At 66.8% G+C, this 57671-nt stretch carries 52 protein-coding genes (2 of these 52 running past the window's edge); 28 read left to right on the top strand and 24 right to left on the bottom strand.

The genetic code is table 11. The annotated features are described in order from the left end of the window. From FB478_RS11265 to FB478_RS11255, 3 genes are all read left to right on the top strand, one after another. Positions 1–195, top strand: the final stretch of a protein-coding gene (locus tag FB478_RS11265) for an ATP-binding cassette domain-containing protein (protein ID WP_018770190.1). Its footprint begins 753 nt before the window's first position; 195 of the gene's 948 nt are visible here — the last part of the coding sequence; the start codon falls outside the window, past its left edge; the stop codon is at positions 193–195. Beyond that, entirely contained in the window at positions 188–895 is a 708-nt protein-coding gene (locus FB478_RS11260; protein WP_377204914.1) for an ABC transporter ATP-binding protein, read from the top strand. The genes FB478_RS11265 and FB478_RS11260 overlap by 8 nt, the downstream gene beginning before the upstream one ends. Before the next feature lie 151 nt (positions 896–1046). After that, positions 1047–1964 carry a Bax inhibitor-1/YccA family protein gene (locus tag FB478_RS11255; protein WP_144600468.1) on the top strand — a complete coding sequence of 306 codons (918 nt, stop codon included), beginning with the start codon at positions 1047–1049 and terminating at the stop codon, positions 1962–1964. Between the two features lie 106 nt (positions 1965–2070). Here FB478_RS11255 and galK read toward each other — a convergent pair whose 3' ends face one another. Together galK and galT are read right to left on the bottom strand one after the other, a co-directional pair. Next, a complete protein-coding gene (gene galK / locus FB478_RS11250) occupies positions 2071–3261 on the bottom strand; it encodes a galactokinase (RefSeq protein WP_018770187.1) in 1191 nt (396 codons plus the stop codon). Further along, the gene (gene galT / locus FB478_RS11245; protein WP_018770186.1) at positions 3258–4415 is read right to left on the bottom strand and encodes a galactose-1-phosphate uridylyltransferase; all 1158 of its coding nucleotides are present in this window, start codon (positions 4413–4415) and stop codon (positions 3258–3260) included. Before galT ends, galK begins: the two co-directional genes overlap by 4 nt. A 98-nt stretch (positions 4416–4513) precedes the next feature. On the opposite strand from galT, the gene FB478_RS11240 reads away from it, so the two are divergent. The 4 genes from FB478_RS11240 to FB478_RS11225 are packed head-to-tail and all read left to right on the top strand — an operon-like array spanning position 4514 to position 8713. Next, positions 4514–5476: an aldose 1-epimerase family protein gene (locus FB478_RS11240; protein ID WP_018770185.1), complete on the top strand. Its 963-nt coding sequence runs from the start codon at positions 4514–4516 to the stop codon at positions 5474–5476. 36 nt (positions 5477–5512) lie between these two features. After that, a complete protein-coding gene (locus FB478_RS11235; protein ID WP_018770184.1) occupies positions 5513–6844 on the top strand; it encodes an AI-2E family transporter in 1332 nt (443 codons plus the stop codon). A 3-nt stretch (positions 6845–6847) separates the two neighbouring features. After that, positions 6848–8086: a threonine ammonia-lyase gene (ilvA, locus tag FB478_RS11230; RefSeq protein ID WP_018770183.1), complete on the top strand. Its 1239-nt coding sequence runs from the start codon at positions 6848–6850 to the stop codon at positions 8084–8086. A gap of 9 nt (positions 8087–8095) precedes the next feature. Further along, positions 8096–8713, top strand: coding sequence for a rhomboid family intramembrane serine protease (locus FB478_RS11225; protein ID WP_134164549.1), 618 nt, complete (start codon positions 8096–8098; stop codon positions 8711–8713). A 133-nt stretch (positions 8714–8846) separates the two neighbouring features. On the opposite strand, the gene greA is transcribed toward FB478_RS11225, so the two are convergent. Both greA and FB478_RS11215 read right to left on the bottom strand, forming a co-directional pair. Then, positions 8847–9341 carry a transcription elongation factor GreA gene (greA, locus tag FB478_RS11220; RefSeq protein ID WP_018770181.1) on the bottom strand — a complete coding sequence of 165 codons (495 nt, stop codon included), beginning with the start codon at positions 9339–9341 and terminating at the stop codon, positions 8847–8849. Between the two features lie 152 nt (positions 9342–9493). After that, a complete protein-coding gene (locus FB478_RS11215; RefSeq protein ID WP_134164548.1) occupies positions 9494–9952 on the bottom strand; it encodes a DUF4307 domain-containing protein in 459 nt (152 codons plus the stop codon). 128 nt (positions 9953–10080) lie between these two features. Between FB478_RS11215 and mca the strand changes: the two genes are divergently transcribed. Continuing rightward, positions 10081–10986 carry a mycothiol conjugate amidase Mca gene (gene mca, locus FB478_RS11210; protein ID WP_018770179.1) on the top strand — a complete coding sequence of 302 codons (906 nt, stop codon included), beginning with the start codon at positions 10081–10083 and terminating at the stop codon, positions 10984–10986. A 98-nt stretch (positions 10987–11084) separates the two neighbouring features. Further along, positions 11085–11426 carry a hypothetical protein gene (locus tag FB478_RS11205; protein WP_056393479.1) on the top strand — a complete coding sequence of 114 codons (342 nt, stop codon included), beginning with the start codon at positions 11085–11087 and terminating at the stop codon, positions 11424–11426. A gap of 41 nt (positions 11427–11467) precedes the next feature. Here FB478_RS11205 and FB478_RS11200 read toward each other — a convergent pair whose 3' ends face one another. Then, positions 11468–12211, bottom strand: coding sequence for a hemolysin III family protein (locus FB478_RS11200; RefSeq protein ID WP_377204895.1), 744 nt, complete (start codon positions 12209–12211; stop codon positions 11468–11470). 148 nt (positions 12212–12359) lie between these two features. Between FB478_RS11200 and FB478_RS11195 the strand changes: the two genes are divergently transcribed. Next, positions 12360–13121, top strand: coding sequence for an isoprenyl transferase (locus FB478_RS11195; protein ID WP_018770176.1), 762 nt, complete (start codon positions 12360–12362; stop codon positions 13119–13121). 239 nt (positions 13122–13360) lie between these two features. Beyond that, the gene (locus FB478_RS11190) at positions 13361–14779 is read left to right on the top strand and encodes a PhoH family protein (protein WP_018770175.1); all 1419 of its coding nucleotides are present in this window, start codon (positions 13361–13363) and stop codon (positions 14777–14779) included. A gap of 384 nt (positions 14780–15163) precedes the next feature. Here FB478_RS11190 and FB478_RS11185 read toward each other — a convergent pair whose 3' ends face one another. After that, entirely contained in the window at positions 15164–15811 is a 648-nt protein-coding gene (locus FB478_RS11185) for a GNAT family N-acetyltransferase (protein ID WP_056393480.1), read from the bottom strand. Between the two features lie 36 nt (positions 15812–15847). After that, positions 15848–16648 carry a hypothetical protein gene (locus FB478_RS11180; RefSeq protein WP_056393483.1) on the bottom strand — a complete coding sequence of 267 codons (801 nt, stop codon included), beginning with the start codon at positions 16646–16648 and terminating at the stop codon, positions 15848–15850. A 59-nt stretch (positions 16649–16707) separates the two neighbouring features. Between FB478_RS11180 and FB478_RS11175 the strand changes: the two genes are divergently transcribed. Then, positions 16708–17253 carry an A24 family peptidase gene (locus FB478_RS11175; protein WP_018770171.1) on the top strand — a complete coding sequence of 182 codons (546 nt, stop codon included), beginning with the start codon at positions 16708–16710 and terminating at the stop codon, positions 17251–17253. Positions 17254–17295: 42 nt separating this feature from the next. Further along, positions 17296–17766: an NUDIX domain-containing protein gene (locus FB478_RS11170; RefSeq protein ID WP_056393485.1), complete on the top strand. Its 471-nt coding sequence runs from the start codon at positions 17296–17298 to the stop codon at positions 17764–17766. Between the two features lie 22 nt (positions 17767–17788). Here FB478_RS11170 and FB478_RS11165 read toward each other — a convergent pair whose 3' ends face one another. The 5 genes from FB478_RS11165 to FB478_RS11145 form a co-directional block, all read right to left on the bottom strand. Beyond that, entirely contained in the window at positions 17789–19510 is a 1722-nt protein-coding gene (locus FB478_RS11165; protein WP_144600463.1) for an MDR family MFS transporter, read from the bottom strand. Further along, positions 19507–20175, bottom strand: a complete 669-nt coding sequence (locus FB478_RS11160) for a TetR/AcrR family transcriptional regulator (RefSeq protein WP_056393489.1) — start codon at positions 20173–20175, stop codon at positions 19507–19509. The genes FB478_RS11165 and FB478_RS11160 overlap by 4 nt, the downstream gene beginning before the upstream one ends. A gap of 129 nt (positions 20176–20304) precedes the next feature. Beyond that, positions 20305–21732 carry a class II fumarate hydratase gene (locus FB478_RS11155; protein ID WP_018770167.1) on the bottom strand — a complete coding sequence of 476 codons (1428 nt, stop codon included), beginning with the start codon at positions 21730–21732 and terminating at the stop codon, positions 20305–20307. A gap of 87 nt (positions 21733–21819) precedes the next feature. Beyond that, positions 21820–22434 (bottom strand): carbonic anhydrase, encoded by a 615-nt coding sequence (locus FB478_RS11150; RefSeq protein ID WP_018770166.1) that lies wholly within the window; start codon positions 22432–22434, stop codon positions 21820–21822. Positions 22435–22443: 9 nt separating this feature from the next. Next, positions 22444–23124 carry a DUF4245 domain-containing protein gene (locus tag FB478_RS11145; protein WP_395858350.1) on the bottom strand — a complete coding sequence of 227 codons (681 nt, stop codon included), beginning with the start codon at positions 23122–23124 and terminating at the stop codon, positions 22444–22446. A gap of 224 nt (positions 23125–23348) precedes the next feature. On the opposite strand from FB478_RS11145, the gene glpX reads away from it, so the two are divergent. Together glpX and FB478_RS11135 are read left to right on the top strand one after the other, a co-directional pair. Beyond that, positions 23349–24371, top strand: coding sequence for a class II fructose-bisphosphatase (glpX, locus tag FB478_RS11140; RefSeq protein ID WP_018770164.1), 1023 nt, complete (start codon positions 23349–23351; stop codon positions 24369–24371). A gap of 88 nt (positions 24372–24459) precedes the next feature. Next, complete coding sequence (locus FB478_RS11135; RefSeq protein ID WP_056393491.1) at positions 24460–25515, top strand: peptidoglycan bridge formation glycyltransferase FemA/FemB family protein; 1056 nt, start codon at positions 24460–24462, stop codon at positions 25513–25515. 78 nt (positions 25516–25593) lie between these two features. Here the strand turns inward: FB478_RS11135 and manA are convergent, their stop codons facing one another. From manA to FB478_RS11115, 4 genes are all read right to left on the bottom strand, one after another. Further along, a complete protein-coding gene (gene manA / locus FB478_RS11130; protein WP_144600461.1) occupies positions 25594–26838 on the bottom strand; it encodes a mannose-6-phosphate isomerase, class I in 1245 nt (414 codons plus the stop codon). Positions 26839–26919: 81 nt separating this feature from the next. Continuing rightward, positions 26920–28569 (bottom strand): LCP family protein, encoded by a 1650-nt coding sequence (locus FB478_RS11125; RefSeq protein ID WP_018770161.1) that lies wholly within the window; start codon positions 28567–28569, stop codon positions 26920–26922. Positions 28570–28579: 10 nt separating this feature from the next. Next, a complete protein-coding gene (purE, locus tag FB478_RS11120) occupies positions 28580–29164 on the bottom strand; it encodes a 5-(carboxyamino)imidazole ribonucleotide mutase (RefSeq protein ID WP_018770160.1) in 585 nt (194 codons plus the stop codon). Beyond that, positions 29161–30357, bottom strand: a complete 1197-nt coding sequence (locus FB478_RS11115) for a 5-(carboxyamino)imidazole ribonucleotide synthase (protein WP_082581842.1) — start codon at positions 30355–30357, stop codon at positions 29161–29163. The genes purE and FB478_RS11115 overlap by 4 nt, the downstream gene beginning before the upstream one ends. 174 nt (positions 30358–30531) lie before the next feature. Between FB478_RS11115 and FB478_RS11110 the strand changes: the two genes are divergently transcribed. Continuing rightward, on the top strand, positions 30532–31092 hold the full coding sequence (locus FB478_RS11110) for a GtrA family protein (protein ID WP_018770158.1): 561 nt from the start codon (positions 30532–30534) through the stop codon (positions 31090–31092). Positions 31093–31106: 14 nt separating this feature from the next. Here the strand turns inward: FB478_RS11110 and FB478_RS11105 are convergent, their stop codons facing one another. Further along, on the bottom strand, positions 31107–31808 hold the full coding sequence (locus FB478_RS11105; protein ID WP_018770157.1) for a TIGR03089 family protein: 702 nt from the start codon (positions 31806–31808) through the stop codon (positions 31107–31109). A gap of 392 nt (positions 31809–32200) precedes the next feature. Between FB478_RS11105 and FB478_RS11100 the strand changes: the two genes are divergently transcribed. The 3 genes from FB478_RS11100 to FB478_RS11090 are packed head-to-tail and all read left to right on the top strand — an operon-like array spanning position 32201 to position 37831. After that, positions 32201–32734 carry a WhiB family transcriptional regulator gene (locus FB478_RS11100; protein WP_018770156.1) on the top strand — a complete coding sequence of 178 codons (534 nt, stop codon included), beginning with the start codon at positions 32201–32203 and terminating at the stop codon, positions 32732–32734. 29 nt (positions 32735–32763) lie between these two features. Beyond that, on the top strand, positions 32764–36132 hold the full coding sequence (locus tag FB478_RS11095; RefSeq protein ID WP_018770155.1) for a glycosyltransferase family 2 protein: 3369 nt from the start codon (positions 32764–32766) through the stop codon (positions 36130–36132). After that, positions 36125–37831, top strand: a complete 1707-nt coding sequence (locus tag FB478_RS11090; protein ID WP_056393495.1) for a DUF5719 family protein — start codon at positions 36125–36127, stop codon at positions 37829–37831. The genes FB478_RS11095 and FB478_RS11090 overlap by 8 nt, the downstream gene beginning before the upstream one ends. 19 nt (positions 37832–37850) lie before the next feature. Here FB478_RS11090 and FB478_RS11085 read toward each other — a convergent pair whose 3' ends face one another. Continuing rightward, positions 37851–38363, bottom strand: coding sequence for a metallopeptidase family protein (locus tag FB478_RS11085; RefSeq protein WP_018770153.1), 513 nt, complete (start codon positions 38361–38363; stop codon positions 37851–37853). Positions 38364–38480: 117 nt separating this feature from the next. Between FB478_RS11085 and FB478_RS11080 the strand changes: the two genes are divergently transcribed. From FB478_RS11080 to FB478_RS11065, 4 genes are all read left to right on the top strand, one after another. Continuing rightward, entirely contained in the window at positions 38481–38867 is a 387-nt protein-coding gene (locus FB478_RS11080) for a DUF3499 domain-containing protein (RefSeq protein WP_026265913.1), read from the top strand. Positions 38868–38945: 78 nt separating this feature from the next. Next, a complete protein-coding gene (locus FB478_RS11075) occupies positions 38946–39173 on the top strand; it encodes a Trm112 family protein (protein WP_018770151.1) in 228 nt (75 codons plus the stop codon). 75 nt (positions 39174–39248) lie between these two features. Beyond that, positions 39249–40715 (top strand): adenosylhomocysteinase, encoded by a 1467-nt coding sequence (gene ahcY, locus FB478_RS11070; RefSeq protein WP_056393496.1) that lies wholly within the window; start codon positions 39249–39251, stop codon positions 40713–40715. Between the two features lie 63 nt (positions 40716–40778). Next, the gene (locus FB478_RS11065; RefSeq protein WP_056393498.1) at positions 40779–42017 is read left to right on the top strand and encodes an Ig-like domain-containing protein; all 1239 of its coding nucleotides are present in this window, start codon (positions 40779–40781) and stop codon (positions 42015–42017) included. 1 nt (position 42018) lies between these two features. On the opposite strand, the gene FB478_RS11060 is transcribed toward FB478_RS11065, so the two are convergent. Then, on the bottom strand, positions 42019–42819 hold the full coding sequence (locus tag FB478_RS11060; RefSeq protein ID WP_056393501.1) for an RDD family protein: 801 nt from the start codon (positions 42817–42819) through the stop codon (positions 42019–42021). Between the two features lie 88 nt (positions 42820–42907). Between FB478_RS11060 and FB478_RS11055 the strand changes: the two genes are divergently transcribed. Both FB478_RS11055 and FB478_RS11050 read left to right on the top strand, forming a co-directional pair. Beyond that, entirely contained in the window at positions 42908–43900 is a 993-nt protein-coding gene (locus FB478_RS11055; protein WP_186447784.1) for a stage II sporulation protein M, read from the top strand. Positions 43901–44024: 124 nt separating this feature from the next. Then, complete coding sequence (locus FB478_RS11050; protein WP_056393503.1) at positions 44025–45323, top strand: TIGR01906 family membrane protein; 1299 nt, start codon at positions 44025–44027, stop codon at positions 45321–45323. On the opposite strand, the gene FB478_RS11045 is transcribed toward FB478_RS11050, so the two are convergent. Together FB478_RS11045 and FB478_RS11040 are read right to left on the bottom strand one after the other, a co-directional pair. Beyond that, a complete protein-coding gene (locus FB478_RS11045) occupies positions 45314–47143 on the bottom strand; it encodes a long-chain fatty acid--CoA ligase (RefSeq protein WP_056393505.1) in 1830 nt (609 codons plus the stop codon). The two genes, FB478_RS11050 and FB478_RS11045, sit on opposite strands and share 10 nt — an antisense overlap. 67 nt (positions 47144–47210) lie before the next feature. Then, positions 47211–48938, bottom strand: a complete 1728-nt coding sequence (locus tag FB478_RS11040) for a dolichyl-phosphate-mannose--protein mannosyltransferase (RefSeq protein WP_144600459.1) — start codon at positions 48936–48938, stop codon at positions 47211–47213. Between the two features lie 46 nt (positions 48939–48984). Here FB478_RS11040 and rsmI point away from each other — a divergent pair, with 46 nt between their 5' ends. Both rsmI and FB478_RS11030 read left to right on the top strand, forming a co-directional pair. Further along, entirely contained in the window at positions 48985–49860 is an 876-nt protein-coding gene (rsmI, locus tag FB478_RS11035; protein ID WP_056393510.1) for a 16S rRNA (cytidine(1402)-2'-O)-methyltransferase, read from the top strand. A gap of 181 nt (positions 49861–50041) precedes the next feature. After that, complete coding sequence (locus FB478_RS11030; protein WP_056393611.1) at positions 50042–51541, top strand: NAD-dependent succinate-semialdehyde dehydrogenase; 1500 nt, start codon at positions 50042–50044, stop codon at positions 51539–51541. 60 nt (positions 51542–51601) lie between these two features. On the opposite strand, the gene FB478_RS11025 is transcribed toward FB478_RS11030, so the two are convergent. Genes FB478_RS11025 through FB478_RS11015 form a run of 3 tightly spaced genes read right to left on the bottom strand, consistent with a single transcriptional unit; the run spans position 51602 to position 56748 of the window. Further along, positions 51602–54130 (bottom strand): DUF3488 and transglutaminase-like domain-containing protein, encoded by a 2529-nt coding sequence (locus tag FB478_RS11025; protein ID WP_056393513.1) that lies wholly within the window; start codon positions 54128–54130, stop codon positions 51602–51604. Next, positions 54127–55638 carry a DUF58 domain-containing protein gene (locus tag FB478_RS11020; RefSeq protein WP_056393514.1) on the bottom strand — a complete coding sequence of 504 codons (1512 nt, stop codon included), beginning with the start codon at positions 55636–55638 and terminating at the stop codon, positions 54127–54129. The genes FB478_RS11025 and FB478_RS11020 overlap by 4 nt, the downstream gene beginning before the upstream one ends. Before the next feature lie 9 nt (positions 55639–55647). Then, positions 55648–56748 carry a MoxR family ATPase gene (locus FB478_RS11015; RefSeq protein WP_018770139.1) on the bottom strand — a complete coding sequence of 367 codons (1101 nt, stop codon included), beginning with the start codon at positions 56746–56748 and terminating at the stop codon, positions 55648–55650. Between the two features lie 164 nt (positions 56749–56912). Here FB478_RS11015 and FB478_RS11010 point away from each other — a divergent pair, with 164 nt between their 5' ends. Beyond that, a protein-coding gene (locus FB478_RS11010; protein ID WP_144600457.1) for a TatD family hydrolase crosses the window boundary here: on the top strand, positions 56913–57671 show its 5' portion. Its footprint extends 147 nt past the window's final position; only the first 759 of its 906 coding nucleotides appear in the window; its start codon is at positions 56913–56915; its stop codon lies beyond the right edge, outside the window.

The raw sequence follows: 57671 nt of genomic DNA, 5'->3' as shown, positions 1-57671 counted from the left end.
ATCCGCACCATCAGGGATGAGGGCTACACCGTGCTGCTGATTGAGCACGACATGAAGCTCGTGATGGGCGTGACGGACCGGATCGTCGTGCTGGAATTCGGGAAGAAGATTGCGGATGGACTGCCGCGCGAGATCCGCGAGGACCCGCGCGTTATTGCCGCCTACCTAGGAGAGCCCGAAGATGACGTTGCTTGAACTTAAGGACGTTTCCGTGCACTACGGCCGCATCCAGGCCCTGCGGAACATCTCCTTCACCGTGGATGAAGGTGAAGTCGTGGCGCTGATCGGCGCCAACGGTGCCGGCAAAACCACCACGATGCGGACAATCTCCGGGTTGCTGAACTGCTCGGAAGGCCGGATCATGTTCGCCGGCCAGGACATCACCAAGATGAAGGCCCATATCCGGGTGGTCCACGGAATCTCCCAGGCCCCCGAAGGCCGCGGTATCTTCCCGGGCATGACCGTCATGGAAAACCTCGATATGGGCACTTTCGGACGCAAGGACAGAAGCGGGGTGGGGAAGGACCTGGACCGCGTGTTCGACCTGTTTCCCCGCCTGAAGGAGCGGGAAAAGCAGTACGGGGGCACCATGTCCGGCGGCGAGCAGCAGATGCTGGCCATTGGGCGGGCCCTGATGTCCAACCCGAAGCTGCTGCTCCTGGACGAGCCCTCCATGGGCCTGGCACCACAGTTCATCCGCCAGATTTTCAAGATCATCAAGGAAATCAACAACCAGGGCACCACCGTCCTGATGGTGGAACAGAACGCCAACCAGGCCCTGGCCGGGGCACACCGCGCCTTCGTGCTGGAGACCGGGGAGATCACCCACAGCGGAACAGGAAAGCAGTTGCTGGACGACCCGTCCATCAAGGAGGCCTACCTGGGGGTGGGGTAGTTCGCCGCACGGGGCCCGGTGCCTGGAAAGGTGCAACGGTCACGGTTCGGTTGCAACCGGGCCCCAAGGGAACTTTCCCTGCTGCCTCCGCGTGGGAATTGGTAGCGTAACAAAAAGCTCATCACCCACATCCACATGGAGGAATCCCGCAATGGCACTTGGCGGCAACCCGATCTTCAACGGAAAGAATTTCCGTGGAGCCACCCAGGCACCGCCTGTCCCGCAGGCTCCCTACGGCGCTCCCTACGGCCAGCAGCCCTATGGCGGCCAGGCACCGTACGGCCGCCTTCCCTACGGCCAGCAGGGCTGGGGCACGCAACCCCAGAGCATGACCGACGAGCAGCTGCGGCAGATGTACAGCCAGCCCTCGGCCGGCCCCGCAGACACCGGCAGGATGACGTTCGACGACGTCATCATGAAGACCGCGGCCTGCCTCGGCGCCGTGCTGGTGGGCGCAGCCATCACCCTCACGGTGGGCCTGCCGCTGGCGTCAATGCTGATGATTGTCGGCGCCCTGGGCGGGTTCGTGCTGGCCCTGGTCAACACCTTCAAGAAGCAGCCTTCGCCGGCACTGATCCTTGCGTACGCGGCGCTGGAGGGCCTCTTCCTCGGCGGACTCACCAGGATCCTTGACACCCAATTCCCCGGTGTGGGGCTGCAGGCGGTCATCGGTAGCCTGTCCGTATTCGCCGTGACCCTGGTGCTCTTCAAGAGCGGCAAGGTCCGGGCCACCCCCAAGGCCATGCGGTTCTTCATGATCGCCATCATCGGCTACGCCGTGTTTGCCCTGGTCAACATGGTGCTGATGTGGACCGGCGCCCTGCAGCAGCCCTTCGGCCTGCGCAGCGTCGAGATCTTCGGGATCCCGCTGGGCGTCTTCATCGGCCTGCTCGCCATCGGCCTCGCCGCCTTCTCGCTGATCATGGACTTCACCAGCATCGAGGAAGGGGTCCGCAGCGGAGCCCCGCAGCGCTTCTCCTGGACGGCTGCCTTCGGGCTGACCGTCACCCTCGTCTGGCTCTATGTGGAGATCATCCGCCTGCTGGCCATCCTGCGCGGCGACGACTAGGCACCCGGCCAGCTTCCGCCGTCGTAAACCAAAAACCGTGGGCTCCACCAGACTGGTGGGGCCCACGGCCGTTAAGGGCTGACGGCATCAGGCTGCCGCGGCGTCCCTAGGCAATGCGCATGGCGCCGGCGGCAGGGGAAACGGTAAAGATGTCCGGCGCCTTGAAGCCGGCGTCGGCAAAAGCCTGGGTGACGGCGGCGCGCACCTTCTGCTCGGCGTCCACCGGGGTCAGCGCAATCGCAGCTCCGCCAAAGCCGCCCCCGGTCATGCGGGCACCAATGGCCCCATGGGCCCGCGAGGTGTCCACGGCCAAGTCCAATTCCGGGCAGGAAATTTCAAAATCATCGCGCATGGAGGCATGGCTGGCGTCCAGCAGGGGACCGATGGCGCTGGGGCCGGGGCCGCCCAGAAGCTCCACGGCCTGGAGCACGCGGTCATTTTCGGTGACAACGTGCCGCACCCGGCGGAACGTCACCTCATCCAGCAGGCCGCTTGCCTCCTCAAGGTCAGCCACCTCGACGTCCCGCAGTGCCTTAACCCCCAGCACTTCCGCCCCAAGCTCGCAGGATTCCCGGCGTGACGCATAGCCCCCGTCGGCGTGGGAGTGCGACACCTTGGTGTCAATCACCAGGAGCACCAGGCCTGCGGGTTCGGTCTCGAAAGGAACCAGGCTTGCCTTCTGGTCCCGGCAGTCCAGGAAGACGGCGTGGCCCTTCGAGCCGCGAAGGGAAGCTGACTGGTCCATGATCCCGGTGGGCGCACCCACGAAGTCGTTCTCCGCACGCTGGGTTGCCAGCACCATGTCCTGGGCCGACAGCCCGGCACCCGTGAGGTCGTTGAGCGCCGTGACGACGGCGCATTCGATGGCGTGCGACGACGACAGGCCGGCACCGAGCGGGACGTTCGAGTCCAGGAGCAGGTCCAGCCCGGGAACGGTGATGCCCCGCTCCCGGAGGGCCCACATGACGCCGAGGGGGTACTTGGTCCAGCCCTTCGCTGTTCCCGGCCGCAGGGTGCCGAGGGTGGTGGTGACCACGCCCTGGTCGCCGTACGTGGACAGGAGCCGCACGGTTGAATCCGGGCGGGCCGCGATGGCCACCCGGGCGGTGCGGTCGATGGCGAAGGGGAGGACGAAGCCCTCGTTGTAGTCGGTATGTTCGCCGATGAGGTTAACCCGGCCCGGTGCCTGCCAGATGCCGTCGGGAGCGCCTCCGAACTCGAGTTCAAAGCGGGCGCCGAGACTTTGGGCGGCGGGTGCGGATGCGGGCGCGGCCTTGGCCGGATCCTGGGTGCTCACGCGGAAGCTCCTTCCGGGGTGGCCGCCATGGCGGCGGCAGGCACGGACGACGGCGGGACCGCAACACTGCGCAGCCGTTCCGCCACAATTTCGGGGGTGGTGTCGTTGATGAAAGCGCCCATGGCCGCTTCGGAGCCGGCCAGGTACTTCAGCTTATCGGCCGCCCTGCGCGGGGAGGTGAGCTGAAGATGGAGGTAGCCCGCCGGCCGGAGGAAGTCATCCAGCGGCGCCTGGTGCCAGGCGGAGATGTAGGGAGTGGGCGTGGGGTACAGGGCATCCACCCGCTTGAGCAGGTCGAGGTAGACGTGTGCCAGCTCGTCCTTTTCCTCTCCGCCCAGTGCAGCCAGGTCCGGCACCCGGCGGTGGGGGACGAGGTGGATCTCCAGCGGCCAACGGGCCGCGAAGGGCACATAGGCGCTGAAATGCGTGCCTTCGAGGACCATTCTGCTGCCGTCTTCCCGTTCGGCCCGCAGCAGGGAACCGGTCAGGGTGTCCCTGCCGTCCTGCGCGTCGTAGTACTTCCGGGCGGCCGCCCCCAGGGTGCCGGCCCGCGGGGTGATGTAGGGGTAGGCATAGATCTGCCCGTGTGGGTGATGCAGTGTCACGCCGATGTCCGCGCCGCGGTTTTCGAACGGGAACACCTGCTTGACGCCGGCCATGGCGCTCAAGGCAGCGGTACGCTGCGCCCAGGCCTCGATCACCGTGCGGGACCGCTCCCCGCTGAGGCCGCTGAAGGACCCGGTGTGGTCGGGGGTGAACGACACTACTTCGCAGCGGCCGTACGCCGGGCCTTTCGTTCCCCATGCGGCGTTGTCAGGCACGGGCCCCAGGGCCGGTCCCAGCGAGGGGAACCGGTTTTCGAAGACCACAACGTCGTAATCCGGGGCAGGGATCTCGGAAGCGTTGGCGGCCGTGGTGGGGCAGATGGGGCACTGGTCTGCCGGCGGCAGGTGGGTGCGGGCCTGACGGTGCGCGGCGACGGCCACCCATTCGTCCGTCAGGGCATCGAAGCGCACCTCGCCCGGCTCCCCGCGAGGGGGCAGGCCGCGGTGGTCGGTGGTGAGGTGTCCGGCGCGTGACGTGCTGGTGCTGTCATCGTCGAAGTAGATCAGCTCCCGCCCATCGGAGAGTCTGGTACTGGTAATCCCTGTCATACAAAAAGTCTTGCATAAACGATCAAGAATGAATAGTTAACAACAAAAAGTAACAAAGGGGGATGGAAGGGCCTTTCGTGCCATGTACGGTAATGCCCATGACAGCCTCTTCCGAACACGGAACCTCCACCCGCTCATCCGCCCTGTCCTGCGCCACCGGCCGGCAATACGAGCTTCGCCGGGGCGACGCCGTCGCCGTGGTCACGGAGCTCGCTGCCGGGCTCCGCTCCTTCAGCCGGGGCGGGGTCCTGCTGACCGAAACCTACGGCGATGATCAGATCGCCCCCGGTGGGGCAGGCATCACCCTGGCACCCTGGGCCAACAGGGTGGAGGACGGGGTCTGGTTCCTCGACGGCCGGAAGCAGCAGCTGGACATCACCGAAGTGTCCCGCAACAACGCCAGCCATGGCCTGCTTCGGAATACCGGCTACGCGGCGGTTGCGGAGTCGCAGGACGCCGTGGCACTGGAGGCCACAGTTTTCCCGCAGCACGGCTATCCGTTCCTGGTGCGCCACAGGGTGGAGTACCGGCTTTCGGAAGACCTGGGGCTGCAGGTCAGGCAGACCCTCACGAACGACTCGGCGGCGGCCGCCCCATTCGTTCTGGGCGCCCACCCCTACCTGCGGCTTGGTGACACCCCGGTTGAGGAACTGCAGCTGACCGTTGCCGCCGGCACCCAACTGGTGACCGATGAGCGATTGATTCCCCGCAGTTCGGCCCCTGTCGCCGGGGATGTGGATTTTCGGTCCGGGCGGCACATCGCGGACCTGGCGGTGGACGTGGCCCTGACGGACCTCAGCTTCGAAGGGGGCAAGGCGCGGCACACCCTCGCGGCGTCCGACGGCGGGGAGGTGTCGCTGTGGCAGGACGAGGCCTGCCGCTACGTCCACATCTTCGTGAGCACGGTGTACCCGGGCCGTAGCCGTGCAGTGGCGGTGGAGCCCATGACCGGACCGGCCAACGCGTTCAACTCCGGCGACGGTCTCCGGTGGCTGGCTCCGGGGGAGTCCTTCAGCATGCAATGGGGCATCGACTACAAGCCCGGCGCGGCGGGGGAGTAGTTTCCCATCGGGCCGCAGCTGGGGAAGTATTGGCATATGACGCCTAACGAGGACGACGTTACCCTGGCCCGCCCGGTTTCAGCGCCGGCGCCCGCCTCCGCTGCGCCGCTGCGGGTCCTGACGGACCGTGAGCTGGACAAGGACATACCCTACGGCATCCGCATAGCGGCGTCCTGGTCGTGGCGGCTGGGCCTGATTCTCCTGATGGTGGGGACGCTGGTCTGGCTGCTCAGCCACATCACCCTCCTGATCATCCCGATTATGGTGGCCGCCCTCCTCGCCGGTCTCCTGAGCCCGGTCACGGTGTGGCTGAAGCGGCACGGGCTGCCTGCTGGGCTAGCCGTAGCCGTGACGGTCCTCGGGTTCATCGGTGTCATTGTCGGTGCCCTGGCCCTGGTGGGCAGGCAATTGGCGGTGGGATTCGGCGAGCTCTATTCCCAGGCCCTTGAAGGCGTCCGGCAGGTCCAGGACTGGCTCTCTGCCGGCCCCCTGCACCTCACGGCCGCCCAGATCGACCAGTACATCAAGGAAGCCACCGACGCGCTGCAGAACAACAGCAGCAGCATCCTCAGCGGCGCCCTGTCCTTCGGCAGCACCGCGGGGCACTTCGCTGCCGGCATGCTGCTGTCGCTGTTCATCCTGATCTTCTTCCTCCTGGAAGGTGACCGGATCTGGGCGTTCCTGGTTAAGATGCTTCCGCGCAAAGCCCGGGCCGCCACCTTCGGCGCCGGCCGCAGGGGCTGGGCGTCCATGGTCAGCTACGCGCGCATCCAGATGTTCGTCGCAGCAGTGGACGCGCTCGGCATTGGCGTGGGCGCCGCCATTATCGGAGTCCCGCTTGCGCTTCCACTGGGCGTGCTTGTCTTCCTCGGCTCCTTCATTCCGGTGGTGGGCGCCCTGTTGACCGGTATCGTGGCCATCCTGCTGGCGCTGGTGGCCAACGGCCCCATCAACGCCCTGATCATGCTGGCCATCGTCCTGCTGGTCCAGCAGCTTGAGGGCCACATCCTGCAGCCCCTGGTCATGGGCAAGGCAGTCTCGCTGCACCCGGTGGCTGTGATCCTCAGCGTTGCGGCCGGTTCCTACCTTGCCGGCATCCCCGGAGCGCTGTTCTCGGTACCCATCCTGGCCGTAGCAAATTCGGCTGTTCGCTACATCGCCGCAAGAACGTGGGAACATGAACAGGTGCCGGTAATTGCCGGGAAGCCCATCACGGCCGGAGCAGGCGGGGACAACACCATCAAGGACGTTGAACCGCCGTCTGTACCTGGCGCGGGGAAGGACACGGCGTCCGGCACTCCAGCCGAACACCGCGATGCCCGTGATTCCTCCCCGGAAGGCACCGGGGCAGAACCCAGAGGAGAGTAGTCCGTGAAGATCCTTGAAACCCTTCCCGTCACACTGGACGATGTCCTTGAGGCGCAGAAGCTGCTTGACGGGATTATCGCGCGCACTCCCGTGGAATCGTCGCGGGCGCTGGGGACCATGGTAGGCGGCGACGTCTATTTCAAATGCGAAAACCTGCAGCGCGCCGGCTCGTTCAAGGTCCGCGGGGCCTACGTCCGGATGGCGCGGCTCTCCCCGGACGAGAAAAAGCGGGGAGTGGTGGCAGCCTCCGCCGGCAACCACGCCCAGGGCGTTGCCGTCGCCGCCAAGAGCCTGGGCATCAAGGCCCGGATCTACATGCCGCTGGGCGTGGCACTGCCCAAGCTCGCCGCCACCCGCAGCCATGGCGCCGAAGTGGTCCTGCACGGGCACAACGTGGACGAGGCGCTCGCCGAAGCCCAGCGCTACAGCAACGAAACGGGCATGGTCTTCGTCCACCCGTTTGACAATGTGGACGTGGTGGCCGGCCAGGGCACCGTGGGCCTGGAAATCCTCGAGCAGGTCCCCAACGTTGACACAATACTCATGGGTGTGGGCGGCGGTGGGCTCCTGGCAGGGGTCGCCGTCGCCATCAAGGCCCGCGCCAGGGAACTGGGCCGGGAGATCCGCATCATTGGCGTCCAGGCGGAAAACGCCGCCGCCTACCCGCCCTCGCTGGCCGCCGACGCGCTGGTGCCGCTGAAGAAGGTTTCCACCATGGCGGACGGCATCGCCGTGGGGCGTCCGGGGCAGCTGCCCTTCAGCATCATCCGCGAGCTGGTGGATGATGTGGTCACCGTCAGTGAAGACTCCCTGGCCCGCGCCCTGATCTTCCTGCTGGAACGGGCCAAGATGGTGGTTGAACCTGCAGGGGCGGTGGGCGTTGCAGCCCTCATGGACGGCAAGATCGAGAACCCGGGAACCACCGTGGCCGTGCTCTCCGGCGGAAACATCGACCCCATGCTGATGCTCAAGGTGATCCAGCGCGGCCTCTCCGCCGCAGGCCGCTACATGACGGTGCGGATGATGCTTGATGACCGCCCCGGCTCACTGGCAACCATTGCCCGCATCATTGCCGAAAACGATGCCAACGTCACCGGCCTGGACCACACGCGGGTGGGAGGCTCCATCAGCATGGGCGACGTCTCCATCACCGTGAACCTGGAAACCAAGGGCCACCAGCACGGTGAGCAGGTCCTCAGCGCACTCCGTGCCGAGGGTTTCCAGCCGATCGTCGTGCACTAGGAACGGGCCTTGGCAGGACTGACGGGCAACGGACGCCTCCCCGGGCGGCAGGCCATCGCGTCCCGCGCGAAGGGCGGGTTGGTGGTGCTGGGCGGCTTTGTGGCTGTGCTGTTCGCCATCGAAGTGGTCAACACACTGATGATGGGGGCCCTCACCCGGACCTTCGGCCTGCGGCCCAGGAGTGCCGACGGGCTGCTGGACATCTTCACCTTCCCGCTCCTGCATGCCAACCTGAACCACCTGCTTTCCAACAGCCTGCCCCTGGTCGTCTTCGGCTTCCTGGTGTTCCTCTCCGGGTTGCGCGTGTTCCTCACCGCCCTTGCCTTCAGCTGGCTCGGCAGCGGGCTGACGGTGTGGCTGATCGGGAACGGCATCACCGTGGGCGCTTCAGGCCTGGTGTTCGGGCTCTTTGCGTTCCTGCTGGTCAGGGGCTTCTTCAACCGCAGTTGGCGCCAGGTCCTGCTCGCAGTGGTCCTTTTCATGGGCTACGGCAGCATTCTCCTGGGCGCCCTGCCGTTCGTGTCCGGATACGTGAGCTGGCAGGCGCACCTTGGCGGGGCCGCCGGCGGCGTGGTGGCGGCGCTGCTGCTTCGTCCGCGCGCGTCTGGGATGCCGGCGAAGTTATAGCAGCCGGCCTGAAGTAGGCCCGGCACAAGGCCTTAACGGGAAGCGGTGGCCGTCCCCTGGGGGGAGGGCCACCGCTTCCCGGTTTCGCGCTGTCCTGTTACGGAGCACTGCGCGTACAAAGCTATGCGCGGAGCTAGCCGGCGTAGGGCTTGGCGGAGAGGATCTCCACCTTGATGTCCTTGCCGTTGGGCGCCACGTAGCTGAGGGTCTCGCCCTCCTTGTGGCCCAGGATGGCAGCGCCAAGCGGCGACTTTTCACTGAAGACATCCAGGTCTGAGTCGCCCGCGATCTCACGTGAACCCAGCAGGAAGGTCTCCTCGTCGCCCGCGATCCTGGCCACCACGATCATGCCGGGCTCCACGATGCCGTCATCGGCAGGCGATTCACCCACATGGGCATCCCGGAGCAGTGCCGTCAGCTGGCGGATGCGGGCCTCAATCTTGCCCTGCTCCTCCTTGGCCGCGTGGTAGCCCCCGTTTTCCTTGAGGTCCCCCTCTTGCCGCGCTGCTTCAATCTTCTGGACGATCTCCGCCCGGCCAGCGCCGGAAAGGTGGTCCAGCTCTGCCTTCAGGCGGTCAAAAGCTTCCTGGGTGAGCCAGGCTGCAGATGCGCTGTTGGTGGTAGACACGGACTTCTCCTCTAGTGGTCCTACAATGCAAAAGACCCCGCCACGGTGGCCACTTGTGGAACAGCAACCAGCTCAGCGGGGTAAAGGTATCTCCCCATTGTAGTCAATCCTCTGGAGATAACCCAACAGGGAAGCGTTCCACGTCACACTGCTCAGGACGCCCCGGCTGGAATCCAGCAGCTGTCCACCACGCCCGATACCGACTCCGACTCCGTGCGCAACGTGACGCGCTGGGCCACCGTCCTGCCGCCGTCGGCCGTTCCATCCGCCACCGAAGGCGGGATGTCCACCACTTTCCAGCCCACCACAGCGAACTTGGAATCCAGCGCCTTCACGGCACATTTCACGGGCTTGCCCGGTTCCCGCGTCACCTGGAAGTCCACCTCGGCGAGCGTGGCATCGGTGGTGCTGTAACCCACGTCCTTGAACGTCACGCCGGAGAGCGAATTCGATGTGGTCACCCACGCCAGGAACCCGATTCCCGCGGCAAGCGCCAGGCCGATCGCGGCCCGGGTGGCCTTAGGGGAGAGCCGGCGCTTTTTAGCACCATACCGATTGGCTAGGCTAGTGTCTGCGGGCGCGGGGCGGGCCGGCTGGTCCGGGGAAGTCACCAGACCAGTTTAGTTCCCTTTCCGCCGGCGCTTTGCGGTGGCTGCAGCTGCCGGCGAGGCAGCGCACCCGCGACACCATCCGAAAGCTGCCACGAGCCGCAAAAGAAGAATTAGGAGCCGTCCCCTCCATGACAGCGTCCAGCAACTCCCAGGTGCCGCTGCGGCTGCTCGCGGTCCACGCCCACCCGGATGACGAATCAAGCAAGGGTGCTGCGACCATGGCCATGTATGCGGCTGCCGGTGTGGACGTGCTGGTGGCAACCTGCACCGACGGTTCCCGCGGCGACATCCAAAACCCTGCGGTGGAAGACGAACCCCACCCCAAGCGGGATATGGCCGGTGCCCGGAGGCTGGAGATGCAGCAGGCTGCCGCCATCCTCGGGATCCGCCAGCGGTGGCTTGGATTTGTGGACTCCGGCCTTCCCGAAGGCGACCCGCTGCCGCCGCTCCCCACCGGATCGTTCGCCACCCTGCCCCTGCACCAGGCCGCGGCGCCCCTGGTGCGGCTGGTGCGTTCCTTCAAGCCGCACGTCATCCTCAGCTATGACGAGAACGGCGGCTACCCGCACCCGGACCACATCATGGCGCACAGGGTGGCCGTGGAAGCCTTCGAGGCCGCAGGCGATCCCGAACGCTATCCGGAGGCGGGGGAGCCATGGGAGCCAGGCAAGCTCTATTACGACCGCGCCTTCAGCCCTGAGCGGTTCCGGGCGCTGCACTTTGCGCTGGAGGAGGCAGGGCTGCAGTCACCGTACGCCGAGCGCCTGGCCGCCTGGCTGGAGTCCGACGCCGAGGGGCACACCCCGCCGCCGGCCGCGCACCCCACCACCACCCAGATTGACTGCGGGGACTTTTTCGAAGTCCGCGACGATGCGCTGCGCGCGCACCGGACGCAGGTGGACCCGCTGGGGTTCTTCTTCGCCGTTTCGCCCGACATGCAGCGCCGGGTTTGGCCGTGGGAGGACTATTCGCTGATCCATTCCAGGGTGCCCTCCGAGCTCCCCGAGAAGGACCTGTTCGCCGGGCTAAGATAGACACGGCAGGCTATTTCTATCTTGCGTAGAAGACAGGCGCGGCGACGGCCGGTCCCGTCCGCTTCCTGCTGCATCCGCTCCACCAGAAGGTATTAACCGTGCAATCTCTGCTCCTCAGCCTCGCCACTACGCCGACCCCGCTGCCTACTCCGACACTGCGGGAGGGGATTTCCGAGGACCAGGTGACGCCGGGCCTGCTGGGGTTCATCATGACGGCGTTCTTCGTCGTGGCGACTGCCCTGCTCATTGTGGATATGGTGCGTCGGATCCGCAGGGTGCGCTACCGGGCCCAGGTGGAGGAAGAGCGCCTGGCCGCTGCAGCTGCCGCAGATGTTGACGCCGCGGACGTCCAGGACGGGCGCGACGGCGGGACGCCTCCGGAAGCTACCGATGCCAACGGAAACGGCAGTGCCGGGGGACATCCGCAGCCGCGCGAATAGGGCTGTCCCTTCGGCCGGGCCGGCTCCGGAGTGAAGGGGTTCTAGTCGAGGACTGCCATGGCGATCGCCGCGAAGTGTGCCGCGAAGGCGAGCACGGTGAACGCATGGAATAGTTCGTGGAAGCCGAAGTGGTGGTAGCTGAAATTTGGCTTCTTCAGCGCGTAGAAAATTGCGCCCGCAATGTAGAGGACGCCGCCCACGCAGATCAGCACGGCCGCCGGGGTGCTTGCCTGGAAGAACTGCGGCAGGTAGAACAGCGCGCCGCAGCCCAGTGCGATGTAGATGGGCACGTATAGCCAGCGGGGGGCTTCAGTCCACAGCAACCGGAACAGCACGCCGAGGATGGCTCCGGACCAGATGACCCACAGGAGGATCACCGCCTGCTGGCGTTCCAGGAGAGTCCATGCCAGCGGCGTATAGGTGCCGGCGATCACCAGCATGATGTTGGTGTGGTCCAGCCGCTTCAAAACGAGCTTGACGCGCGGGGACCAGTTGCCGCGGTGGTAGACGGCGCTGACGCCGAAGAGCAAAACACCTGTGGCGGCGTAGATGGCGGACGTGATTCGGCGGTCCGTGGTGGGGGCAATGACAACCAGGATAATCCCGGCGGCAAGGGCGAGCGGGGCCGTGACCGTGTGGATCCACCCCCGCCACTTGGGCTTGATCATCAGTAGTTCCGCGAGGCGGACGGCGGCGTCATCCATGGCGCTGGGCCCTGGTTCCGCGGCGGTGTTCCGCTCCTCCGGCTGGGGGTCCCGGGAGGCGTGCGGAGAGTCGCTGTTCATGCCACCAGAATAACTTACGGGCCGGTAAGTTACCCGCGGGTAACATCCCTGCTTTGATGTTCCCGGGGTACTGGCCGTGCCAGCCGGCCACGGGCGGTAGCCTAGGATGTGGATGTACGTACGGCAGGAAAGTCAGGTGAGTGGACGCGTGGAGTTGCCCGGGTTCCTCTATGGCTATTACGAACGCCGGCTGCTTAGGGACCTTCCCCGCGACCGGATCCCCCGCCATATCGGCGTCATGGTGGACGGCAACCGCCGCTGGGCCAAGCAGTTCAACGCACCCACCAGCCAGGGCCACCAGGCCGGGGCGGACAAAATCCACGAATTCCTCGGCTGGTGCCAGGAACTCGGCGTAAAAGTGGTGACGCTCTACATGCTGTCCACGGACAACATGAACCGCTCCAGCGAGGAACTGGACCTCCTGATGGGCATTATCGCCAACACCCTGGACCGGCTGGACGAGGACGCCAACATCTCGGTACACGCCATGGGCGCACCTGAACTGCTCCCGGACTACCTGGCCGAGCGCCTTAACAAGCTCACCGCCAGGACACCCGTCCGGGAAAAAATCCATGTCAACGTGGCGGTGGGCTACGGGGGCCGGCGTGAAATCGTCGACGCCGTCAGGGAACTCCTGCACGACGCCGTCGCCAAGGGCATGGACATCTCCAAGCTTGCCGATGACCTGTGCGTTGATGACATCTCACGCTTCCTGTACACGCGCGGACAGCCGGATCCGGACCTGGTGATCAGGACGTCGGGGGAGCAGCGGCTATCCGGCTTCCTCATGTGGCAGAGCGCCTACAGCGAGTTCTACTTTTGCGAGGCCCTCTGGCCTGCTTTCCGCAAGGTGGATTTCCTGCGCGCCCTGCGCGACTACGCCGGCCGCCAGCGGCGCTTTGGCACCTGAAACCCCCGGTTCATAACAAGTTCACACACCTGCAAGAGAAATCGCCGCGTAATGGTTGCGGAAATTACCCCGGGTGGATTTACGTTATATCCATCAGCAGGCAAAACCGCCGGCTGATCGGGGAGGCCAGTACATGGAGCGAAACATCGCACCGGTTGTATGGGAGGCCGGACCCGGCCTCTTGGCCGAGCCGCCTCACCAATAACAATTCCGGGCTGGCGCCCGGGGCTGGAGTCGATGTGGCTACTTCTGAACAACTGCCCGAGGTCCTGTTTGGACTGGGTGGAAAAGCTACCTCTCGCGCCGAGCGAGCTACCTCTGAAACCGGCGCAGCAACTGATGCTGCGGCCGGTTTTGCTGTCTCCGGAAGGGAAGCCGACATCCACACCTTCGTCATCGACACCTCCGTCCTCCTCTCGGATCCGCGCGCACTCCTGCGGTTTGCCGAGCATGAGGTAGTGGTTCCCGTCGTGGTCATCACCGAACTCGAGGCCAAACGGCATGACCCCGAACTCGGCTACTTCGCACGGAAAGCCCTGCGGCTCCTGGACGACCTCCGGGTCAAGCACGGCGGCCTGAACCAGCCCCTTCCCATCGGCGACGAGGGCGGGACCCTGATGGTGGAACTCAACCACATCTCGTCCGAGGTGCTGCCGTTGGGCTTCCGCAGCGGGGACAACGACAGCCGCATCCTCGCCGTCGCCAAAAACCTTGCCAACGAAGGACGCAACGTTACCGTCGTGTCCAAAGACCTGCCCATGCGGGTCAAGGCGTCCGCCATGGGACTCACCGCCGACGAGTACCGCAACGAACTGGTCAAGGACTCCGGTTGGACGGGTGTTGCCGAAATCGAAGCGGACGAACAGGAGATTTCCACCCTGTACGGCCACGAGCCCGTCTTCATCCCCGCGGCCGCCGAGCTGCCCGTCAACACCGGGCTGGTCCTGCTGTCCAACCGCGGCTCCGCGCTCGGCCGGGTGGGCGCCGACAAGCAGGTGCGCCTGGTCAAGGGCGACCGCGACGTGTTCGGCCTCCACGGCCGGTCCGCCGAGCAGAGGCTGGCCATCGACATGCTGATGGATCCCGCCGTCGGCATCGTTTCCATTGGTGGCCGCGCCGGCACCGGCAAGTCTGCCCTTGCCCTATGCGCCGGCCTCGAGGCGGTGCTGGAACGCCGCGAACACCGCAAAGTGATCGTCTTCCGGCCCCTTTACGCGGTTGGCGGACAGGAACTGGGCTACCTGCCAGGTTCGGAGTCCGAGAAAATGAACCCCTGGGCGCAGGCCGTGTTCGACACCCTCGGGGCCTTGGTCAGCCAGGAAGTAGTGGAGGAGGTCATGGACCGCGGCATGCTCGAGGTCATGCCCCTCACCCACATCCGCGGACGTTCCCTGCATGACGCCTTCGTGATCGTCGACGAAGCACAGTCCCTCGAAAAGAACGTGCTCCTGACGGTCATGAGCCGCATCGGCCAGAACTCCAAGATCGTCCTCACCCACGACGTCGCCCAGCGGGACAACCTGCGGGTCGGCCGCCACGACGGAATCGCCGCCGTCGTCGAAACCCTGAAAGGACACCCCCTCTTCGGCCACGTCACCCTGACCCGCTCCGAACGCTCGCCCATCGCCGCCCTGGTCACCGAACTTCTGGAAGGTTAGCGACACCTCGCTGAGGGCCGTGGCCGGGTTCGTCCCGCCACGGCCCTTTTCGTGCGTGGCCGTGGCCGGTTCGCCGGGCCACGGCCCTTCTCCGTCGCTTAGACACAACGCATAGGGCCGTCTCCGGTCGCTGGGCGACCTCCGGCGGCCGATGCGTCGCGATGCGCTCCTACGAGAAGGACCGCAGCCCCGCTCGAGCGGGATCCCTACCGGAAGTGTTCAGAAGGCGCGCCCTGGCACACGTCCGGTTCGAGTCCTTCGTGGAGGAGCGCATCGCCGACCAAAGCGTTGCGCAGGTCGCTCAGCGACCGGAGCAATGCGTCGGGAGGTGTCTAAGCGACGGCGAAGGACTCGGGGCGGACGAATCCTGCCACGGTAAGGCAATCAGGTGACCTTGAGGAACTTGGCCACAGCCTCGTGGCCTTCTACTTTCAGCTCCCAGTCGGGGCGCTTGAAGGTCTCCGGGGTGACGCGGACGTGCTGGAGTGTTTCGATTTTGGGGCCCCAGGCTTTGCGGGTGGTGCCGTTGAGTTCGTAGCCGAGGGAGCGGGACACGCCAAGGGAGGCGCTGTTCCAGATGGCTGCCTCGGATTCGGCGACTTCTGCCCCCAGCCAGTCAAAGGCCCAAAGGACGACGGCGGCACGCATCTCCTTGCCCAGGCCGCGGCCTTGAACGGACTGCTTGAGCCAGGATCCGGTGGTGACTGTCCTGAGGGCCGCGAAGTCCTTGGCTCCAACGTCCTGGCAGCCGGCGAACTGGCCTTCGTGCCAGATGCCGAGGAGCAGCGTCCAGCTTTCGGGCGTGCATTCGGCCCGGCAGCGCCAGTACCAGCGGGCCATGTTGGGGCCCAGCTCCTCGTCGGGCAGCTCGGTCCAGGGAGTGCTGAAGGGGTTCCTGCCGGCGTCATGGATTCCGCCCCGGGCCGCCGCCACGGCCGCGGGGATGTCCTGGTCGGTGATGGGGCGCAGCTCCAGCCGCGGCGTGGACAGCGTGAGGTCGAACAGCGGCCAGATGGAGCCCAGGGTAGTCATCCGCGAAGCCTAGCCGATCGGTGGCATGCGGGGTTGTCATGCCTTGGCGGCGATGTCCCAGCTGATGTGCCGGCGGACGTCGGTGAGATTCATGGACTGTGCCAGGAAGAGGTCATCGAGCATGTACTCATCCACGGCGAGGATCCGGATCCAGTGGCCATACTCCCCGGTTTCCTGCTCCAGTGACTGGCTGGATACGCAGACGCCGGTACCCATGTCCACCCGCAGGAGTGAACTTCCGGGAAGGCAGAGGGGGGCGGCAGGATCGCCCGGGCGGTAGGCGGCGCTGGGGGCCACCACCGCCTCCAAAACCGGCCGGCCTTCGTGCTCGGCGAAGCGGGTGTCCCGGATGTCCAGGGCGTTGCTGCCCGGGAACTCGATGGGCACGGGGGCGTTCCCGGCCAATTCCACGGGGTCCAGGGCGGCTGAAAAGCGTCCATTTCCGAACCCGGGCTCGCCGTAGGCGGCTTCCGGCCGGCGGCGGACCAGTCCGGCGTCGTCGTACACGGGTGTGACCAGGTGCGGAGGGAGCAGCCAGGACTTACGGGTGGCGCTGACGTAGATGCCGTCGCGGGAGTCATTGATGCCTGTGGTGCTGTGAAGGACCAGGCCCTCAGGGCTTTCAAGGCGGAGCGCCCCCGGCCGGCGGAGCCACGCACGGACGAAGGGTGCACCGGGCGTGGGAGCTGACGCAAAGGCCTGGTCCCAGTACTCAAAACGCAGCGCCTGCCACTTCCAGGGGGAAGACCGGCAAAGGTTCCGGAACATCGCGGCCAGATCCGCGGGGATGGAAGGAGGGCCCGGAACCGCCCGGCGCCGGGAGTCCCAGGTCGACATATCCACATTTTACGCGGGGGTGCTACGGGCGGAATGGTGGATCCAGTAGCATCCGAGGGGTGATCGGACGACTCGGCGAACTCTGGCAGCACACCCCGCTGGCCTTCTGGCTGGTACTGGCGGCCTGCCTTTACTTCGCGGTGATGGCGGTCCGGCTCACCATTATCGACGTCCGGCACCACCTCCTGCCCAACAGGATCGTCTTCCCGTCCTATGCGGTGGCCGGTGCGCTCCTCCTGGCGGCGGCCGCGGTTGCCTGGGCCGGTCCCATGCCGACTGCAGGGAACACCGGCGGGATCCTGGCCATCCCTGCCCTCCGCGTTGTGGCCGGCGCCGCGATCCTGTGGCTGTTCTATTTTGTCCTCCGGTTCATCTATCCGCCGGGGATGGGGTTTGGCGACGTCAAGCTGGCGGGAGTGCTGGGAATGTACCTTGGCTACCTCAGCTGGGGCCATCTGTTCGCGGGCACGTTCCTGGCGTTCCTGCTGGGCGGGTTGTGGTCACTGGCCCTGCTGGCGGCCCGGCGGGGCACCCTGAAGTCCGCCATCCCGTTCGGCCCGTTCATGCTCGCCGGCGCCGCCGCCGCGATGCTGCTGCCCGCGTGAGCTGCCTGCGATGTTGCCCGGGCTGTTCGATAGGCTGGCGGTATGCCTGCACCTGAATACGTCCTGAAGCTGCGCGAGAAGATCGGCAACGATCCCATCTGGGTCCCCGGGGTGCGGGGTGTCGTGGTGGATGATGCGGGCCGTATCCTGCTGGCCCAGCGGGCAGACAACGGGCAGTGGGCGCTGGTGAGCGGCATGCTGGACCCGGGGGAGCAGCCTGCACGGGGGCTCATCCGGGAGATCTTCGAGGAAACAGCTGTGGTGGCCGAAGCGGAACGTGTGGTGTCCGTGGGCGCGGTGGGGCCGGTTACCTATCCCAACGGTGACATCTGCGAGTTCCTGGACGTGGTGTTCCTGTGCCGTTACGTCTCCGGCGAAGCCAGGGTCAATGACGACGAATCCCTGGCTGTTGGCTGGTTCAGCATGGACGACCTTCCCGAACTCATGCCCGGCCACCTCACCAGCATCCGCCAGGCACTGGCGCCCTCCGGAGCCGTCCACTTCGAGCCCTGAAAAACCGGGTATCCGACGGCGGTCAGCGGCCCGGCGAAACCAGCTCGCCGTCGTCGTCCTTCACGTGGTCCCCGCGCCCACCTGCGTCATAATCAGTGTCCCGTCCAGTGTCCGCCTTAGTGCCGGCGGCGCCTGCGGGAGCTCCGGCGAGGCCGGCGGCGAGCCGCTCGGCTTCTTCGCCGCCCACTGCCTCGCCGCGGGCCACCATCCCGGCCGTGTCCGAGAGCGGAATTTGCTTCAGCGTGAGGGCCAGGAGCAGTGCCGCGGCGATGAAGGGGAGCAGGTACCAGAACACCGGTGCCAGCGAGTCGGCGTAGGCATTTACGATAGCGTCACGCAGTTGCTCCGGGAGCTGGTTCAGTGCCTGCGGGTCCAGGGTCCGGGTGGACTGCCCGGCCTGCTCAGCGGTAGCACCTGCCCCCGTGAAAGCGTTGGTCAAGGCCTCCGAAAGGCGGGTGGTGAAGATCGAGCCGAACACCGCCACGCCCATGGCTGCGCCCACCTCGCGGAAGTAGTTGTTGGTGCTGGTGGCGGTGCCGATCTGGTCGGCCGGAACGGAGTTCTGGACCACCAGGACCACCACCTGCATGATCAGGCCGAGGCCGGCCCCGAACAGGAACAGCTGGACGCAGATCACCCAGATGGGGGTGCTGGCGGCAAGCGTGGTCATCCACAGCATGGCGGCCATGGTGAGCACGGCACCGAGGATGGGGAACATCCTGTACCTTCCGGTCCTGGAGATCCGGATACCGGAGTAGATGGACGTGCCCATCAAGCCTGCCATCATCGGCAGCATCAGCAAACCGGATTCGGCTGCCGACGTGCCGGACGACATCTGCAGGAAGGTGGGGACGAACGCGATGGCGGAGAACATGCCCAGGCCAAGGGTGAAGCCAATGGCCGTGGCATTGATGAAGATCCGGTTCCGGAACAGGCTCAGCGGAATGATGGGGTCCTCAGCCCGCCGCTCCACCATCACGAAAGCGGCGGCGGAAACCAGCAGTCCGGCACCAAAGGCCCAGGTGAGGGGTGAATCCCAGCCCTCGTCCTTCTTGCCGCCAAAGTCGGTGAAGAAGATCAGGCAGGTGGTGGCCGCGGACAGCAGCACAACGCCCAGCACGTCAATCCGCTTTTCTGCCTTCTTGTTGGGAAGGGTCAGGGCGAACCAGGCAATGGCGAAGGCCGCAAGGCCCACCGGGATGTTGATATAGAAGGCCCATTCCCAGGTGAGGTGGTCCACGAAGAAGCCGCCCAGCAGCGGTCCGGCTACGGCGGAGAGCCCGAAGATGGCGCCGAGCGGGCCCATGTATTTGCCGCGCTCCTTGGCGGGAACGATGTCGGCGATGATCGCCTGGGACAGGATCATGAGGCCGCCGCCGCCCAGGCCCTGGATGGCGCGGAAGATGACGAAGCCCCAGAAGTCGGTGGCCAGTGCGCATCCAACAGATGCCAGGGTGAAGAGCGCGATGGCCACCAGGAAGAGGTTGCGCCGGCCCAGGATGTCGCCGAACTTGCCGTAGATGGGCATCACGATGGTGGTGGCCAGCAGGTAGGCGGTGGTGATCCACGCCTGGTGCTCCACCCCGCCCAGCTTGCCCACGATGGTGGGCATGGCGGTGGAAACGATGGTCTGGTCCAGGCTGGAGAGGAGCATGCCCGCGATCAGTGCGGAGAAGATAATCCAGATGCGTTTTTGCGTCAGCAGCAGGGGTCCTGCCGGTGCCTTGGTGGTGGCGGTGCTCATGGTTGTCCTTTTGCGGCAGTGTCCGGGATATCGAAGGGTTGGGAAAACAGGACGCTGGCTGCGGAGATGTTCTCCAGCAGCAGGTCCGGGTAACTGCGGGTGTTGCCGTCGGAGAAGTAGGCCATGCTGCTCTTGCGGGCGATGGTACTGAGCAGCACTACGGCCATCTGCACCACGGGGTGGTCGGGGGCCACTCCTTCGCGGCGGGCCACGTCCCTGGCGAACTGGGCTTCGCGCTGCTCCGTGACGCCAATGATGCGGAGGATGAGCTGGGGCTCCTTGTGGACGACGCCAATCAGCTGCCGGGTTTCCTCTTCGGAGGCTGACATGCCCTCGGCCAGGCGGAGCGAGAGCCGGATGAGGTCGCGAAAGAGTGTGGGGGAGATTTCGCCGGCGGGAGAGTCTGCTCCGCCGGCAACGAACTCGTCGATTGCTTCGGCCGGGATGTCGTCTTCGGCGTGCCCGATGATGGCGTCTTCCTTTGTGGGGAAGTAGTTGAAGAAGGTGCGGCGCGATATTCCGGCGGCGTCGCATACTTCCTCCACGGTGTAGCCGTTGAGGCCCCGCTCGGCGGTCATGGCGCGGGCGGTTGACGTGATGGCGCTGCGGGTGGCTGCGCGCTTCCGCTCCCTGAGGCCCGTCTCCGAACTTGCACTCAAACTCATGGAGTAAAGTTTTGCACTATTCAGTTATTCGTGCAACTTATGAAAGAGGCCTTAAAAGCAGTACGACGACGGCCGGCACCTTTCGCAGGAAAGGTACCGGCCGTCGTCGTACTTTTGGGCGGTGGTTCGTCAGGCCTTGTGGGCGGGGGACGTCATGGTGGTGACGTCCAGTGCCTTCTCGAGGTCGGCCTCGGAAACCTTGCCGTCGCCGTCGCCGACGAAGCCGAGCTTCTCGGTGGCCTGGCGGATGGTCAGGCCCTCCTTGACGGCGGTCTTGGCGATCTTGGCGGCGTTCTCGTACCCGATGTACTTGTTCAGCGGGGTGACGATGGACGGGGAGGCCTCGGCCAGGAAGCGGGCGCGCTCCACATTGGCCGTGATGCCGTCGATCATCTTGTCGGCCATGACCCGGCTGGTGTTGGCCAGCAGGCGGATGGACTCCAGCAGGTTCGCGGCCATGACCGGGATGCCCACGTTGAGCTCGAAGGCGCCGTTGGTGCCGGACCAGGCGATGGCGGTGTCGTTGCCGATGACCTGGGCAGCGACCATGATGGACGCTTCGCAGATGACCGGGTTGACCTTGCCGGGCATGATGGACGAGCCCGGCTGGAGGTCGGGGATGGCAATTTCGCCAAGGCCGGTGTTGGGGCCGGAACCCATCCAGCGGAGATCGTTGTTGATCTTCATGAACGAGATGGCGATGTTGCGCAGCTGGCTGGACGCCTCGATCAGGCCGTCGCGGTTGGCCTGCGCCTCAAAGTGGTCGCGGGCTTCGGTCAGCGGCAGGCCGGTGTCCGTTGCCAGCAGCTCGATGACGCGCTCAGGGAAACCGGCAGGGGTGTTGATGCCGGTGCCCACGGCGGTCCCGCCCAGCGGAACCTCGGCAACACGGGGGAGCGAAGCGTTGATGCGCTCGATGCCGTAGCGGACCTGCGCGGCGTAGCCGCCGAACTCCTGGCCCAGGGTCACCGGGGTGGCGTCCATGAGGTGGGTGCGGCCGGACTTGACGACGTCCTTGAACTCAACAGCCTTGCGCTCCAGCGACTCGGCAAGGTAGCCCAGGGCGGGAATGAGGTCGTTGATCAGGGCCGAGGTGGCAGCTACGTGGACCGAGGTGGGGAACACGTCGTTTGAGGACTGCGAGGCGTTGACGTGGTCGTTCGGGTGGACCACCTTGTCGCTGCCGGCGGCCTTCAGGGCGCGGGTAGCCAGTTCGGCCAGTACCTCGTTGGTGTTCATGTTCGAGGAGGTGCCGGAGCCGGTCTGGAAAACGTCGATGGGGAAGTCGCCGTCGTACTTGCCGGCGGCCACCTCATCGGCAGCGTCTGCAATCGCCTTGGCCAGCTCGCCGTCGAGCACGCCCAGTTCTGCGTTGGCCTGGGCGGCAGCCTTCTTGACCCGCGCCAGCGCCTCGATGTGGGTGCGCTCAAGGGTCTTGCCGGAAATGGGGAAGTTCTCCACTGCCCGCTGCGTCTGCGCGCGGTACAGTGCGTTCACGGGGACGCGGACTTCGCCCATCGTGTCATGTTCAATGCGGAACTCTTCAGTGGAAGTCATGGGGCTAGCTTATGGCGATCCGGCGCCCCATCGAAAACCGTTAAGGGAGCTTTGCCGGCGGTCCAGTGGACCGCCGGCACGTGGGTCCTAGAGCTCGCCGATTCCGGAAACAAGGTCGGCGCGGCCCTCTGCCAACCGGTAGGAGAGCCCGATGACCGCGGTGCGGCCGCCCTCGATTGCGTCGGAAATCACACGCGAGCTGTCCGCCAGCCGCTGCGATGTCTGCTTGACGTGCTCCACCACCATGTCGTTGACCTCAGGCTGGTCATTCCGCAGGGACGTCAGGACCGAGGGTGTGATGCGCTCCACGAGGTCGCGGATGAACCCCGCAGGCATGTCGCCGGTCTCAACGGCATCCTTGGTGGCCGTCACGGCACCGCAGCTGTCGTGCCCAAGCACCACGATCAGCGGTACACCCAGCACGCCGACGCTGTACTCCAGGGAGCCCAGGACGGCGTCGTCGATCACTTGGCCGGCGGTGCGGACCACGAAAACGTCGCCGAGGCCGACGTCGAAAATGATCTCTGCGGCGAGCCGTGAATCGGAGCAGCCGAAGATCACCGCGAAGGGGTTTTGTGTCTCCACCAACGATGAGCGGTGGGAGGCATTCTGGTTCGGATGGGAGGACTGGCCTTGTACGAAACGTTCGTTGCCTTCGCGCAGGCGGCGCCAGGCCAGTGCAGGAGTCAGGTTAGTCGTCACGGCCCCACCTTACGGCGTAGGCGCACCCGACGGTGAAACTGTGACGGCGGGGCTGCCTTCAAGGGAGTTGACGACGGCGGCGGCGAGCGTTGCGAATTCGTCCAGTTGCGCGGCGCCGGAGAGGACGACGGTACTGCCCCTGTAGTTGAGCACCATCGACTTTTCACCCTTGCCGGTGTCGCGCAGTTCCCACTCCTTGCCGCCGGCGTTCCGTGAGCCGGTGACGGGGGCGTTTTTGGTCTGCTGGAGGAGCCAGGTGGGGTTGGCGCTCCTGGTCTGCACCAAACTGATGAAGGACGTCTTGGGGGTCACATAGCCAACCTCCCAGGTGGGCACGCCGCTGCCCGTGCCGGCTTCCCACCGGGCGTAGTTGGGGCGGAAGGCATTGCCGGTATCAGGGGCAATGGGTGTGAATCCCGCCACATCCGCCGCGTTGCGTGCCACCGAGGCAACATCGATGTCCGGCCGGTAGCCATCGCCCTTGGGCTGGGGATTCATGAGGACAACGGGCAGGAACGCCGCGATGCTGAGCACCAGGGCAATGATCATGCCGATCACGGAGGCGTTGGCGCGCTTGGCGGCCGCCGCCGGAATGACGGGCTTGACCGGGGTGTCCGCACTGCTGCCGGCGGGGCCGGAACGGCCCTCGGGCTGTGCCTGGCCGGAGCTGGGACTGGTGGCTTCCTGCATGTCATTCACCCCTCTATAGTCGCCCATCCCGGAGCCGGACTTCCATTCGGCCATGTCCCGGGGCGCGAGGGGGCTGCGGTGCACATTGCGCGGTTGCGTCATGGGCCGCCCTCGGCGCGGTGCCGCGACTATGATCGATAGCAGAGGAATCACCGTCCTGCTGCACCGGCGGGCGGGTTCAATGATCGCCACTCGAAGAAGAGGTTCACGTGTCACCAGCGTCCATGACCCAGAAGTACTCCACGATTTCATCGTCCCTTGCGGTGGGCCACGACGAGCCGGACCGCAACCTCGCCCTTGAGCTTGTCCGCGTCACCGAGGCCGCGGCCATTGCCGGCGGCCACTGGGTGGGTTTCGGCGACAAGAACACCGCCGACGGCGCAGCCGTCGACGCCATGCGTTCCTTCCTGCAGACCGTCCACTTCAACGGTGTTGTGGTGATCGGCGAGGGCGAAAAAGACGAAGCCCCCATGCTGTTCAACGGTGAACGCGTCGGCGACGGCACCGGCCCCGAATGCGACGTGGCCGTTGATCCCATCGACGGAACGCGGCTGACTGCACTGGGCATCAACAACGCCCTGGCCGTCCTTGCCGTTGCCGAGCGTGGCTCCATGTTCGATCCCTCTGCCGTGTTCTACATGGAAAAGCTCGTCACCGGTCCCGAGGCCGCGGACATGGTGGACCTGCGCCTGCCGGTCAAGCAGAACCTGCACCTGATCGCCAAGGCCAAGGGCGTGAAGGTTAACCAGCTCAACGTGATGATCCTTGACCGCGACCGCCACAAGCCGTTGGTGGAGGAAATCCGCGAGGCCGGTGCACGCACCAAGTTCATCATGGACGGCGACGTCGCCGGCGCCATTGCCGCGGCCCGCTCCGGCACCGGCGTGGATGCGCTGATGGGCATCGGCGGCACCCCGGAAGGCATCGTGGCTGCCTGCGCCATCAAGTCCCTGGGCGGCGTAATCCAGGGCCGGCTGTGGCCCACCAGCGACGAGGAAAAGCAGAAGGCAATCGACGCCGGCCACGACCTCGACCGCGTGCTTTCCACCAACGACCTGGTCTCCAGCGACAACTGCTACTTCGCCGCCACCGGCATTACCGACGGTGACCTTCTGAAGGGCGTCCGCTACTCCAAGGACAAGGTCCTCACCCAGTCCATCGTCATGCGGTCCAAGTCCGGCACCATCCGTTTCGTCGATGGCGAGCACCGCGCCGACAAGTGGGAAGGCTACGCCCGCAAGAGCTGATCCGCAGCCACTGCAGGATGTCAGGGCCCCGGGGCGCCGCGTGCGCACCGGGGCTTTGCCGTTAATGCCTTGGTATAGGGTTTAAGCCATGATTCCTGCTGTTGTGCCCTGTACTGACCGCGCCCTTTGGGACGAATACGTCGACCGGTTCCAGGGGCATCCGCAACAGCTGTGGGGCTGGGGCGAGACCAAGGCAACGCACGGCTGGTCCGTGGACAGGGTCCTGGTCAAGGCCGGCGAGGAAATCATTGGCTGCGCCCAGTTGCTGGTCCGCAGGCTTCCCGTCCCCTTCCGGGCGCTGGTCTACATTCCGCGCGGCCCCATGTGCTCCGTGGAGAACGCCCAGGTGGTCCTGAACCGGCTGGCCGAGCACGCTGCCCTCCGCCACCGCGGCGTGGCCCTCAGCATCGAACCCGACTGGGACCGCGACTCAGGTTTTGCCGGCGCCGTCGCGGCCGCCGGCTTCCGCGAGTCCGCCAACACCGTGCTCATCCCGCGCACGCTCATCCTGGACCTCACCCGTTCCGACGACGAACTGATGGCGGAGATGTCCAAGTCCACACGTGCGAACATCCGCAAGGCCATGCGAAGCGACGTGGAATTCCGCAAGGTCAAGAACGACTCCGAGCTGGAACAGGTGCTGGCCATTTACCACGACACTGCGGCACGGGCGGGCTTCGGGATCCACGAAGACCAGTACTACCGCGACATCTTCCGCAACCTCGGCGACGCCTCACCGATCATCGCCGCGTTCGCCGGCGAGCAGATGCTTGCCTTCACGTGGTTGTCCCGCAGCGGTGCCACCGCGTTCGAGCTCTACGGCGGGGTCTCTGCCGAGGGGCAGAAGCAGCGCGTGAACTACGGCGTGAAGTGGGCGGCCCTGCAGTCCATGCGCGAGGACGGCTGCAGCCGGTACGACTTCAACGGCCTGCTCAACGACGGCATTTCCGACTTCAAGAAGCAGTTCGCCAAACACGAAAACATGCTGCTGGGCACCTGGGACAGGCCGCTGTCGCCGTTCTACCCCGCATACGCCACAGCCATGCCGCTGGCCCGCAAGGGCCTCCAGCAGGGGCGCCGGCTGGTGAAGACCGCAGCTGGCCGTGTCGTGCCCCTGGTCCGGAAGCTGCGGCCGGCTAGCTGACCGCACTATGACAGGAGGGCGACGGCGGCACCCGGGTGGGTGCCGCCGTCGCCCTTTGTTGTTGCCGGCGCGGCCCTGCTAAAGACCGGTGGTCACCGCGAATGCCAGCGCCGTGCCGTCGCTGCCTGCCGCCCGGTGGACGTTGACCGGAGCTTCCGCAGCGGCGATGAATGCGCTGCCGCCGCGCGACAGCTGCAGGTCCCCCTTGGGGGAGTCGAGGTACACGTCACCTGCCACCACGATGATCACGGCCGGTCCGGCCTGGGCCAGTGGAACGGGACCGGCGTCAGGGCCCAGTTCGATGCGCTGCAGCTGGAATTCCCGGAACGGCGGGCGGAAGATGTCCTGGTCCAGCACCGTCTTTTCGGCGTCCAGCATCGGCACGGCCACGGGATGGAAGTCGATGGTGCGCAGGAGTTCGGGCACATCCACGTGCTTGGGCGTCAGGCCGCCGCGCAGGACGTTGTCCGAGGAAGCCATGACCTCCACGCCCAGCCCGTGCAGGTACGCGTGCACGTTCCCGGCAGGAAGGTAGACCGCCTGGCCCGGCTTCAGTGAGATCCTGTTCAGCAGCAGCGAAATCAGGACGCCGGGATCGCCGGGGTACTTTTCGTTGAGGCTGATGGCGGTACCCAGCTCTGCCTGGTATGGCTCAAGCGGAGCCCCGGACACCAGGGCTGCCACCACCAGGGCCGTTTCCTCTGCCACGTCCGTGCCGCCCGTGATCAGCCGTTCGAAGGCTCGGCGGAGCGCCGCACCCTCATCCGGACCGTCGAGGTCGCCAAGAAGGGCCCGGAGCAGCTCCGGCGCCTGTCCGCCGCCATGGACGGCAGCCGCAACGTGCTGCAAAATCTTCCGGGTCTCCGCAGCCGGCCGGAACCCGCACAGCGCCTCGAAAGGTGTGAGTGCCAGGATCATCTCCGGCTTGTGGTTGTCATCCTTGTAGTTCCGGTGGGCGGCATGGGGATCGATCCCGGCCTCATTTTCGCGCGCAAACCCCTCCCGCGCCTGTTCCAGGCTCGGGTGGACCTGGAGCGAGAGGGGCTGGGCTGCCGCGAGGATCTTGGCCAGGAACGGCAGCCGGGGGCCGAACGCGGAGACGGATTCAGCGCCCAGGAAATGCTCAGGGTCAGAGGAGATGAGGGCATCGAGCGGGCTCCGGGACCCGTCCTCGGGCAGGTGGGCCACCGAGGGAGAGTCAGGGTGTGCCCCGATCCACAGCTCGGCCTCCGGGCGCCCTGACTCGGGACGGCCCAGCAGCGAGGCGATGGCCGTCGTCGAACCCCAGGCGTAGTCCCGGAGGACGTTCTCAATCTCGTACAAAACCGTTCCGTTCCTTATGGGTGGGCAGATGTGTGGCCCTGATGGCTGGGCACTGGGTGTTTGGCCCGATGGGGCTGAAGGTTACAGCGGGGCGCACTGTCCGTTGGTCGCCACGAGTTGGCGGATGGCCTCTTCGTCGCCCGCGAGCTTGAGCTGGGTCAGCATCTCCTCGGTGATCGGCTCCCCGTCGGGCGTCGTGGTCACGGGGGTGAAGTCCGACGGCGAGGGCTGCTGGGCGGCATTGCCCGCGGCGGGCAGACTGGCGGGGACGGCCCCGCCAGCCTGGACGTGGCCGGCGCCGGCCTGGGGAACCGTGATCCCGTCGTCGGGAATTCCGGCCGACTGGGCACCCTTGGCGGATGCTGATGCCAGCAGCTGGTCCACGCGCTCATGGATCTGGTCGAAGTCAGGGTTGGTGGAGAACGAGGGGTCGAAGTCGGGCGGTCCGATGGTGAGCCGCTTGACGTCCTTGCCCTTCGCCTTGATGGCGAGGTCCAGGAAACTGCCCAGCTGGGCGGAGGAGATGTTGGACTCCACCACCTTTGTTCCGGCCCGGGCGATGTCCTCGAACTTGGACAGCAGGGTGGCCGGATCCAGCTGCTTCAACATGGCCTGCTGTACGCACTGCTGGCGCTGGATGCGGGAATAGTCGTCCACGTACTCGCGGGAGCGCCCGTACCAGAGTGCCTGGGCGCCGTTGAGCGTCTGGTCTCCGGCGGGGATCCATCCCAGCGGCATGCCGTGGGTCTTGGTGGCCTCGTCGAAATAGCCGCTCATGGGAACCCAGCCCCCGGCTTTGATCCGGATACCCCCCATGGCGTCGATGAGCGTCGAGAAGCCCTCCATGTCAACCAGGACGTAGGCCTGGATCTGCATGCCCAGGGTGCCGGAAACGGCCTCCATGGTCGCCTGGGCGCCGGGGTCTGCCACGCCGGGGTAGAGGTCGGCGTGTTCGTTGGTGACCTCGGTATTGATGGCGTTGATCAGGCATTCGTCACCGCAGTTGTACCCGTCAGGGTAGAGGGCGCGCATGGGGGAGCCGGCGCTGAACTGTGCATTCTGGAAATTCCGGGGGACCGAAATGATGGCGGTCTGCCCCGTCTGGGCGTCCACGCTCAGGATGGAGAGGCTGTCCGGCCGGCGTCCGGTGCGGTCGTCGCCGGCGTCGCCGCCCATCATGAGGAAGTTGTAGCGTCCGTCCACGGGCTCCATGGCCGGGCCGGAGGAAAAGATGTTGCCGATGGCGTTGCGGCCCACGTTCAGCAGGTAGGCGGCGTAGCCCAGGGAGCCGCTTCCCACCACCAGCGCGAGCACCAGGGCGATGCCGACGGCGGGACGCGCCCGCGGAGCCAGCAGGACAGGCCGGATGAGCCGGAGGGTGTTCAGGAAGAGGAAAGCCCAGCCGAGCGCCAGCGCCGCCAGCAGGACCACCAGCACCATCGACGTGATCGGGTTGGTGAGGATATTGATGACCAGGCTCCGGTTGAGCAGCAGCATGGCCACTGTCAGTACCAGGAGCGCCCACACGCAGAGCGTTACGCGCAGGGCAGTCCGCCCCAGCTTCCGGTCCCCGGCGACGAGTTGCGCGCTGCCCGGTACCAGGAGCGTCAACAGGACCAGCACGAACGCACGCTTGGTACGGACCGCGGGGGAAGCACTGACCGGATAGCGTACCGGGTCCGTCATGGAGGCGCCGGAGCCGGTGTTGAGCACGCTGCTGCTGCTGGCCATGCCCGCCGCCCTAACGGCTGCCCCGGAGAGCGCTTGAGCCGCCGGGGAAGACTTCGCTGACTTTTTGCCGCAGGCTGGCCCCCTTGCGGGAGGCGACGGCGTTGAGGTCGGCGGCGAAATCCAGGAGGTCCGCCCGCAATGAAGAGGCAAGCTCATCTGTGCCGGAGGCCAGCATCCGTACGGCCAGGAGCCCGGCGTTCCGCGCCCCTGCGATGGATACCGTGGCAACCGGCACGCCGGCCGGCATCTGGACGATGGACAGCAGGGAGTCCATTCCGTCAAGGGTCTTCAGGGGAACGGGAACGCCGATCACGGGCAGCGGCGTGACGCTGGCGAGCATGCCCGGCAGGTGGGCGGCGCCGCCTGCGCCGGCAATGATGACCCGCAGGCCGCGTTCGTGGGCGGTCTGGCCGTACCGGATCATCTCGGTGGGCATCCGGTGGGCCGATACGACGTCCGCTTCAAAGGGGATGCCGAACTCGGCCAGGGCGTCGGCCGCAGCCTCCATGACGGGCCAGTCCGAGTCGGAGCCCATGACCAGCCCCACCAGGGGACCGGCGCCGGAACCGGCGGCTGTGGTTGCTTCGGCGCTCATGCATTCTCCTCGAATATTGCGGAAGGTTCTTCGGTGCCAACCCGTCCATCACGGATGATGCCTGCCACGGCCGTGGCCCGCCGGCGCACCGCGTCGACTTCCGCGGTTGACGATCCCAGCAGGTTGACGTGGCCGATCTTACGTCCGGGCCGCACTGATTTGCCGTAGCAGTGGATTTTGGCGGCCGGCTCGGCGGCGAGAGCCATGGGGTAGGCGGAGTACAGGTCCTGGTTGTCCCCGCCCAGGAAGTTCTTCATGACCGCGACGGGCGCCAGCGCATCGGTGGCGCCCAGGGGCAGGTTCAGGACGGCGCGAAGATGTTGTTCGAACTGGCTGGTAATTGAACCGTCCTGGGTCCAGTGGCCGGTGTTGTGCGGACGCATTGCCAGTTCGTTGATAAGGAATCCGGCACCGCTGCCCGGTGTTTCGAAGAGTTCCACGGCAAGGACGCCGGTCACATCCAACTCGGCGGCGATGCGCAGGGCGGCGTCCTCCGCGGCGGCAGCAACCTCCAGCGGAATGTCCAGCGCGGGAGCAATCACCTCGTCGCAGACACCGTCCACCTGGATGGTGTGGACCACCGGCCAGGCCCGTGCCTCGCCGTCGGGCGTGCGTGCCACGAGGGCGGAGAGCTCGCGGGTGAACTCGACTTTCGCCTCTGCCAGCAGGGGACTCATGGCGGCAAACCAGTCCCCGGCTTCAGCGGCCTCGTCTGCTGAGCCCACGATCCGGACCCCCTTGCCGTCGTAGCCGCCCCGTGGGGTCTTCAACACGACAGGCCAACCGGTTTCGTCGCCGAAGCGGACCAGCGCGTCCACGTCCGCGACCGACGCCCAGGCCGGGTTGGGCAGTTCCAGCCGGTCGATGGCGGCACGCATGACCAGTTTGTCCTGGGCATGGACCAGGGCGTCCGGTCCGGGCTGGACGTTGACTCCGGCCTCCAGGAGGGCTCGAAGGTGGTCCGTCGGCACGTGCTCGTGGTCGAACGTCATCACGTCCAGGCCCTTGGAAAATTCCAGGAGCGTCTGCAGGTCCTTGTAATCGCCCACCGGCGTGGCCGGTACGGCCGACACTGCGGAAACGTCGTCGCCCTCGGCCAGGACGCGGAGTTCAAAGCCGAGTGCGGTAGCGGCAGGGGCCATCATTCGCGCGAGCTGGCCGCCGCCAACCACGCCTATCACTGGGAAAGTCACATCTGCCAGCCTACCGAAGAGGGGCCCGATCCCGCTTTTCCCGCCCGGCGGGGGACGCAGATTTTACGCCGCTGGGCTACCCGGTCTGCTGGCCGGCAACACATGCTCAAAGCTTTGGGGGCTAAAATGGGCATTTGGCCGTGTGGCCCACAGTTCGGACGGCCATGGAGGGTCATGTTTAGCGCACTTTCAGATCGTATCCGGGGACTCGCCTCACTCTTCTGGCGCGAGGTGGCCAAATTTGGTGCGGTGGGCGGTGTGGCGTTCGTCATCGACAACGGGCTGACGTATTACCTGATGCACGGTCCCATGTCGGACAGCGAGGCGAAGGCCCGCTTTGTGGGTGCCACTGTCGCTACCGTCTTCTCATGGGTGGCGAACCGTTTCTGGACGTTCCGTCACCGCCGCCAGGCCAACATCCTCCGCGAATTTGTCATGTTCGCCATCATCAATGGCATTGGCATCGGTATCTCCACCGGATTCACGGCACTGGCCAAATACTGGATGGGCATCGACGACAAGAACCTGCTGTTCCTGGCGGGTGTGGCCGGCATCCTGGTCGCCACGGTGGTCCGCTTCTTCGCGTACCGCTTCCTGGTGTTCAACGAGGAACTGGACCAGGAGCCGGAGTTCTCCCACGACCACGAGATCATCGAAGCCCACCGGCACAGGGAGCACGCACATGCCGCTGAACGCCCGGCTCCCACCCCGGCCGACGGCGGTCCGCAGGCCTAGGCTGTGCAACCTGATTAACTGCCGTGGATCCGTTCGTCTGCGAGCAGTTTGTCGGTAAGCGCCACGTCAGGATGGGTCAGCACCACGGAGCCGCCCTGCCGCCAGGCCCCCAGCGCGTTGGCCAACGCGGATTCCAGTCCCTGGTCTGCAGCAACATGCACCCTGGCTCCTTCCGAGTGCGGCAGGGCGAAACTGCTGGTCAGTTCGCTGTGCAGGATGGTTCGCCCATCGTGAGTCCGGAGCGCGCAGGCTGAAGGATCCGGGTCGGCGTGCGGCATGAACACATCCCCGTGGGACCGCACCTCCGCGGCGTAGTCAAGGCAGCCGGCGGGAAGCTCCCCGGTCCAGCGCATGGCCAGGGCGGGCAGCGCAACTGCAATAACGGCGTCGTCCTGTTCCCCGGCGCCGGCGGGATCGTCCGTGGCCAGGAAATCTGCCGGGCCGCCGTCGAGCACGGTTTCCAGTCCAAGCTGCCACCCGGCCAGGGCCCAGACCAAAGCCTTCCAATGGGCCGGCAGCGCGAGCCGCAGGCGCATGCCCGGCTCCGCATCCAGCTCGTCCTGCAACAGGTTGCTGGTCTTGGCCACCCAGTTGTCCAGGACCCGTCCCGACAGTTCCACCCGTTCCGAGTCGGGCCCGTACCAGGTCAGGCGGGGTGCCGTGGAATTTCCGGAGCGAAGGGTGCCCATCAGGTCTATGGCGGGGATTGTCGTCATGGCTTCATCCTGCCACCTTCCCGGGTCTCCCGGCGGTGCCCATTTCCTGGCGGCAGTTTCCTGCCGGCTCCCAGGGTGATAATAATCACACACACTGCTAAGCGTGCTTGCTATTTCGGCGGGGACCGGGTATTTTCCCCGCAGATCCGGAGAATTTGCGGTCTGTTTGGCCCTTGTCGGCACCCCGCGGCATCCGCCACGCCCGGGTGAATGGAAATCCCGGGCGTGGCGTGCGCAAACTTCCCAGGTTGGACTGTCTATTATCCCGGCAACGGCTTGACTCGCCCTAGTTACACACGTGTAATTAGGTAACTAAAGCAATTGCGTAAATACCGGCACACAACCGAGTGTCCACGTATCCAGGCAGTGGCTGAAACATCAGGAGGGTCGCCGTGGGGCAAGCAGAGCGTATCCAGGAAGATGCCGTCGTGGCCGGTCAGGCAACGGCAAAATACCGTGCGCGGGGGGTGCCGAGTGATTGGTATGTTGACCCCGCCGATCCTGATGCCGCAGAGCGGTACAACAGGAATTCCGGCAGCATCCTCGAGGACCAGGCCACCGCGTTCCTTGCGGCACACGAGGCCCTCCTTGACGGCGGCGCCGAGCCGGAAGACGACCTGGATCCGCCCATGGAGCTGGCAGCGCCCGGTACCGCCCAGCCGGTATGGATTGGACTTCCGCTCCAGCAGGACTTCGACGACGAGGGCGAACTTGGCTGGCAGACGGACGCATTGTGCGCCCAGACGGATCCGGAAGCATTCTTCCCGGAAAAGGGCGGCTCCACCCGCGATGCCAAGAAGGTCTGTGGTGCCTGCAACGTCAGGTCCCAGTGCCTGGAGTATGCGCTGGCCAATGACGAACGGTTCGGCATCTGGGGAGGCCTTTCCGAGCGTGAGCGCCGGCGGCTAAGGAAGCGAGCAATCTAATTCTTCAGGATGTCCATGTCACTGCCGTTGTGGTCGCCCACAACGGCAGTGCCTATCTGCCCAGAACCCTTTCGGCCCTGGCGGCCCAAACCAGGCCCGTGGACCGCGCCATTGGCGTGGACACCGGATCCCGCGACGACTCGCACAGCCTCCTTCAGGAAGCCTTGGGGGAGGCCGCCACTGTCAGCCACCCCCGGGGCAAGGGCGGTATGGGCGCCGCCGTCTCCGCCGCGCTTGGCGCGCTGGCGCCCTTCGAGGCAACTGTCGACGGTCCGGGTACGGAGTGGGTCTGGCTGTTGCACGACGACGCCGCGCCCGCCCCTGAGGCCTTGGCTGAACTCCTGGGCGCCGTGGAGCGTGCGCCTTCAGTGACTGTTGCCGGCTGCAAACAGCTGGACTGGCATTCGCCGCGGAAGTTGATGGATGTGGGTTTGTCCACCAGCCGGTGGGCGGAGCGGCTTACCCTGATCGACGCTGACGAAATGGACCAGGGCCAGTACGACGGCCGCACTGATACCTTCGCCGTCAACTCCGCAGGCATGCTTGTCCGGCGGGACATCTGGGAACACCTGGGCGGTTTCGACCCCGCCCTGCCCGGCAGCGGCGATGACGTCGACTTCTGCTGGCGTAACCGGCTGGCAGGCCACCGCGTCGTGGTGGTCCCCGCAGCCCGTATGTTCCATGTGGCGCACCGCCCGCACGCCCTTGGAAACCCGTCCGCAGCCCGGAAAGCGCAGGTCCACCTGCGCCTGAAGCACAGCCCGCTCTGGATGGTGCCCCTCCACGGCATCGGTGCACTGCTGGGCAGCCTCTTCAAACTTGTCCTGAGCGTTGTGGTCAAGGATCCCGGCCACGGCATTTCCCAACTCCTTGCCACTTGCGCTGCCCTTGGCCGGCCCGGGGCCGTGGCGAGGGCCCGGCGGACAGCCAAACGCACCCGGCGCATCCGCCGGTCCGTGATCCGCAAGCTCCAAACGCCCCGACGCGAGGTCTGGAGCCACCGCAGGTCGTTGATGGAGGCCCTGGGATCCGACGGGTCTGGCGCAGACCACCTCGTGCAGGACCCGCTCGCGCACCAGCCCACCGGCGATGCCGCGGACGATTTCGCCGCCCTGGCCACCAGCAAACGCGGATGGGTGGGTAACGGCGCCCTGGCTGCCGTCATTATTGCGGCGGTCGCCTCGCTCCTGGCCCTGGCGGGGCTGTTCCGCGCGGGGGCCGTAACCGGGGGCGCCCTGATTCCTGTCTCCGCCCAATTGGGCGATATCTGGCACCATGCCTCGAGCTGGTGGATCAGCCTGGGGGCGGGACTCCCGGGGCACGGCGATCCCTTTGACTACGTGCTCTGGATCATCGGCGTCCTCGGCGGAGGTGACGCCAACCCCGCCATGGCGTGGCTGCTCCTGCTCGGGGCCCCGCTGTCCGGACTCACCGCGTGGTTCGCCGCGGGCGGGGTCACAGTGCGCCGCCGGCTCAGGTTCGTGGCGGCGATTTTTTGGGCTGCTGCTCCAGCACTCCAGGTGGCACTGAACCAGGGTCGCGCCGGTGCGTTGATCGCGCACATCATGCTGCCGCTGGTGGTCCTGGGCCTGCTGCGCGCTACGGGCTCGGCGGTAGGCCACGGCCGTTTCAACCCCGCGTCAGCCCTTGACGACCGGCCGGCCGAACTGCCGCCGGCCAAGGCGGGCATCAACGGGGTGCCATCATGGACGGCCGCCGCAGCTGCCGGCCTTGCGCTGGCGGTCACAACGGCGTCGGCGCCCTCTTTGCTTGTCCCTGCGGCCGCGGTCATCGTGCTCTGCGGGGTCCTGCTGGGACGGCGCGGGCGGACAGTGTGGTGGGCGCTGTTGCCCAGTGCAGCCTTGTTTGTCCCCTTCGCGTTGTCGACGCTTGACCGGCCGAGGGCACTCCTGGCCGACCCCGGACTCCCGCTGGGATTCGACGCCGCCCCACTCTGGCAGCAGATCCTGGGCCAGCCCCTGTCATTCGACCCTGCTGGCGGCATACAGGGGCTGGCGGCCTTCGCGGGCGGACCGATGCCGTGGGCCCTGCTGCTGGCACTGCTGGTCGCCGTGCCCGTGCTGGTCCTTGCCGTGGTGGGTCTCCTGGGCCCCGGGCGGCGTGCCGGGACTGCCAGATGGTTCTGGGTTGCCGCGGTGATCTTCCTTGCCGGTGGATGGCTGGCCAGCCACGTTGCCACGGGCCTGAACGAGGACGTCCTAGTAACGCCCTTCACCGGACCGGCAGTGTCTGCCGCGTCCTTTGCCCTCCTCGCGGCAGCCCTCCTCGGAGCCGAGAAGTTGCTGTCCGCTGCGGCACGGGCTTCCGGTACCGGGGCCAAGACCCGGACTGCGGCACGCGCCGGCCTGGCACTGGGCCTGGTGGTACTGCTGGCAGGACCGTTGGCCGGAATGGCCGCCTGGTCCGCGCAAAACCTGCTGCGCCCGGCCGGAGCAACGGCCGCGCCTTCAGTGGCCACGCTGGGAGATGCCACCAGCCCAGCCCCTTCCGGGGCCGGGGGAGCCCTGGGCGCGCCGCGGCTGGTGGAAGCCACTGCCGGACGGTCCCTTCCCGCCACCGCCATTGACAGGGGGATCGGACCCGAGCAGACACGAACCCTCCTGCTCCGTACCGGCGACGACGGTACCTTCAACGCATCCCTCATGCGAGGGAGCGGCACCACCCTGGACAGCTTGTCTGCCATCGCCTCCGCACGGAACATCATTGGCGCTCCCGGCGCGGAAGAGGTACGTGGCGACGACGACGTCACCGCTGCGCTTCGACGCGTTGCAGCCACCCTGGTTGCCGGGCAGGGCGTGGACCCGCGGACGGACCTGGAACAACTCGGTGTCGGATTCGTGGTGCTCCGCTCCGCGGACACCGCAGCCCAGCTGACCGCCAGCCGGATGGATGCAGTTCCCGGCCTGGTGGCCGTGGGACAGACCGACGTTGGCTGGCTGTGGCGCATCAGCCCGCTGAACCAGCCGGTCATCCAGGCCGCCGATGTTGCCCACCGTGTCCGCATTGTCGATCCCCGCGGCGCGGTCACGGCGCTGGTGGCATCCGGAACTGATGAGGTCGACGCCGCAGTCCCGCCAGGTGCCGAAGGCCGTTTGGTGGTGCTTGCCGAACGCGCTGATCCCGGGTGGACTGCCTGGCTCGATGGGCGGAAGCTGACCTCCACCACCTCAGGCTGGTCCCAGGCGTTTACCCTTCCGGCATCGGGAGGCCGGCTTACCGTCCGGTACGAAAACCCGTGGTCCTTCTGGACTGCCGCCGCCCAGATCACGGTGATCGGACTGACAGTCATCCTTGCCATCCCCATGCCGGCCCGACGGCCGCGGACCGGCCTCTCCCGTGACGAGGGCTCCTTGCGTAAGGAACACCAACATGCATGACCACACCCCACCGGCCACGGCGCAGTCCGATGCCGGAACGCAGCCCGCAACCAAGCAGCCGGCCCCGGAGCGGACCGGGACCGGGACAGACAGGAAGGCATCCGGCCGCGGCGCTACCCGGCTGCCCGGCGCCAAGGGCCGCGCAGCATCCGCGGCCGGAGTGGCGGCAGGCGTCCTCATCCTTGCCGGCACCGGTGCCGTGGTGGCCGCGGGGTCATTGACGCCGCATCCGGAAACCAGCCGGACTGTGCCGGCCGCGGAAGCCGCTGTTCCCGCAGGAGCCAGCGTCGGAGTCTGCCCCGGGCCTGCGCGGCTGCTGGAAGGCACCGACGCGGGCACTGACGCCCAGTTCCGGCCCGAGTCAGCCACGGCCGCAACCAGGGTCAGCGCCGCTGTGCTTGGCGCGGGCGGCGTGCTGCCGGGGAGCCGGCTGTCAGGACTGGACGGAACGGCCGCCGTCGAAATCGCCAAGGACCCCGGCGCGGCGCCCACTGCCGGCACCCCCCAGGAGCTCCTTGCCGGAGTAGTTGCCGACCGCGCGGTGGACCAGGTCAATGTCCTCAGTGCCAACGCCCTGGCAAACCAGAACGCATCGGCTGCGGGTGCCATGAAGTACACGGCCAGCGACGGCGACCTCCAGGGCAGTGCCGCGGCGACGTGCGCGCAACCCTCCAACGACCAGTGGCTTGCAGGTGCCGCCACCACGCTTGGCCGCACCTCCGTGCTGGCGCTGACCAATGCCTCCAGCACTCCTGCCACCGTGAGCCTGGAGCTGTTCGGGGCGGGCGGTCAGATCCAGGCTCCGGGCAGCCGCGGACTGCTGGTTGCCCCCGGCACCACGCGCAGCGTAGTCCTCGCAGGGCTGGCGCCCAACGAGTCCCAGCTCAGCGTGCATGTCCGCAGCGCCGGTGGCCCGGTTGCCGCGTCAATCCAGCAAAGTGTCCTGCGCGGCCTTACCCCGGGCGGCGTGGATTTCATTAGCCCGGGGGCTGCGCCCGCAGTCCGCCAGGTAATGACGGGGGTGGACATCCAGGATCCGGCCGGTGTCGCTGCACTGACCGGGCAGCCGGGGTACCGGGACGCGGGCCCCGCCCTGGAGCTGACCGTTCCCGGCGCCTCCGACGCCGTGGTGGAGATCAAGCTGTACGGTCGGGACGGCCAGCATGCGCTTCCCTCCGGCGGTGTTATCACCGCGAAAGCCGGGTCAACCACGGAAGTATCCCTGGCCGGGGTTCCTGCCGGCCAGTACACCGTCGCGGCCTCATCCGACGTGTCCTTCGTTGCGGCAGCACGCATGGGCCGCGGCCTCCAGGCGGGTCAGCCCCTGGACGTGGCATGGGCGGCGTCCGCCGTGCGGCTCGGCAGCCAGCACGTGGTTCCCGTTCCCAAGGGAGGACTTCGCCAGCTGGTTTTCGGCGCCCTGGACGCCCGGGCCACCATCACTTACGCACCCATCACGGCTGATGGAAAGGTGCGGCCGGCGGCCACCGCGGACATCGCCGGGGGGACAACCGCCTCCATCAGCATTCCGGCACAGGCCGACGGGGCCGACGTCGTGGGCTATGTCGTGTCCGCGTCAGGCGGCGCAGCCTATGGAGCGGTGCTCGTGGGACAGGACGGCCGGAACGATGTTTCCTCCCTGGCTTTCCTGGCTGCTGCGGCCGGGCGGGAAACAGTCCCGGTCACGCTGGGCTACTAAAGGTTCCCGGCTGCCGTTATCAATAGCGGCGGCGGTACACGGGATCCAAGGTTTCCGGAGCCACGCCGAGCATCTCGGCCGTGTGTTCCACCACCACATCGTGGACCAGGTCCTGGAGCTCTTCCACGCTGGAGCAGGCCTGCTCCACAACCCGCCGGTACACCGTAATCATGGGCCCGTCATCACCGGAAGCGGGTGTGTAGGAACCCATCGGCGGCGTGGTGGCATGGGCGGCCAGCTGCTCAAGGTCCGGCGGGATCTCGTCCACACCAAAGCGCACGCCGTCCAGTGTTTTGCCCCAAATATCGTGCAGCCGCTGGGCTGAATCCAGCACCATGTCGTCAAAGCGGTCGGCACGCGTCCGGTATCCGGGGTGCGTGGGCAGCATCACCTCACCGCGAAGGCCACGCCCGTGGCGGTTCCGGCGCCGCCTGAAGAAGCTCCTGCCGGCAGTCTCCACGCCCGTTGCCGTGCTGGCATCCGGGTCAGCCAACCGGACCGAAAAGCCTGATTCATGGTTCGATGACTGCATACATCGACTCTAAACCCGGGGGAGGATTTACGCGATACATCCCTGTGGCTGCGGAGACGCGTCGGCCCGTGCGCCAATGCGCGGTTTTTGCGCAGCCAAGGGGTAGTCTGTGATGTCGTGGGAGCTATCCGTCAGTGTTCAAGGTCAGCCTGCCGCCAGTCGGCGGTAGCCACCCTGACGTACGTGTATGCAGACTCCACCGCAGTCCTGGGTCCGCTGGCCACGTATGCGGAGCCGCACTGCTACGACCTCTGCGAGCAACACGCTGACTCGTTGACCGTTCCCCGCGGCTGGGAAGTGCTGCGCCTGGCCATGCCGTCGACCCCCCAGCAGCCAGGGCCGGATGACCTTTTGGCGCTCGCCAACGCCGTACGGGACGCCGCTGCCCTCCCCCCGGAAGCCCAGCCAAGCGCCCAGCGCGGCCACCATTCCGCCCTTGAAGCTCCTGCGGGCGCCGAAGGGGTACGCCGGGGGCACCTGCGGGTCCTCCGGGAACCTTCCTGACCTCCATCTGGCGGTACGCTGGAAGCTGCACATCTTTCCGCTACCGGCGCGAGCGCGCCCGCCAGGGAGCATGAACAAATGCCTAAGATCAGTCCCGAGCTGTTGTCCGTCCTGCGTTGCCCCGTGACCGGCTCGCCGCTGGTCCAGGAGGGCGAAGAACTGGTGGCCACTGCCGCCGGGGATACGGGGATCAGGAACCGGTACGCCATCGAAGACGGGATCCCGCTGCTGCTGCCTCCGGAACTGCTGGCTGCAGCAGCATCGGCAGGTTCGGACCAGCACGATCACGCCGCGGCAGGGCTCTAGTTCACCTGTATCCGCCCGCACAGAAACAGCAGAACGGGGACTGGACCAGGACCCGGACCAAGCAAAGGACCACCCATGACTTTTGACTACAAAGTTGCCGACATCTCCCTGGCGGAAGCCGGCCGCCACCAGATCCGCCTGGCGGAGCACGAAATGCCCGGCCTGATGTCCCTCCGCGAGGAGTTCGGCCCCACCCAGCCGCTCAAGGGTGCCCGGATCGCCGGTTCCCTGCACATGACGGTGCAGACCGCGGTGCTGATCGAGACCCTTACCGCGCTGGGCGCCGAGGTCCGCTGGGCCTCCTGCAACATCTTCTCCACCCAGGACGAGGCCGCCGCGGCCGTGGTGGTGGGCAAGGGTACCGTTGAGGACCCCAAGGGAGTACCCGTGTTCGCCTGGAAGGGCGAGACCCTTGAGGAATACTGGTGGACCGCCGAGCAGATCCTCACCTGGCCCGGCGCCGACTCCAACCCCGAGCTGGGTCCGAACATGATCCTGGACGACGGCGGCGACGCCACCATGCTGGTCCACAAGGGTGTCGAGTTCGAGGCCATCGGCAACGTGCCGTCCGCCGATGCCGAGGATTCCGAGGAATACGGCATCTTCCTGGACGTGCTGCGCCGCTCGCTTGCCGCGGACCCGCAGAAGTGGACCCGGACGGCAGCCACGATCAGGGGCGTCAGCGAGGAGACCACTACCGGTGTCCACCGCCTCTACCAACTGGCTGACCAGGGCAAGCTGCTCTTCCCGGCCATCAACGTCAACGACTCCGTCACCAAGAGCAAGTTCGACAACAAGTACGGCATCCGCCATTCGCTGCCCGACGGCATCAACCGGGCCACGGATGTGCTCATGGGCGGAAAGGTCGCTGTCGTCTGCGGTTACGGCGACGTGGGCAAGGGCGCGGCCGAGGCGCTGCGCGGCCAGGGTTCACGCGTCATTGTCACCGAGATCGACCCCATCTGCGCGCTGCAGGCGGCCATGGACGGCTACCAGGTGGCCAAGCTGGAATCCGTCCTGGCCCAGGGCGACATCTTCATCACCACCACGGGCAACAAAGACGTCATCATGGCCGAGCACATGACCGGCATGAAGAACAAGGCCATTGTGGGCAACATCGGCCACTTCGACAACGAAATCGACATCGCTGGCCTGGCCCGCATCCCCGGCGTCAAAAAGGTCGAAATCAAGCCCCAGGTCCACGAATGGGTCTTTGAGGAAGGCACGGCGGCGGAGCGCTCCATTATCGTCCTGTCCGAGGGCCGCCTGCTCAACCTTGGCAACGCAACCGGCCATCCGTCTTTCGTGATGAGCAACTCGTTCGCAAACCAAACCATTGCGCAGATCGAGCTGTGGACCAAGCGGGACCAGCACGAGTATGAGAACAAGGTCTACGTGCTGCCCAAGGTCCTGGACGAAAAGGTGGCCCGGCTGCACCTGGACGCCCTGGGCGTTGAACTTACGGAACTGACTAAGGACCAGGCGGAATACCTGGACATCGACGTCGCCGGTCCGTACAAGCCCGAGCACTATCGTTACTGAGACGTAAGGGCCCGGGCGCCATCGAGCGCCCGGGCCGTTATTTTCTGCACCTAGGATCGAAACATGGAGCCTGATGTAAAGCCCCGCCGGCGGGGGACTGCCAAGAAAATCCTTGCCGTGGCAGCCGTGTGTGTCCTGGCTGCCCTGGGCGGGGTTTTCGCCGCCGTCGCCCCGGGCCTTGCCGGCGGCCCGCTTGAATCCGAAGCAGGCTCCGCACTGCGGACATCGCCGGGCATCGCTTCCCCCGTTGTTCCGCCCGTGACTTTCGACGCGGCGCCGGCCAACGGTGCAAAGCAGGTGAACCCTGCGGCCCCGGTGTCCCTGAAAGTGGGCAACGGGACCATCCAGCGCGTCACGCTCGCCAGTACGGCGGGGAAGACCATTGATGGCAGCATCGATGCCAGTGGGACGGCGTGGTCCGCCACCGGGCCCCTGGAATTCAACACCGAGTACAGCTACACCTACGTGGTCAAGGACGCCGCCGGACGCGAGACCAGCACCACGCAGTCCTTCAACACGGTGACAAGCTCCCACGAGGCCGACGCCGCCGTCTACCCGCTGAACGGGATGAAGGTGGGCGTGGGGCAGCCCCTGCAGATCATCTTCAGCGAACCCGTGACCAACCGCGCCGCCGTGGAAAAGGCCATCAAGATCACCACGACGGCGGGACAGGCCGGAGCATTCCATTGGTACAGCGACACCATGGTCCGGTACCGCGCGGAGAACTTCTGGGCAGCGAACTCCACCGTCACCATGGACATGCAGCTCTTCGGGGTTGACCTGGGCAACGGCCAAATCGCGAACTTCAACAAAAAGGTGAATGTCTCGATCGGAGACAAGAAGGTGGCCGTCGCCGATGCCACCGCGCATACCTTCACGCTCAGCGTCAACGACCAGCCCGTCAAGACCCTGCCCGTCAGCATGGGGGATAAGCGCTTCCCCTCGGCAAAGGGATACGCAGTGCTTATGGAGAAGAACCGCTTTGACCACTTCAGGGCGGCAAGCATCGGGCTGAAGCCCGACGATCCTGCCTACTACGGTGAGGCCGACGTCGAATACACCATCCGTCTCACCCTGAGCGGCGCCTACATCCACCAGGCCCTTGAATCGGCCTTTCCATACATCGGGAACGCCAACGTGTCCCATGGGTGCATCGGCTTCCTGCCCGACGGGGCGGCGTGGGTGTTCGACAACATGGGAACCGGCGACGTGGTCCAGATCATCAACACCGAGGGTGACTACGCGGCAAATACCGACGGGTTCGGCGACTGGAATATCCCGTGGAGCGAATACGACAACTAGGTCAGGTGGAGAACGGCAGACGCTGCAGCCGTTCCCCGATCTCCGTGTTCCGCCGGTGTGACAGCGACAGCCTGGTGAACTCCCTCTGCCGCCGTTCAGCCACGACGGCGGCCAGATAGTCATCGGCGCCCGTGCCCGGAGGCGGGGGCGGAGCGACGTGTGCGGACAGTTCAGCGGCGATGGCCTGCGCCATGCCCGCCCGGGACAGCGGTGCCATCCGGCCTGCCTGGCGGATGAACTGGGCGGCCCTGCGGGCTGTGGCATCCGGAATACGGCCAATATCCGCCGCTGCAGCCCACGACTGCAGATGGGGTGGAACAAAGACCCGGAGGGCCTGGTCCGCAGGTACCCGGCTGCGGACAGCATAGGTGCCTGCGAGCAGGTCGCCGAGCCGCCTGGACTTGTCGTTGAAGAGCGCCACGGCGAGGGCAAGGCCGCCGAACGTCAGATAGATCTCAAGGAACCCGGTCAGGCCGCGGATCACCGCATGCCGGAACCGGATGGCGCCGCCGTCCTCACGGACCACCCGCAGGCCCGTGGCCAGCTTACCCAGCGATCGGCCCCGGCTCAGGGTCTCGACGGCCACGGGCACCACCACCAGGCAGAACACGACGGCGGCCAGGCCCAGGGCCCGCGCGGCTGCCCCGTCGAGGTCCGCGCCTGCGGCCGACAGGCCAATCATGACCAGCACCAGCAGGACTACGTGGACGATTGCGTCGATAAACAGGCCCAGGGCCCGGGCGGCGAAGCTCGCCGGCCGGAGCTCCAGCACCACTGCCTCGCCGGTGATTATCGGGCTCACACTGCATCCCTGCCCTTCGCATCTGGTGGTTCGAACGATCACATGGTGCAGACGGTCAAATTCTAATGCCGGGCGCTAGGCTGTAGCCGTGGACATGGATGCCTTCGCCGCCGTCAATGCGGACAAGTGGGCGCGCCTGCGTAAGCTTGCCGGCAAGGGCAGGCTCACCGGAGCCGAAGCCGACGAATTGCTGGCGCTGTACCAGTCCACGTCCGGCCACCTGTCGCTGGTCCGTTCCATGGCGCCGGAAAGCGGACTCTCCGCGTCCCTCTCGGCCACGCTGGCCCAGGCACGGACCCGCTTCACCGGCGCCCGCTCGAATGCCTTGGCTGACCTTGCACGGTTCTTCGTCGTGGCCCTGCCGGCGGCCCTGTACCGGCTGACCTGGCTGACCCTGGCCTGCGGCACCGCTTTCGTGCTCATCGCTGCCGCGTACGCCATCTGGATCGGGACGTCCCCCGAAGCCCTCCGGGCCGTGGCCTCGGAAGCCGCTGCCGCCCAGTACGTGAACGAGGACTTCGTCAATTACTACTCGGAGAACCCGGCAGCGTCCTTTGCCGGTGCCGTCTGGACCAACAATGCCTGGATCAGCGCACAGGCCGTGGCCCTGGGGATCACCGGTGTGTGGGTGCCAATGATCCTGTTCAGCAATGCCCAGGGAGTGGGCATTGCAGCGGGCATCTTCGCGTCTGCCGGCAAGTCCGACGTCTTCTTCAGTTACATCCTGCCGCACGGGCTCATGGAGCTCACCGCCGTCTTTGTTGCCTCCGCAGCGGGCCTTCGGGTCTTCTGGGCAACGGTCGCACCCGGACCACGGACCAGGGGCCGCGCCGTCGCGGAAGAGGGCAGGTCACTGATTACGGTGGCTCTGGGGCTCGTGGTGGTGCTGTTCGTCTCAGGCCTGGTGGAAGGGTTCGTCACCCCCAGCCCGCTGCCGGCCTGGGCCAGGATCGGAATCGGGGCGGCGGTTCTCAGCGCGTATTGGATCTACGTCCTGGTGTGGGGCAGGCGCGCCTGCCTTGCAGGGGAGCGCGGCGACCTCCGCCGCGAGGATGCCGGCTACACGGAAATCGCTGCCTGAATCGTTGTAATCCTGCCGGGGTGGTTCCTCGCCCGGCGGAACTTCCGGACGGTAGGCTCGACTGCAGAATGAATCGCACCGGCTGACTGGGACCGGTGCGGAACCCAACGGAAGTGACGCTGCTGTGAATGACGAGACACCGGCCCGCGCCAAAAGCGCCACGCCGCAGCCGGAGCCGTTCCTGGACACGTCCGGGGACTCCGACGAGCCCGCATTTTCCTGGCTGACGCCCGCTGCCGGGGACAAACCGGCCGGGAACGAACCGGCCGGGGGCAAACCTGCCGCTGGCAAGCCAGGCGGAGAAAAGCCAGCCGGCGACAAGCCCGGCATCAATAGGACCGGCCCCGACGAGCCCGGCGGACACGCCGGCCGGAACCAGGCAGCGGCAGGAAGCAAGGCCGCCCAGCCAGGAAGCCGGGCCGACCGCAAGGCCGCGGAAGCCGCCGTCGGATCCTCCGCCAACGGCTCCTCCACCGCCGGAGCCCCAGCCGCCGCAGCTGCCGCCTCCCGCAGGCCCGCGGAGCACACTTCCACTGCGGGCTCCGCCGCGGCCGGGCCCGGCACCGGTTCGCCGGTCTTCAAGGAACCCCTTCCCACGTCAGCACTGCACGTCCGTCCCCCCGAGGAGGAAGTGGAGCGCCGCAACGCCCAGCGCGAAAGCGCTGCGAACGCCAAACCCGTGGCACCGCGTGTCATGCAGGTTTTGCTGGCCATCATCTACCCGGTAATCCTGCTGATCCTGGCCGTCCGGGCCGTGACCAGCCCGCTTTTTCTCTGGGTGGAGTACAACCGTCCCGGGTTCCCCGGTGACGGATACGGCTTCAACACCGACGACAGAATGACGTACGGCTCCTATGCGGTGGACTACCTGAGCAACTGGGCGGGCCCCAGGTACCTGGGCGATCTGGTGCACCGCGGCGGCGAGAAGCTCTTCAAGGACGGCGAAGTCAGCCACATGGCCGACGTCAAGGTTGTCATCCTGTCCACCTTTGGTGCCGGTGCACTGCTGCTCCTCCTGGCGCTGACCGCGATCCTGTACCTGCGCAAACGCAGCACCGGCGGGATCCGGCGCGGCCTCTTCGCCGGTTCCATCATCACGCTGGCACTGATCCTGGGCCTCGGCACGCTGGCGGCCCTGGGCTGGCAGCAGTTCTTCACCGAATTCCACCGGGTCTTCTTCGCCGCCGGATCCTGGACCTTCAGCCTGGATGACACCCTGATCCGGCTGTTCCCCAGCCAGTTCTGGATCGACGCCGGCATCGCCATCGCGGGCCTGGTGCTCCTGGCATCCATTGTGACGATGGTCCTCACCTGGCCCACGCGACGCCGCCGCGGCATTGCGCAGCAGGCAAAGCCGGCCACGGCGGACCGGGACAAGGCGGACCGGGAAAAGGCGGGGCCGGCCACGGAGGATCAGCCGTAGATTCCGGCAATCTCCGCCTGAAACTCCTGGACCACTACGGAACGCTTCAGCTTCAGGGACGGTGTGAGGTGCCCGGACTCGACGCTGAACTCGGCGTCCAGAAGCCTGAACGTGCGTACCGATTCGGCTTTGGACACCATCCGGTTGGCCAGGTCCACTGCCTCCTGCACCGCAGCCAGGACGGCGGGATCGTTCGCGGCTTCGCTGAGGGGGAGGGGAGGAAGGCCCCGTTCGGACCGCCAGTTGGCAACGCCCTCCGGGTCCAGGGTCAGCAGGGCTGACACGAACGGTTTGCCGTCGCCCACCACCACGGCGTGGGCCACCAGTTGGTGGCTGCGGATCTTCTCCTCCAGCGGCCCGGGCGCCACGTTCTTGCCGCCGGCCGTGACCAGGAGGTCCTTTTTGCGTCCCGTGACGGTAAGGAAACCGTCCTTGTCGAGTTCACCGAGGTCTCCGGTACGGAAGAATCCGTCCACGAACGCCTCGGCGTTAGCCTCCGGATTGGAATGGTAGCCCCGGAAAACACCGATTCCCTTGACCAGGATTTCGCCGTCTTCGGCCACCCGGATGGTGGTGCCCGGGATGGGAATGCCCACCGTTCCCACTTTGGTGCGGGAAGGCGTATTCGCGGTGCATGGCGCCGTGGTCTCGGTCAGCCCATACCCCTCCAGGACGGGAATGCCTACGCCACGGAAGAAATGGGCATCCTCGGAAGCCAGGGGACTGGCCCCGGACACGGTGTATCCCACCTCGCCACCCATCGCCTGGCGCAGCCGCGGGTAGACCAGCCGGTCATAGATCCCGTGCCTGATCCGGCTCAACCGGCCCGGACCAGGCCCCTCGCCGCGGCTGTGCCGGTCCTGTTCGCGTGAGTACTCGATGGCGGCGGCCGCTGCGGCGTCGAAGAGCCTGCCCTTGCCTGCCACAGCGGCCTTGTGGGCGGCCGTGGCCCTGACCTTTTCGAAGATGCGCGGCACCACCAACAGGAAGGTGGGGCGGAACGTGCCGAGGTCTTCGAGGAGCTGGGCGGCCCCGGGGGTATGCCCCAGCGTTGCCCCTGCGGCAAGGCATACCACCTGGACGGCGCGGGCCAGCACGTGGGCCAGCGGCAGGAACATCAGGGTGCGGGCCTGGTCCTCCTGCAGGATCTCGGGCAGGAACGCAACGATGTTCTTGGCCACCAGGGCAAAATTCCCGTGCGTGATCTCGCACCCTTTGGGCTTGCCCGTGGTGCCCGATGTGTACACCAGGGAGGCGAGGTCGGCCAACCCCGCGCGGCTGCGGTGCCGCTCCAGTTCAGCATCACTGACTCCGGTGCCCGCAGCGGCGAGGCTGGCAAGGTCCGGGGCCTCGCCGTCGTAATCCATCCGCACCACGTTGACCAGGCGGTCGCTGAGCTCGGCGCAACCGGCCACCACTCCGCTGACCAGCTGCACCGTGGCCCGGTCACCGGCGAAGACGCGGCGGACCCCTGCGTCCTGGATGATCCACTCCACCTGGCTGGCCGAGGACGTTTCGTAGATGGGCACCGTCACACCGCCGGCGAACCAGATGGCGAAGTCCACCAGGGTCCATTCGTACGAGGTGGGCGACATCACGGCCACCGTGTCGCCGGGCTCCAGGCCCCCGGCGATGAGCCCCTTGGCCAGGGCGCTGACGTCCTGGAGGAATTTTTGCGCGGGGATATCCACCCAGCCGTTGGGGCCCTTCCGCCGGTACAGGGCGTGGGCCGGGTTGGCGGCGTGCTGCTCCAGCAGCAGGTCAGTCACGTTGCTGTTGGCCTCAAGCTCAACCAGCAGTTCCGTGCTCGCTTCTCTCACAGCAGGTCTCCGTTTCCGCTGCCATGCCGCGGCAGCGGCTCCTTCAGGTCTCTGTTGCCATCCTGCCCTAGATCCAGGATGGCATCCACATCCGGACCTTCCAGTCGACGTACGGGATGACCTCGCCGGTCCAGATCGGGTAGAAAAACGCCGACAGCAGGAGCGCCGCCGCCAGGAACAGGACCACCAGATACATGCCGGAGCGACGGCGCCACGGCGGATCCGTGGCCCGGCCCAGGACCAGCCCCAGACAGTACACCAGGGCCAGGACCAGGAACGGCTCAAAGGACACCGCGTAGAAGTAGAACATGGTCCGCTCCGGATACATGAACCATGGCAGGTAGCCCCCGCCCACCCCGGCCAGCACTGCCCCGGCGCGCCAGTCCCGGCGTCCCACCCACCAGAACAGCAGGACCACCAGCGAGATGGCTGCTGCCCACCAGATCAGCGGGTTACCGACGGACAGGATGGCGGAGGTGCACTTTTCCACGTCACAGCCCGGGGTGCCCTGGGGCGGGGATTCATAGAAGAACGACGTCGGCCGTCCCATCACCAGCCAGCTCCAGGCGCTGGCCTGGTAGGGGTGCTCGGAGCTCAGGCCCTGGTGGAACTTGTACGCTTCCAGGTGGTAGTGGACAAGGGACCGGACGGAGTCGGGCAGCCAGCCCCATTCCGCTGACGGGTTGCTCTCCGCCCAGTGACGGTAGTAGGCATTGGCCGAAAGGAACCAGCCGGTCCAGGTAGCCGAGTAGACAATGGCTGCGACGGGCACGGTGGCCGCGAAGGCGGGAATTCCGTCCCGGATCACGCCGCCGCTGATCCAGCCGCGGATGCCCGCCACCCGCCGGGCGTTGAGGTCCCACAGCACGGTCAGGAGGCCAAAGCCCGCCAGGAAGAACAGGCCGGACCACTTGGTGCCCACGGCCAGGCCCAGGCAGACCCCCGCGGCCACCCGCCACCAGCGCACGCCCAGCCACGGTCCGGCCAGCAGCGCCCGGGCCGGGGGCTGTCCGCCGTTCGTGGCGGCGGCATGGGCAAGCCGGGCCGCCAGGCGACGGCGCCCGTCTTCGCGGTCCATCAGCAGGGCGCCGAACGCGGCAAGGATCCAGAACGTGAGGAAAATGTCCAGCAAGGACGTCCTGGACATCACCAGGTGGTGGCCGTCGACGGCGAGGAGCAGCCCCGCGGCACCCGCGAGCGGAAGCGAGCGGAACAGTTTCAGGGCGATCAAGGACACCAGCAGCACCGTGAGGGTGCCGGTGAGGGCTGCGGCGAAGCGCCAGCCAAAGGGATTCTCCGGCCCGAACAGCCACATCCCGGCCGCGATCATCCACTTGCCCACCGGTGGATGGACGACGTATTCGGGAGTGTTCAGCAGGACGTCCGGATTGCCGGCATTAAAGGAATCATTTGCCTTGTCCGGCCAACTGCGCTCATAGCCGCTCATGAGGTAGGAGTAGGCGTCCTTGACGTAGTACGTCTCGTCGAACACCAGCTTGTGCGGCACTTCCAGGCGGATGAACCGGAGGAGGCCGCCGGCCACCGCCGTCAGGACCGGGACCAGGACGAACCACAGCCGGAGCGACGGCGGATAATCCCGCCAGGACATGCCGGTACCAATGAGCCTTGCCCGCAGTGCCTCCACCGTGAACGCCTCATCAGGCCGGCTGATCCAGGGGCGGGCGGCCTTGCCGCCGGGTGCCGTCCCGGTTGCCCCGGCTTCGGCCGGGGATCCCGCGGCGTTGGGTTTCCCGGGCCCCGTGGGCCGCGTCGAGGTCTGCGTCACGAGCCCCATGCTACCTTTTGCGGCTGCGGAGACCCGGCGGCAGTAGGCTTGGTGGGTGGACCCGAACCCCAGCCCCCTTTCTGAACCCGGCCCTGCGACCGCGGGACGGATCGTCCTTGCCGCCACTCCCATCGGGAACACCGGAGACGCCTCGGCCCGCCTCGTGGAACTGCTGGGCACTGCAGACATTGTGGCCGCTGAGGACACGCGGCGCCTCCACCGTCTGGTCCAAAGCCTGGGCATTGACGTGGCGGGCCGCGTCATCAGCTACCACGAGCACAATGAGGCCACCAGGACCGCTGAGCTCCTTGACCACGTGCGCTCCGGCAGCACGCTCCTGATGGTCACTGACGCCGGGATGCCGTCGGTATCCGACCCCGGCTTCCGGCTGGTGGAAGGCGCCATTGCGGCGGGACTTCCCGTCACCGCGGTTCCCGGACCGTCCGCGGTCCTCACGGCCCTTGCGTTGTCGGGCCTGCCCACGGACCGGTTCTGTTTTGAGGGATTCCTTCCCCGCAAGGCCGGCGAACGGGCCTCCCGCCTGGCGGACCTTGCCGGGGAGCGGCGCACCATGGTGTTCTTCGAGGCGCCGCACCGGCTCGAAGCCATGCTGCGTGCGCTGCGCGAGAGGTTCGGGCCGGACCGGCCCATCGCAGTCTGCCGGGAACTGACGAAAACGTACGAGGAAGTCATCCGCGGCACTGTTGGCGAACTGCTCCAGTGGGCCGAGGACACGGAGGTCCGCGGCGAGATCGCCGTGGTGCTCGGCGGGGCTCCTGAGCAGGCGGCCGGCACCCCGGAGGACCATGTGGCTGCCGTCAATGAGCTGGTGTCCCAGGGCATCCGGCTCAAGGAGGCCGTCGCCGCCGTCGCCGAAGACGTCCGGGTCAGCAAGAGGGAGCTCTACTCGGCCGTCCTGGCGGCCCGCTAGCCGGGCCACGGTCCGCTTTCGGCGCCTGTGCAGGTGCACAGCGAAGCCGCGATTCCGCAGTGCGCATCGGCGTAGACCATAGCCATGCCCCGCAGTAGTCTGGCTGTTAATCAGCCCCATGATCCCGGTCACTCCGGCCGCGGCGATGGGCTGCCACAACCCTACTGACGAGGGAGTCATCGTGACTGTCACTGCACAGCCGGCCGTTTCCGCCGAGCGCGAAACCCGGCTTTTGGCCTCCGTTCCCACCGGGCTGCTCATCAATGGTGAGTGGCGCGACGCCGCCTCAGGCAAGACGTTCGACGTCGAGGATCCCGCCACCGGGAAGGTGCTGCTGAGCATTGCCGACGCCGGACCCGAGGATGGTGCGGCAGCCCTCGATGCTGCCGCGGCTGCCCAGGAATCCTGGGCAAAGGTGCCGCCGCGCGAACGCGGGGAGATCCTGCGCCGGGCCTTCGACCTGGTCACCGAACGTGCAGAAGACTTCGCCCTCCTGATGACCCTGGAAATGGGCAAGCCGCTGGCCGAGGCCCGCGGCGAAGTAACCTATGGCGCCGAGTTCCTGCGCTGGTTTTCCGAGGAAGCAGTCCGGGCTTTCGGCCGGTACTCGGTCTCGCCGGACGGCAAGTCCCGCCTCCTGGTCACCAAGAAGCCGGTGGGCCCCTGCCTGCTGATCACCCCGTGGAACTTCCCGCTGGCCATGGCCACCCGCAAGATCGCCCCGGCCGTCGCCGCCGGCTGCACCATGGTATTGAAGTCGGCCAACCTGACGCCCCTGACCTCCCAGCTGTTCGCTGCCGTGATGCAGGAGGCCGGGCTGCCTGCCGGTGTCCTGAACGTCATCCCCACCTCAACGGCCGGTGCCACCACCGGGCCGCTGATCAAGGATTCGCGCCTGCGCAAGCTGTCGTTCACCGGTTCCACCGAGGTGGGACGCCGGCTGCTGGCCGATGCGTCCGAAACCGTGCTGCGGACCTCCATGGAACTGGGCGGCAACGCCCCGTTCCTGGTCTTTGAGGACGCTGACCTGGACGCGGCCGTTACCGGCGCCATGCTGGCCAAGCTGCGGAACATGGGCGAGGCGTGCACCGCAGCCAACCGCTTCATCGTGCACGAGTCCGTAGCCGGGGAGTTCGCGGAGAAGTTCGCCGCGAAGATGAAGGACATGACCACCGCCCGCGGCACCGAGCCCGAGTCCAAGGTGGGGCCGCTGATCGACGCCAAGAGCCGGGACAAAGTCCACGAACTGGTCTCCGACGCCGTCGCCTCCGGCGCGAAGGCCGTCCTGGGCGGCGCACCGGTAGAGGGACCGGGCTACTTCTACCAGCCCACCATCCTCTCCGGCGTCACCGAAGGCACCCGGATCCTCTCCGAGGAAATCTTTGGCCCCGTCGCTCCGATCATCACCTTCTCCACCGAGGACGAAGCCGTCCGCCTGGCCAACGACACCGAATATGGGCTGGTGGCCTACGTCTTCACCAAGGATCTCAACCGCGGCATCCGGATGGGCGAGAAACTCGAAACCGGCATGCTCGGCCTGAACGCCGGCGTCATCTCCAACGCCGCGGCGCCCTTCGGCGGCGTGAAGCAGTCGGGCCTGGGACGCGAAGGCGGCCTCGAAGGCATCGAGGAATACCTTTACACCCAGTACATCGGCATCGCCGACCCCTACGCCGGCTAGTTCCGGAAGTTTCGCAGCGTACAAGTGCCGGCCGGGGTTTCCCCGGCCGGCACCTGCCGTTCAGCCCTGCCCGGCCCCGCGGCCGCCGTCGGCCGCCCCCGCCTTGGAACGCCGTCCTGCCGACGGATGCCCGGGCGCCCCGGGGCGTAGGCGCGCTGCAGCGTGAAGTGCTGTGCGGATGATCCTGCCGGCCGCAATGAACGGCATCCTGAGCAGCTGGCCCAGCCGGCGGGTGACCGACGGCGGAAGCCATGCCGCCGTCAAACGCCTGGGCAGGGTGGCGTTTGCCCGAAGGGACGCTTCCACGGCCGCAACCCCGGCTGCAATGTCGCCTTCGGTCGGGTCGGGGCCGGAGCCTGGGGAACCAGTGCCGCCCGGGCGGCCGTACCGGTAATGTTCGAACGCCGAGGTAAAGCACGACACTGCCCCGTGCGCCTCCTGGTCCATGCCTCCGGGCTCACCCAGCAGTTCAGCCCGGAACCGGGATGAATATGCCCTGGGCGTCTCGCTGTCCGCGGGGGGCAGGCCGTAGTCGGCGCCAAGATCCTTGATCTCATTCCATGCCGACGGTACGGCCAGGTCCGGTCGCCTTGGACGCAGCCGCCGTGACCTGATACCCCTCCGAACCAGGTGGGGGGCGGCCACCAGGAGAAGCAAGCCCACCAATGCGGCTGCACCAAGGAACCAGGGGGTCAATTGCGCGGAGTCGCCTGTGCTGCTGCCGGCGCCGGGGACGGCCTGGGCAGTGGTGCTGGGGGATGGGGCGGGAACCGGGGCCGTGTCGGGGATGAGGCCGTCGTTGTTGCCCAGGGAATCCGCGACCGAAGGCGCTGAGGCCTCGGTTGCGTAGTCCGGGACCACCCCCCGCGACGGCGTCGGCTCGAACGGTACCCAGCCCAGGCCCTGGAAGTACAATTCCGGCCAGGCGTGGGCGTCGCGCGCATCTGCCTCATACTCCGGGAGGGCGCCTTGGCCGGACACGGAGACCGTCGCCCCGGTCAGCCTGCCGGGGGCATAGCCCACGGCGATCCTGCTGGGGATTCCGTCCAGGCGGGCCATCACCGCCATCGCCGATGCGTAATGGATGCAGTAACCGCTCTTCTGCTGCAGGAAGTCAGCAAGGACGGAAAGGCCGTTACCGTCATAGCCGCCCTGCACCGGGGACTGCAGTGAATATGTGAACTCGGACGAGCGCAGGTACTTCTGGATGGCCAGGGCCTTCTGGTACGGCGTCCCCGCACCCCCGGCAACGGTCTGTGCCGTGGTTTTGACGATGTCCGGGACGTTGCCCGGGATGCGGGTGAAAATGTCGGGGATGCCCCGTGCGGGCCCTGAGGACTGGGCCAGGAGCGCCGCTGAAAGCTTGGGCACCGCGGAGGTCACCACGTACTCCTGCCGCCGGGTGGTGGTGTCAGTGCCCTTGATGCTCAGCGTGGCCGGATCCCAGGTCCACTGTCCGCCCAGTCCGCGGACGGTCTCGGGCGCATAGGGCGCCGGCAGGTAGGGACTGGTGAAGGACCCGGTGTCGATGGCTGTCACCAGCCGCACCTGCTCATCGGTCAGGACCGGATACCCGGGGTCGATCCGGCCGTCAAGGGGCACCCTGGAGGCGGTGCGGTCGTCCGGTCCCCACGAATCGCCGTCGAAATTGTCCACGGTGACCGATCGCAGGTAGAGGGGGTTGGGTGACGTGGTGGCGTAGGTGATCCTGCCGCTTCCGTCCGGTGTGCGAAGGCTGTTGCCCAGGGTGATCATCGGATTCAGGCCTGTGGCGGCACCCCACGGATTGAGCCGTGAACCCTGCGGGAACGTGCCTGTGTCGAAGCCGGGAATCGCCAGGGGCAGCACCAGGGTGGCTGCCAGCGCCACGGAGCCCGTCAGCACGGCCCTGCGCACCAGGCCCGGGCTTCGGGCCGAGCCGCCCTGCAACCTCCCGTCCGGGGCAAACCATTGGCTGCAGGCGAGGATCAGCAGGTAGCCCGCTACGGTGGCAACGAAACTCCATACCCCCACGCTCTGCGGTTTGATCATGGCCGGAACCACCAGCAGCGCAAGCAGGCCTGTGCCGGAGGCGGCCGGCATCCCGAGCGGAACCGCGAGTGCATCGACCAGGATGACCGCCAGGCCAAGCACGGCACAGACCACCATGACGATCCCGGCGTTGGGCGCCACGGGTGCAGTCTCTGCCAGGACAGTCTCGCTGGCCCGCCGGATCAGCCGGTCCAGGTCCGGGAGCGTGGCACCTGTGGGGACAACCCACAGGAAACTGGAGCCGCGGAAGAACGTCAACGTCAGGACGGCGCCCAGTGCCACGAATCCGCCTGCGGTGACCAGCAGGGGCTGGGCCCGGACGGAACGCAGCGCGGCAAGCGTGAATGCCACCACCAGCACGGTGGTCATCACCGGCCAGTACCAGTTCCAGCCCCGCAGGACACCGTTCAAGGACAGGGCAGCGCCGCAGACGGCCACGGTGATGGATCCCCCCATGGCCCACGGGTAGGCGCCGGCGCGCAGGCGTCCCGCAGGCATTTCATGCTGTGCCTGTGCCTCGTGGCCCGCACCCGTTGGCCGGGCCGGCGCCATGGTCATGTGGCCACCCCCGCTCCCCGCCGGACCTCTGCCGCCGTAACCACCGGCAGGGCCGGGTCCTGGTCGAACTGGCGCCACGCGGCGGCAAGCTGCGTCGCGGGCGCCACGGCCACCGCCCGCCAGCCGCCCTGCCGCAGCACTTCCAGGACATCCTGGGACTCCATGGGACGTTCCACGGCCAGGATGGCGAACGCGTTGGTGCCGTACGAAGCGGCAGGGGCCAGTGCTGCGGCTTCCTCCCTGGTGATGCGACCCAGGACAGCGATCAGTGGCCCGCGCATCCGATGGGCGGACAGCTTGTCCATCAAGTGGTCGTCAAAGGCCGGCAGTCCCTGCTCCGGGCTTCCCTGTGTCCGCACTTTCGGGGCACCGGGGCGCGGCGCGTTCCTGGCCATGACACCCAGCTGCATGACACCCCGCTGCGCATCGTCCCGGCGAGTGCTGTCCCGGTGAGTGCTTTCCCGGCGGGGGTGGGGCGCCCCGGACAGGTGGATGGCGGCAAGGCTTTCGGCAATGGACTGCAGGCCGGATGATCCGCTGAATTCTTCCACCGCCGGTTCCGGGGACGAGGGGGAGTGGAGGAACGCCGGTTCCCCGCCCGTGTCCAGCGCCCGAAGGCTGTAGTTGCGCTCGGCAAGGTGTGCGCTGACGGACATGGTGGCAACAACAGCCCACTCGAAGGTGTCGCTGGTGGCCGGCGCATGCCCCTCCGGCACGGGCAGGCCCGGCATCGACGTGCCGGAGCCCCCGCCGAACGCACTGGCCCGATGGTCCAGGATGATGGTGGCTTCCGGCGTGGTCACGGACTCCTCCTGCCTGACCATCAAGGACCCATGCCGTGCCGTGGCAGGCCAATGGACCCGTCGCATCGGGTCACCGTGGCGGTATTCCCGGGTCATGATGTCGTCGTCGCTCGGGTTTGCCCGGACACGGGTGGCGGTGACGCCGTCGTTCCCCCGCGCTCCCGCCAGCCCGGCGGCAGGCAGGACGACGGCTGCCGGCGTCACGGTGAGGATGTCGCCGTCGTCAATCGCCTGCCGGTGCAGGGAGAGGCCGAAAGGGTCGGTGAACTCGGCCGTGACCGGGCCGATCCTGAACTGCCCCCGGTACCTGGACGTGAGGTGGTATTCGTAGCGGCTTGTGCCGCCGGTGGCCGAACGGGACGGGAACCGGAAGGACGGCGCGTGGCCGAAGTGCGCCGGCAGCCGCTCCTCCATGGCAACCCGTCCGCTGCCCGGGCCCGTCCTGGCCACGGCAAGGTGGACCGTCGCCGGGGCGGAGGTTTCCACAGGGGAGGGATTGAATTCGCGGTAGACGCGGAAGCGCGGCTTGACCAGCCTGACGCCGGCAAGGGAGACGAGCGGCAGGACCAGCAGCAAGATGGCAAGTGTCAGGAGGTCCCGGCGCCCCATGACCTGGGCCGCGGCCAGCGTGAAGGCCCCGGCTGCGAGCATGCCCCAGCCGCGCCTGGTGAACAGGTGCCGCGGAAGCTTATCCAGCAGGGCCATGGTCCGTGCCTAGCGGTTCCTGCTGCCGGCGGCGGCCGCGGCCCGGTTGGGCTGCCCCGGCTGGGCCTGTGGCACGGGCAGCCTGGACAGGATGCCCCGCAGGACGCTGTGGGGTGTCTCGCCTGCGCCCGCCGCCTTCCGGTCCAGGATGATGCGGTGCGCCAGGACGGCCTCGGCCACGTCCCGCACGTCGTCCGGCAGGACGAAGTCGCGGCCCTCCAGGGCGGCTGTGGCCTTGGCGGCACGCAGCAGCTGCAGCATGGAACGGGGACTGGCGCCGAGCCGCAGCAGCGGGCTTTCCCTGGTGGCCCTGCCCACTGCCACCGTATATTCCTTCACGGCGTCTGAGACATAGACCTGCTGGACAGTGGCGGTCATGGCCGCGACGTCGGACGCGGTGACCACGGGGGAGACATTGGCCAGCGGCGAGACCGCCTGGTGGGTTTCGAGCATCTCGATCTCTGCGGCCTTGTCCGGGTAGCCCATGGAAATCCGGGCCATGAACCGGTCCCGCTGGGCCTCCGGCAGCGGATAGGTGCCTTCCATTTCAATGGGGTTCTGGGTTGCGACCACCATGAACGGCTCATCGAGCTTGTAGGACGTGCCGTCCACGGTGACCTGATGCTCCTCCATGCACTCCAGCAGGGCGGACTGCGTCTTGGCGGATGCGCGGTTGATTTCATCACCGATGACGATGTTGGCGAAGACCGCACCCGGCCGGAACTCGAACAGCCTTGAGGCCTGGTTGTAGATGGACACCCCGGTGACATCCGAGGGCAGCAGGTCCGGGGTGAACTGGATGCGGTTGACCGTGCAGTCGATGGTCCGGGCGAGGGTCTTTGCGAGCAGGGTTTTCCCGACGCCGGGCACGTCCTCGAGCAGCAGGTGGCCTTGTGCGAGGAGTACGGTGAGCGCCAGCTTAGCGGCATCGGACTTGCCGTCGATGACGGTATTGACCGTGGTGAGGATGCGCTGCGCCGCGGCGTGGAAGGACACCGGGTCCATGGCCGCAGGCCGGTGCCCGTTCAGGTGGCTGACGGAATCAGCGACGCCGGCCAGGTTAAGGTTCGGTGCGCTTCCATTGTTGGCAGTGCGTCGGTGGGGTTCCATCGGCAACCTTTCAGCCCGGGTTTCACCTGGACGGGACAGCAAGCCTGCCTTCGCCCCTTGGTGGGCGTGCGCGTGTGTTCGTTCCAGACTACTAACACAACTGCCGTGCCTGACAGAGAGTTCCGGCAAATATGGGGGTACCTTTCGGCCGATAGTCTGGGTGGATGTGCAATTCGTCAATTCCCGCCGCTTACCGGGTACCTGCAGACGAGGAGACTCCGGACCAGGCCGCCGGCCGCCGGAAGGATTTTCCGCCCGCGCCGGAGCCCCTGCCGGTACCAGTCATGGACAACCACACCCACCTGGACTTCCCGGGCGGAAAGGGGCCGGTGGGGATCAAGGCTGCGCTGGATGCAGCGGCGGCCGTGGGAGTCCAGGGCGCCGTGCAGGTGGGCTGCGACCTCGAATCCTCACGGTTCACGGTGGAGGCGGTGGACCGGGACGAACGGCTCCTGGGCGCCGTGGCCCTGCACCCCAATGACGCGCCGCATTATGCTGCCCGCGGTGAACTGGAAGCGGCCCTTGCCGAAATCGAACGCCTGGCGGGGCATCCCCGGATCCGGGCCATCGGCGAAACCGGACTGGACTTCTACCGCACCGAGGGAGAGGGGCTGCGGCACCAGGAGTACTCGTTCCGGCGGCATATCGACATTGCCAAACGCCTGGACCTCACCCTCCAGATCCATGACCGGGACGCGCACAGCGACGTGGTGCGCGTCCTTCAGGAAGAGGGCGCGCCGGACAGGGTGGTGTTCCATTGCTTCTCCGGTGGCGAGGACCTGGCCAAAACCTGTAACGACCAGGGCTGGTGGATGTCCTTTGCCGGCACGCTGACGTTCAGGAACGCCACGAATCTGCGCGCCGCGCTCGCCGTCGCGGACCGGCAGCTCATCATGGTGGAAACGGACGCTCCATTCCTGACC

It is taken from the genome of Arthrobacter sp. AG367 (genome assembly GCF_007828995.1).
Taxonomy (GTDB): domain Bacteria; phylum Actinomycetota; class Actinomycetes; order Actinomycetales; family Micrococcaceae; genus Arthrobacter.
This window is presented reverse-complemented; position numbering and strand designations above follow the sequence as displayed.

What these genes read in the sequence shown, in the direction of transcription:
- FB478_RS11255 (WP_144600468.1), top strand. Translation starts at nt 1,047, where the DNA reads ATGGCACTTGGCGGCAACCCGATCTTCAACGGAAAGAATTTCCGTGGA.
- galT (WP_018770186.1), bottom strand. Translation starts at nt 4,415, where the DNA reads ATGACAGGGATTACCAGTACCAGACTCTCCGATGGGCGGGAGCTGATC.
- FB478_RS11240 (WP_018770185.1), top strand. Translation starts at nt 4,514, where the DNA reads ATGACAGCCTCTTCCGAACACGGAACCTCCACCCGCTCATCCGCCCTG.
- FB478_RS11235 (WP_018770184.1), top strand. Translation starts at nt 5,513, where the DNA reads ATGACGCCTAACGAGGACGACGTTACCCTGGCCCGCCCGGTTTCAGCG.
- mca (WP_018770179.1), top strand. Translation starts at nt 10,081, where the DNA reads ATGACAGCGTCCAGCAACTCCCAGGTGCCGCTGCGGCTGCTCGCGGTC.
- FB478_RS11200 (WP_377204895.1), bottom strand. Translation starts at nt 12,211, where the DNA reads ATGAACAGCGACTCTCCGCACGCCTCCCGGGACCCCCAGCCGGAGGAG.
- FB478_RS11185 (WP_056393480.1), bottom strand. Translation starts at nt 15,811, where the DNA reads ATGACTACCCTGGGCTCCATCTGGCCGCTGTTCGACCTCACGCTGTCC.
- FB478_RS11180 (WP_056393483.1), bottom strand. Translation starts at nt 16,648, where the DNA reads ATGTCGACCTGGGACTCCCGGCGCCGGGCGGTTCCGGGCCCTCCTTCC.
- FB478_RS11170 (WP_056393485.1), top strand. Translation starts at nt 17,296, where the DNA reads ATGCCTGCACCTGAATACGTCCTGAAGCTGCGCGAGAAGATCGGCAAC.
- FB478_RS11165 (WP_144600463.1), bottom strand. Translation starts at nt 19,510, where the DNA reads ATGAGCACCGCCACCACCAAGGCACCGGCAGGACCCCTGCTGCTGACG.
- FB478_RS11160 (WP_056393489.1), bottom strand. Translation starts at nt 20,175, where the DNA reads ATGAGTTTGAGTGCAAGTTCGGAGACGGGCCTCAGGGAGCGGAAGCGC.
- FB478_RS11155 (WP_018770167.1), bottom strand. Translation starts at nt 21,732, where the DNA reads ATGACTTCCACTGAAGAGTTCCGCATTGAACATGACACGATGGGCGAA.
- FB478_RS11145 (WP_395858350.1), bottom strand. Translation starts at nt 23,124, where the DNA reads ATGCAGGAAGCCACCAGTCCCAGCTCCGGCCAGGCACAGCCCGAGGGC.
- glpX (WP_018770164.1), top strand. Translation starts at nt 23,349, where the DNA reads ATGACCCAGAAGTACTCCACGATTTCATCGTCCCTTGCGGTGGGCCAC.
- FB478_RS11135 (WP_056393491.1), top strand. Translation starts at nt 24,460, where the DNA reads ATGATTCCTGCTGTTGTGCCCTGTACTGACCGCGCCCTTTGGGACGAA.
- FB478_RS11125 (WP_018770161.1), bottom strand. Translation starts at nt 28,569, where the DNA reads ATGGCCAGCAGCAGCAGCGTGCTCAACACCGGCTCCGGCGCCTCCATG.
- purE (WP_018770160.1), bottom strand. Translation starts at nt 29,164, where the DNA reads ATGAGCGCCGAAGCAACCACAGCCGCCGGTTCCGGCGCCGGTCCCCTG.
- FB478_RS11110 (WP_018770158.1), top strand. Translation starts at nt 30,532, where the DNA reads ATGTTTAGCGCACTTTCAGATCGTATCCGGGGACTCGCCTCACTCTTC.
- FB478_RS11105 (WP_018770157.1), bottom strand. Translation starts at nt 31,808, where the DNA reads ATGACGACAATCCCCGCCATAGACCTGATGGGCACCCTTCGCTCCGGA.
- FB478_RS11090 (WP_056393495.1), top strand. Translation starts at nt 36,125, where the DNA reads ATGCATGACCACACCCCACCGGCCACGGCGCAGTCCGATGCCGGAACG.
- FB478_RS11085 (WP_018770153.1), bottom strand. Translation starts at nt 38,363, where the DNA reads ATGCAGTCATCGAACCATGAATCAGGCTTTTCGGTCCGGTTGGCTGAC.
- FB478_RS11075 (WP_018770151.1), top strand. Translation starts at nt 38,946, where the DNA reads ATGCCTAAGATCAGTCCCGAGCTGTTGTCCGTCCTGCGTTGCCCCGTG.
- ahcY (WP_056393496.1), top strand. Translation starts at nt 39,249, where the DNA reads ATGACTTTTGACTACAAAGTTGCCGACATCTCCCTGGCGGAAGCCGGC.
- FB478_RS11065 (WP_056393498.1), top strand. Translation starts at nt 40,779, where the DNA reads ATGGAGCCTGATGTAAAGCCCCGCCGGCGGGGGACTGCCAAGAAAATC.
- FB478_RS11040 (WP_144600459.1), bottom strand. Translation starts at nt 48,938, where the DNA reads ATGGGGCTCGTGACGCAGACCTCGACGCGGCCCACGGGGCCCGGGAAA.
- FB478_RS11025 (WP_056393513.1), bottom strand. Translation starts at nt 54,130, where the DNA reads ATGACCATGGCGCCGGCCCGGCCAACGGGTGCGGGCCACGAGGCACAG.
- FB478_RS11020 (WP_056393514.1), bottom strand. Translation starts at nt 55,638, where the DNA reads ATGGCCCTGCTGGATAAGCTTCCGCGGCACCTGTTCACCAGGCGCGGC.
- FB478_RS11015 (WP_018770139.1), bottom strand. Translation starts at nt 56,748, where the DNA reads ATGGAACCCCACCGACGCACTGCCAACAATGGAAGCGCACCGAACCTT.